At 50.7% G+C, this 57,671-nt stretch carries 41 protein-coding genes and 1 pseudogene; 18 read left to right on the top strand and 24 right to left on the bottom strand.

What is annotated here, in order from left to right; translation table 11 throughout:
- The first annotated feature begins 79 nt into the window (after positions 1-79).
- Positions 80-454, top strand: a complete 375-nt coding sequence (locus K3G39_RS18135) for a cupin domain-containing protein (RefSeq protein WP_220627588.1) — start codon at positions 80-82, stop codon at positions 452-454.
- A 121-nt stretch (positions 455-575) separates the two neighbouring features.
- On the opposite strand, the gene K3G39_RS18130 is transcribed toward K3G39_RS18135, so the two are convergent.
- The 3 genes from K3G39_RS18130 to K3G39_RS18120 all read right to left on the bottom strand — a co-directional run bounded on the left by K3G39_RS18130 (position 576) and on the right by K3G39_RS18120 (position 3,753).
- Positions 576-1,610, bottom strand: a complete 1,035-nt coding sequence (locus tag K3G39_RS18130; protein WP_220627587.1) for a hypothetical protein — start codon at positions 1,608-1,610, stop codon at positions 576-578.
- Between the two features lie 227 nt (positions 1,611-1,837).
- A complete protein-coding gene (locus K3G39_RS18125) occupies positions 1,838-2,575 on the bottom strand; it encodes a LytTR family DNA-binding domain-containing protein (RefSeq protein ID WP_220627586.1) in 738 nt (245 codons plus the stop codon).
- Positions 2,576-2,643: 68 nt separating this feature from the next.
- Entirely contained in the window at positions 2,644-3,753 is a 1,110-nt protein-coding gene (locus K3G39_RS18120; protein WP_220627585.1) for a sensor histidine kinase, read from the bottom strand.
- Positions 3,754-4,182: 429 nt separating this feature from the next.
- Here K3G39_RS18120 and K3G39_RS18115 point away from each other — a divergent pair, with 429 nt between their 5' ends.
- On the top strand, positions 4,183-4,752 hold the full coding sequence (locus tag K3G39_RS18115) for a hypothetical protein (protein WP_220627584.1): 570 nt from the start codon (positions 4,183-4,185) through the stop codon (positions 4,750-4,752).
- 51 nt (positions 4,753-4,803) lie between these two features.
- On the opposite strand, the gene K3G39_RS18110 is transcribed toward K3G39_RS18115, so the two are convergent.
- The gene (locus tag K3G39_RS18110) at positions 4,804-5,139 is read right to left on the bottom strand and encodes an MGMT family protein (protein WP_220627583.1); all 336 of its coding nucleotides are present in this window, start codon (positions 5,137-5,139) and stop codon (positions 4,804-4,806) included.
- A 215-nt stretch (positions 5,140-5,354) separates the two neighbouring features.
- On the opposite strand from K3G39_RS18110, the gene K3G39_RS18105 reads away from it, so the two are divergent.
- The 4 genes from K3G39_RS18105 (at position 5,355) to K3G39_RS18090 (ending at position 12,402) form a co-directional block, all read left to right on the top strand.
- Positions 5,355-6,443: an efflux RND transporter periplasmic adaptor subunit gene (locus K3G39_RS18105; RefSeq protein ID WP_220627582.1), complete on the top strand. Its 1,089-nt coding sequence runs from the start codon at positions 5,355-5,357 to the stop codon at positions 6,441-6,443.
- Positions 6,444-6,522: 79 nt separating this feature from the next.
- A complete protein-coding gene (locus K3G39_RS18100) occupies positions 6,523-9,639 on the top strand; it encodes an efflux RND transporter permease subunit (protein WP_220627581.1) in 3,117 nt (1,038 codons plus the stop codon).
- Positions 9,640-9,692: 53 nt separating this feature from the next.
- Complete coding sequence (locus tag K3G39_RS18095) at positions 9,693-11,030, top strand: TolC family protein (RefSeq protein ID WP_220627580.1); 1,338 nt, start codon at positions 9,693-9,695, stop codon at positions 11,028-11,030.
- 112 nt (positions 11,031-11,142) lie between these two features.
- Positions 11,143-12,402 (top strand): MgtC/SapB family protein, encoded by a 1,260-nt coding sequence (locus K3G39_RS18090; RefSeq protein ID WP_220627579.1) that lies wholly within the window; start codon positions 11,143-11,145, stop codon positions 12,400-12,402.
- 23 nt (positions 12,403-12,425) lie between these two features.
- On the opposite strand, the gene K3G39_RS18085 is transcribed toward K3G39_RS18090, so the two are convergent.
- The 3 genes from K3G39_RS18085 to K3G39_RS18075 are packed head-to-tail and all read right to left on the bottom strand — an operon-like array spanning position 12,426 to position 15,573.
- On the bottom strand, positions 12,426-13,523 hold the full coding sequence (locus K3G39_RS18085; protein WP_220627578.1) for a bifunctional 3-deoxy-7-phosphoheptulonate synthase/chorismate mutase type II: 1,098 nt from the start codon (positions 13,521-13,523) through the stop codon (positions 12,426-12,428).
- 45 nt (positions 13,524-13,568) lie between these two features.
- Positions 13,569-14,744, bottom strand: coding sequence for a pyridoxal phosphate-dependent aminotransferase (locus K3G39_RS18080; protein WP_220627577.1), 1,176 nt, complete (start codon positions 14,742-14,744; stop codon positions 13,569-13,571).
- Between the two features lie 10 nt (positions 14,745-14,754).
- Positions 14,755-15,573, bottom strand: coding sequence for a prephenate dehydratase (locus tag K3G39_RS18075; RefSeq protein ID WP_220627576.1), 819 nt, complete (start codon positions 15,571-15,573; stop codon positions 14,755-14,757).
- A gap of 589 nt (positions 15,574-16,162) precedes the next feature.
- Here K3G39_RS18075 and K3G39_RS18070 point away from each other — a divergent pair.
- The 4 genes from K3G39_RS18070 (at position 16,163) to K3G39_RS18055 (ending at position 18,032) form a co-directional block, all read left to right on the top strand.
- Positions 16,163-16,354: a cold-shock protein gene (locus K3G39_RS18070; RefSeq protein WP_220627575.1), complete on the top strand. Its 192-nt coding sequence runs from the start codon at positions 16,163-16,165 to the stop codon at positions 16,352-16,354.
- 137 nt (positions 16,355-16,491) lie between these two features.
- Positions 16,492-16,719, top strand: a complete 228-nt coding sequence (locus tag K3G39_RS18065; protein ID WP_220627574.1) for a hypothetical protein — start codon at positions 16,492-16,494, stop codon at positions 16,717-16,719.
- 51 nt (positions 16,720-16,770) lie between these two features.
- Complete coding sequence (locus tag K3G39_RS18060) at positions 16,771-17,226, top strand: cold-shock protein (protein ID WP_220627573.1); 456 nt, start codon at positions 16,771-16,773, stop codon at positions 17,224-17,226.
- A gap of 197 nt (positions 17,227-17,423) precedes the next feature.
- Positions 17,424-18,032: a TetR/AcrR family transcriptional regulator gene (locus K3G39_RS18055; protein WP_220627572.1), complete on the top strand. Its 609-nt coding sequence runs from the start codon at positions 17,424-17,426 to the stop codon at positions 18,030-18,032.
- Positions 18,033-18,253: 221 nt separating this feature from the next.
- Here K3G39_RS18055 and K3G39_RS18050 read toward each other — a convergent pair whose 3' ends face one another.
- Complete coding sequence (locus K3G39_RS18050; protein ID WP_220627571.1) at positions 18,254-21,847, bottom strand: M1 family aminopeptidase; 3,594 nt, start codon at positions 21,845-21,847, stop codon at positions 18,254-18,256.
- The gene (locus K3G39_RS18045) at positions 21,844-22,767 is read right to left on the bottom strand and encodes an ABC transporter ATP-binding protein (protein ID WP_220627570.1); all 924 of its coding nucleotides are present in this window, start codon (positions 22,765-22,767) and stop codon (positions 21,844-21,846) included. The genes K3G39_RS18050 and K3G39_RS18045 overlap by 4 nt, the downstream gene beginning before the upstream one ends.
- A gap of 258 nt (positions 22,768-23,025) precedes the next feature.
- Between K3G39_RS18045 and K3G39_RS18040 the strand changes: the two genes are divergently transcribed.
- Together K3G39_RS18040 and K3G39_RS18035 are read left to right on the top strand one after the other, a co-directional pair.
- A complete protein-coding gene (locus K3G39_RS18040; RefSeq protein WP_220627569.1) occupies positions 23,026-24,063 on the top strand; it encodes a sensor histidine kinase in 1,038 nt (345 codons plus the stop codon).
- Complete coding sequence (locus K3G39_RS18035) at positions 24,032-24,760, top strand: LytTR family DNA-binding domain-containing protein (protein WP_220627568.1); 729 nt, start codon at positions 24,032-24,034, stop codon at positions 24,758-24,760. Before K3G39_RS18040 ends, K3G39_RS18035 begins: the two co-directional genes overlap by 32 nt.
- A 61-nt stretch (positions 24,761-24,821) precedes the next feature.
- Here the strand turns inward: K3G39_RS18035 and K3G39_RS18030 are convergent, their stop codons facing one another.
- The 3 genes from K3G39_RS18030 to K3G39_RS18020 form a co-directional block, all read right to left on the bottom strand.
- Entirely contained in the window at positions 24,822-25,541 is a 720-nt protein-coding gene (locus K3G39_RS18030) for an ABC transporter ATP-binding protein (RefSeq protein ID WP_220627567.1), read from the bottom strand.
- Positions 25,542-25,677: 136 nt separating this feature from the next.
- Entirely contained in the window at positions 25,678-26,928 is a 1,251-nt protein-coding gene (locus tag K3G39_RS18025) for an efflux RND transporter periplasmic adaptor subunit (RefSeq protein ID WP_220627566.1), read from the bottom strand.
- Between the two features lie 194 nt (positions 26,929-27,122).
- A complete protein-coding gene (locus K3G39_RS18020) occupies positions 27,123-29,543 on the bottom strand; it encodes an FtsX-like permease family protein (RefSeq protein ID WP_220627565.1) in 2,421 nt (806 codons plus the stop codon).
- Positions 29,544-29,832: 289 nt separating this feature from the next.
- Here K3G39_RS18020 and K3G39_RS18015 point away from each other — a divergent pair, with 289 nt between their 5' ends.
- Together K3G39_RS18015 and K3G39_RS18010 are read left to right on the top strand one after the other, a co-directional pair.
- Positions 29,833-31,191, top strand: coding sequence for a sigma-54 dependent transcriptional regulator (locus K3G39_RS18015; protein ID WP_220627564.1), 1,359 nt, complete (start codon positions 29,833-29,835; stop codon positions 31,189-31,191).
- Complete coding sequence (locus K3G39_RS18010) at positions 31,181-32,530, top strand: PAS domain-containing sensor histidine kinase (RefSeq protein ID WP_220627563.1); 1,350 nt, start codon at positions 31,181-31,183, stop codon at positions 32,528-32,530. The genes K3G39_RS18015 and K3G39_RS18010 overlap by 11 nt, the downstream gene beginning before the upstream one ends.
- A 728-nt stretch (positions 32,531-33,258) precedes the next feature.
- On the opposite strand, the pseudogene K3G39_RS18005 reads toward K3G39_RS18010, so the two are convergent.
- The 12 genes and pseudogenes from K3G39_RS18005 to K3G39_RS17950 form a co-directional block, all read right to left on the bottom strand.
- Positions 33,259-33,411 (bottom strand): annotated as a pseudogene (locus tag K3G39_RS18005) (PDDEXK nuclease domain-containing protein); the annotation flags it as partial.
- A complete protein-coding gene (locus K3G39_RS21230; RefSeq protein ID WP_370627284.1) occupies positions 33,387-33,653 on the bottom strand; it encodes a DUF1016 N-terminal domain-containing protein in 267 nt (88 codons plus the stop codon). The gene K3G39_RS21230 and the pseudogene K3G39_RS18005, both read right to left, overlap by 25 nt.
- A gap of 302 nt (positions 33,654-33,955) precedes the next feature.
- A complete protein-coding gene (locus K3G39_RS17995; RefSeq protein ID WP_255594484.1) occupies positions 33,956-34,117 on the bottom strand; it encodes a PDDEXK nuclease domain-containing protein in 162 nt (53 codons plus the stop codon).
- Between the two features lie 172 nt (positions 34,118-34,289).
- A complete protein-coding gene (locus K3G39_RS17990; protein ID WP_220627561.1) occupies positions 34,290-35,393 on the bottom strand; it encodes a glycoside hydrolase family 43 protein in 1,104 nt (367 codons plus the stop codon).
- Positions 35,394-35,425: 32 nt separating this feature from the next.
- The gene (locus K3G39_RS17985; protein ID WP_255594483.1) at positions 35,426-37,135 is read right to left on the bottom strand and encodes a glycoside hydrolase family 43 protein; all 1,710 of its coding nucleotides are present in this window, start codon (positions 37,133-37,135) and stop codon (positions 35,426-35,428) included.
- Positions 37,136-37,163: 28 nt separating this feature from the next.
- Complete coding sequence (locus K3G39_RS17980) at positions 37,164-40,073, bottom strand: glycosyl hydrolase 115 family protein (protein WP_220627560.1); 2,910 nt, start codon at positions 40,071-40,073, stop codon at positions 37,164-37,166.
- 54 nt (positions 40,074-40,127) lie between these two features.
- Entirely contained in the window at positions 40,128-41,453 is a 1,326-nt protein-coding gene (locus K3G39_RS17975) for an MFS transporter (RefSeq protein WP_220627559.1), read from the bottom strand.
- Positions 41,454-41,476: 23 nt separating this feature from the next.
- Entirely contained in the window at positions 41,477-42,934 is a 1,458-nt protein-coding gene (uxaC, locus tag K3G39_RS17970) for a glucuronate isomerase (RefSeq protein WP_220627558.1), read from the bottom strand.
- The gene (gene uxuA, locus K3G39_RS17965; RefSeq protein ID WP_220627557.1) at positions 42,900-44,108 is read right to left on the bottom strand and encodes a mannonate dehydratase; all 1,209 of its coding nucleotides are present in this window, start codon (positions 44,106-44,108) and stop codon (positions 42,900-42,902) included. The genes uxaC and uxuA overlap by 35 nt, the downstream gene beginning before the upstream one ends.
- Before the next feature lie 187 nt (positions 44,109-44,295).
- A complete protein-coding gene (locus tag K3G39_RS17960) occupies positions 44,296-46,251 on the bottom strand; it encodes a sialate O-acetylesterase (protein WP_220627556.1) in 1,956 nt (651 codons plus the stop codon).
- 183 nt (positions 46,252-46,434) lie between these two features.
- Positions 46,435-48,378: a RagB/SusD family nutrient uptake outer membrane protein gene (locus tag K3G39_RS17955; RefSeq protein ID WP_255594482.1), complete on the bottom strand. Its 1,944-nt coding sequence runs from the start codon at positions 48,376-48,378 to the stop codon at positions 46,435-46,437.
- Between the two features lie 8 nt (positions 48,379-48,386).
- Entirely contained in the window at positions 48,387-51,422 is a 3,036-nt protein-coding gene (locus tag K3G39_RS17950) for a TonB-dependent receptor (protein ID WP_255594476.1), read from the bottom strand.
- Between the two features lie 718 nt (positions 51,423-52,140).
- Here K3G39_RS17950 and K3G39_RS17945 point away from each other — a divergent pair.
- The 4 genes from K3G39_RS17945 (at position 52,141) to K3G39_RS17930 (ending at position 57,543) form a co-directional block, all read left to right on the top strand.
- Entirely contained in the window at positions 52,141-53,184 is a 1,044-nt protein-coding gene (locus K3G39_RS17945; RefSeq protein ID WP_220627554.1) for a LacI family DNA-binding transcriptional regulator, read from the top strand.
- A gap of 70 nt (positions 53,185-53,254) precedes the next feature.
- Positions 53,255-55,420 (top strand): alpha-glucuronidase family glycosyl hydrolase, encoded by a 2,166-nt coding sequence (locus K3G39_RS17940; RefSeq protein ID WP_220627553.1) that lies wholly within the window; start codon positions 53,255-53,257, stop codon positions 55,418-55,420.
- A 13-nt stretch (positions 55,421-55,433) separates the two neighbouring features.
- Entirely contained in the window at positions 55,434-56,192 is a 759-nt protein-coding gene (locus K3G39_RS17935; protein ID WP_220627552.1) for an SDR family NAD(P)-dependent oxidoreductase, read from the top strand.
- A gap of 169 nt (positions 56,193-56,361) precedes the next feature.
- Entirely contained in the window at positions 56,362-57,543 is a 1,182-nt protein-coding gene (locus tag K3G39_RS17930) for an endo-1,4-beta-xylanase (protein ID WP_220627551.1), read from the top strand.
- Positions 57,544-57,671 lie beyond the last annotated feature (128 nt).

Below are 57,671 nucleotides of genomic sequence, written 5' to 3'. Positions count from 1 at the left end.
CACAAAGGTAAGCCCTATTTAGAATCAGTCCAAATAAATTTAGATGATATTCATCACCACTCTATAAAATAGGTATAGTATGAACCAGAAAATAGAAAAAGTAAACCTTGCGGAGAAGTTTGCCCACATACCTGACTTCTGGAATCCGCGCATTGCCGGTGAACTGAACGGGCAACAGGTGAAACTGGCCAAATTTAAAGGCGCATTCGACTGGCACCACCACGAGCAGGAGGACGAGCTGTTTCTGGTCGTAAAGGGAAGCTTTGATATGGAATTCCGGGACAAAACGATTACCCTGCACCCCGGCGAGTTCCTGATCGTGCCCCGCGGCGTGGAGCACCGGCCGGTAACGCAGGAAGAGGCGGAAGTCTTATTGTTTGAGCCTGTCAGCACTGTCAACACCGGCAACCTGCCGGATAGCGAGCGCACCCGCACCAATCTGGAACGACTCTAATAGCCAGGTATGGATTTGACAAAAGACTGTTTGACAAAGGACAAAAGCCCCTTGTAGGAGATTATACCTTTATGTAAAGCGGTCCTTTGTCATTTGTCACAGAAACTTTTGTTCCGCAACCCTACTTGATCTTCGCCTTTTTCATCACGGTCTTGAGGTTGAGGCGCACCAGGTCGCCCATGCCGCGGCATTTGAGGAATTCATCGGATTGGTGGTGCCGTGCCAGCTCTTCTTTCAGCTGCTTTATTTTCTCGGGGGTCGAGATGGTGTCTTTGCGCATGCAGTCAATCAGATCTTTGAGGCGGTAACGGGCCGTACGCAGCCGCCTGAAAATAAGCGTGCGCTCCTCGTTCTGGTATTGCCGCACCACATCCGGCTTCAATAATTTGAGCACCAGCTCCACAATCATGTTGTTGTCTTTGAAGAACTGCGGCAGGTACATGCTCTTGCGTCCCTCGTAAGATTGCTGGTCGAAGTCAATGGGCCGGACACGGTACTGCTCATCCTCAAAATCCGGCGTAATATCCACCACATAATTATAGGAGCGCATATCGCCGAGCAGGCGCACAAAGCAGCGCTCGTTAAACTTCACAAACTCCTTGGCAATGCGCACCTTGTTGGAGGCTGGCCGGTTGAGGTATTCTTTTATAAAATGGTCGCCAGGTATACCTGCAATATGCTCTTCAATCAGGGTATCGCCGTCCACAAGGTAGTTGATGCGGTTGGGCGACAGAATGTACTCCAGCTCCAGCCCATAGATGCGCGAAGCATCGGCCCGCTTCACGTAAAAGTAGTCGTAGTTGTCGTTAAGCTGGTTCATGATCTGCACCCGGAAGGGATTGGAGTTGCCAAAGGTGCAGTAGTCGATCCGCGAAACGTACAAGTGCTCCATCACCGACATATCGCCATCGGTTTTCAGCAGTGCGTAAATCTGGGTTAGCCCGGTGCTCAACTCCGCCTGCGCCTGCTGGTCAAACATGATGGTTTCCCAAAGCGTGTCGTGCCCTTTTTTGTCATAGTAAGGGAAAGCGTCGGTATAATGCACCAGGTCCTCGTAGTGCACCGGCAGTTTCGTCTCCCGGTCGTATTCGTGCAGGTAACTGCGCAAACAGGCTGCAATCGGGTAAAACAGCTTCTTTTTTGAGATGGAGTTCAAGGAGTTTAGGATTTTGGGAGTTAGAGCATTAAGGAGAGTTAATAGGATCTCCCCTGTCGAGCCTTTACGGGAAAGGATGAAATTTTGCTACGGGTTAAGGTATAGAACTTTTACCTCATTCGCTATACCTGACCTTTTCAGCGCAGGCAGTAAATTGAAGCAAATACGCTACGCTTCACCTTGCTTCATCCCTCTTACACCCCTAAACACTCAAACTCCTCAACGCTCTAGCTTTCCAGCAGGTTGTTCTGCCCGAGCACTTGCAGCACGTCATTTTTGTAGAGGCGGCCGATCGGGATTTCGACTTTGCCTATGTCTACAGCCGTGGCCGAGAAGGCCTGTACTTTGTCGAGGGAGATGATGAAGCTGCGGTGGATGCGCAGAAATTTGTCGGTAGGCAGCTTTTCTTCCAGGAAGGATATTTTCTGGTATGAGATGATCTCCTTTGTGTCGGTTTTCACCCGGATGTAGTCTTTCAGGCTTTCAATGTAGAGAATATCGGCCAGCATCACCTTCACCATTTTCTTGTCGGCTTTCAGGTAAATGAAGGCCTCTTTGTAATCCGGCTCCGTTTGATTAATTGCTACAGGCTGAGCGGCTATACTTCTGGGCTCGGCGGGGGTTACTTTGGCCACGGCTTTCAGAAAACGGTCGAAGGCGATGGGCTTGAGCAGGTAATCCACCGCGTTGAGTTCGTAGCTGTCGAGGGCATAGTCGCGGTAGGCGGTGGTAAAGATGACCTTGGGCGGATTAGGTATAGACTTGAGGAAATCTATACCTGTGAGCTTGGGCATCTGGATATCGAGAAACATCAGATCGATGTGCTCGGTCTGCAGGCAGTTGTAGGCCTCCACAGCATTGTTGCAGCGGCAAACCAGTTCCAGGTTGTCGAGGCGTTCCACAAAAGTCTCCAGCACGTCCAGCGCCAGGGGTTCATCGTCTACTATCAGGCAGCGTAGTTTCATGTTCGGTTTTTTGGCTCCTCCAGGTATAAACGGCGTGCTATACCTGCACAGTACATTTGCTATACCTGTTATCCTTGTCTTAGGTCTAGTTCCAGGCGCACGGCATAGCTTTCGGGCTCGTCTTCCACTTCCAGGCTATACCTGTTTTCGTAGAGCAGTTCCAGGCGGCGCCGCACGTTTTTCAGACCAATGCCGGAGGCAAAATCACGGTTGCTTTCGCTGGCTTTTTCGAGGCATTTGCAGTTCTCGACCAGCACCACCAGCATATGGCCCTGCACTTTCACGTCTATCCGGATCCAGGCGTTTTTGGTTTCGGTGCTTACGCCGTGCTTAAAGGCATTCTCCACAAAAGGCAACAGCATCATGGGGGCAATCTGCTTGCCGGCTATACCTCCCGTTTCGGTGTAGGCAATGTCCACGCGGTCGCCGTAACGGATGCGCTCCAGGGCGATGTAGTTCTGTATGTAGCTGAGCTCCTTTTCCAGCGGTACCTTGGCGGCAGCGGCATCATAAAGCATGTAGTCCATCAAACCCGACAGCTTGAGCACCACTTCCGGCGCATTTTCAGATTTACGCAGCGTGAGCGAATACAGACTATTGAGCGTGTTAAAGAGGAAGTGCGGGTGAATCTGACCTTTCAGAAACTTAAGTTCGGCCTCCAGCTTGTCCTTCGCCAGCGACTGCGTGGCCTGCTGATCGCGGTACCAGTTCTTGAGCAGGTATATGGCTGCTGACATGGACACCAGGTAACCCAGGTTCACGATATTGCGCACAAAGCGGTAGAGTGTGAGGTTGTCGTTGGTGCAGGTGGTGGGGCAGATGAGCGGGTGAATGAGCAGCGGCATGAGCACAAACTGCATCAGGATGCCAATGGCCCCCATCATCAGCAGCAGGTATACGGCAAACTCCATGTAGCGCTGCTGCAGCAGGTATTGCGGCATCAGAAAGTACATATTAAAGTACACCAGCAGCATCTTGAAGGGCAGCTCGATGAGCTCGATCATGAAGGCGTTGTAGTAGTCATCGATGTAACTACCATAGAGGAGGCCGAAAAAGCACACGTACACCGCCCAGAACAGCAGGTGCAGCAGCAGCCTGTTCTGGGTGATGTTACGCACATCCGGCAAACTCCAGCTCTTTACCTCCAGTTCACGTGCCGCGTTCAGTTTTACTTCCATCCTGCAAAGTTACGTTTTCTGCGCATCAAGTCCTTAACCGACAGTTGCTTTTAGACGAGCGGCTATACCTGCCACCCGAAGTGCAGCCACGGTGCCGTGTACAGCCTGCGGGGTGCTATACCTGTTGTAAGGGTACGCAAACCGGTCGCTTGTCTAAAAGTTAAAATTGTGCGTTCTGCAGTGCCTATACTTGCATCACTATCGGGGAAGACAGAGCCCCTTAGTGCTGCATAGAGATTTCTGTAGGCTGTAATAAGGCCGTTGTCAGCAGCGTAGTCTTCGGGCTTGCGCCGACAGTGATTTGTTAGAGTGGTTAAAGGCGCTGCCGGCAAGGTGGTGCCTTTTTCTTTTTTAGGGTTTGGCCGGAAAGGGCAGTAGCTGTAAATTAGTAAACCGCTATACCTGAAAAAAATAGCTGACGCTGTACCCATGTTTAAATACCTGAGCACGTTTTTCATCTCCCTGTTTTCGGTCGGCATGATACTAGCCGTAGCTTATCTGCTAGGCGTCACTTCCTTCTCTTTTGCCTGGGTTTTTAATTTCATGCTGATGATGGCCGTGTCCTCTAGCATGCAAACCTTTAAACCAGCCCTGACAGCTAAATACTTCGATGTGAAGGTATGGGAAAATGGCGGGAAGGTCTACCGATGGTTTGGTGTCAACATCTTTCGGAAGCTGCTGGTTTGGGTTGGCTGGGAAAGGCTCCATAAAGCGGTGAGCCCGGTTAAAAAAGAGCTGGAGGCACTACAGCGGCTGGAATACAATACCCGGCAATCTGAGTTCGGGCATTTGGTTATCTTCTTTATCGTGCTTGGCTTTACCTTTTTTGTGGCATACCAAAACGGACTGAAGCAATCGCTGTGGTTGATTTCTTTGAATGTGATCCTGAACGTATACCCCATCCTGGTGCAGCGCTACAACCGCCCCCGACTGCAAAAGGCCCTTCAGGTATGGAAAAGGCTATCCGCCGCCTCTTCAAATGCGAACGTCACACGATAGTTTAAACAAGCGAAACCTAGTCCCTGCCCTCACTTCCCAAACTCCCAAACTTTACAGAAGCTCCTTTGCCGGGTCCCAGAACAGCTTATCAAATGCCACTACCTGGTCATTTTTCACCTTGACACCCTCCTGCTCCAGCCGTTCCTGCATGGCGTTGGAGGATTCGAAATGCTGCTTGCCTGTGAGCATACCGATTCTGTTAACTACCCGGTGCGCAGGTATAGCGGCAAATGGCTGCGAGGCGATCAAAGCCCAGCCCACCATCCGGGCCGAACCCTTTGAGCCCAGGTAGCTGGCAATGGCTCCGTACGAGGTTACCCGCCCTTCGGGGATCAGCCTAACTACCTCATATACATCCTCAAAAAAGTTTTTTTTGCTCTCGCTCATACCTTTGTGCAATTTCTTTTATCCGTTTTTAAACCTATGAAGCTGTCGTTTGTCTTATAATGGCGTCTGTTGGCAGCGTACGTCTGCCACATGCTTTATTATACCAAGATAAGCATGTAAATTTAGTCGTTTTTCGCTGTTGTCTATACGTTAAATACAAACTGGAATTTTATACCTTTGAGGTTAAGATCACCTTAATCGAAGTTAAAACCTAAATGAACAAAACTGTCAAAACCATCCTCCTCCTGGTAGTTGCCGCCGTTATTGGTTACCTGCTGTACGACAAAGTGTTTTCTGGTAGCGAGCAAGCAAAAGCATCCGGACCTATGGGCGGCCCCATGGCTCAGAAAGTAGCCGTGGACGTGTTTGTAGTCTCTCCAACTGCTTTCCAGAACAAGATTACCTCTACCGGCTCCGTTATCCCTAATGAAGACGTGGAACTGCGCAGCGAAATTTCCGGCCGCGTAACAGCTATCAACTTCAAGGAAGGCAGCCAGGTAAAGAAAGGACAACTTCTGATGACAGTAAACGATGCAGATCTGCGCGCCCAGTTGGCCAAGTTGCAGTCGAACCAGAAGCTGTACCAGGACATGGAAGAGCGCCAGCGCACCCTGCTCGAGAAAGAATACATCAGCCGCCAGGAGTATGACCAGGTGAGCAACCAGCTTGCTACCGCTACAGCAGATATCCAGGCGCTGAAAGCCACCCTGGACAAAGCTTATGTGCGTGCTCCCTTTGATGGTGTGATCGGCCTGCGACAGGTGAGTGAGGGCAGTTATGTAACACCAACGAGCCCCGTTGCCCGCATTGTGGACATCAGCCCTGTTAAAATCGACTTTTCTATACCGGGCCGCTACAGCCAATCCGTAAAAGTTGGCGATAAGATCACCTTCACCTCCGAGGGCAGCGCAGAACAATACGAGGCGACTATTTATGCCGTTCAACCCAATATCGACCCGGCCACCCGCACCCTGCAGTTACGCGCCCTCTACGAGAACAGGAACCAGGAAATAAAGCCCGGTGCTTTCGTGAAGGTCGCCCTCAGCCTGGAAGACATGGACGAAGCCATCCTGATCCCGACAGAGGCCATTATACCAGAGGCGACGGGACACAAAATTTTCCTGGCAAAGAACGGGAAAGCCCAGCCTCAGATGGTGAAGATCGGCCAGCGCTCCGAGACCCTTATTCAGATCATTGAAGGAGTAGAACCCGGCGACACCATCATCAGCTCGGGTATATTGCAGGCACGCCCCGGTTCTGACTTGAACATCAGAAGAGTAGTAACATCTGAAGAAGCACAATAACGCCTTTAGTGAAGTTGAAATTAGTGAGAAGGGGATGATTTTTTTTTCCAGCTCTTGGTCTGTTTAGTAAAAGACAATTATGGCAAGTTTATCAGATATAAGTATTAAGCGCCCGGTGCTCGCCATCGTGATGAGCATCACGATCATGGTGTTCGGTATAATCGGGATCACCTACCTGGGTGTGCGCGAGTACCCTAGCGTGGACCCACCGATCGTGAACGTATCGACAAGTTACGCCGGTGCCAATGCTGAGACGATCGAGTCGGAAATTACAGAGCCGCTCGAAGAGTCGATTAACGGTATTGCAGGTATACGCACCCTTACGTCATCGAGCAGCGAGGGTAACAGTAACATTACCGTGGAGTTTGACCTGGGCGTAGACCTGGAAGCAGCCGCCAACGACGTACGCGACCGCGTATCGCGGGCGCAGCGCCGCCTTCCGGAAGATGCAGAGCCTCCGACCGTATCCAAAGCCGACGCGGATGCCAACCCGATTATCTTCCTGGGTATACGAAGCGAAACCCGCTCCCTTCTGGACCTTTCTGACATAGGTCAGAACGTATTTAAAGAGCAGTTACAGACAATACCCGGAGTAAGTGCCATCAACATCTGGGGTGACAAGCGCTACTCCATGCGCCTCTGGATGGATCCTGACAAGCTTTCTGCACTGCAGGTAACCCCACTGGAAGTACGCGATGCGCTGGCCCGCCAGAACGTGGAGCTGCCATCTGGTAGCATCGAAGGTGCTACCACAGAGCTTTCGGTGAGAACCATGGGCCGTATCTCCACGCCCGAGGAATTCAACAACCTGGTAGTCCGCGAAGACGCTACCCGCCTGATCCGCTTCCGCGACATCGGCTACGCCCAGCTGTCCCCGGAAAACGAAAAGACGGTATTGCGCTTCAATGGCATCCCCATGATCGGGGTCGTGATTATCCCCCAGCCAGGCACCAACCAGGTAGAGATCGCTGATGAGTTCTACAAACGCCTGGAACACATCAAAAAAGACATTCCGGAGGATCTGGAGCTTACCATCGGCTTCGATAACTCGCAGTATGTAAGGGCCTCCATCGCGGAAGTGCAGGAAACTATCTTCGTCGCCTTCGGTCTAGTGGTAGTGATCATTTTCCTTTTCCTGCGCGACTGGCGTTCCACGCTCATCCCGGTGGTGGCTATACCTGTTTCGCTGGTGGGTGCTTTCTTTATCATGTATTTGATGAACTTCTCCATCAACGTGCTCACCTTGCTGGGTATCGTGCTGGCCATTGGTCTGGTGGTGGATGACGCCATCGTAATGCTGGAGAATATTTATGCCCGTATTGAGGAGGGGCAGGAACCGATGAAAGCCGCCAAGAAGGGATCCAAGGAGATTTATTTCGCCATTATCTCCACTACCGTTGCGCTGGCTGCCGTGTTTATGCCGGTTGCTTTTCTTGAAGACACGACCGGTCGCCTCTTCCGGGAGTTCGGTATCGTGGTGGCAGGTTCTGTTATTATCTCTTCCTTCGTCTCGCTTACACTTACGCCGATGATGTCGTCGCGTATGCTAAAGCACCGGGAGAGACCAAACTGGTTCTACCGTAAAACAGAGCCGTTTTTTGCTGGTTTAACCAATGCCTATAGAAGCAGTCTGAACAGCTTCCTGGCATACCGCTGGGTGGCTTTCGTGCTGGTTATTCTGTCGGCCGGCATTATCTGGTGGCAGTTTTCTACCATGCGCTCCGAGTTGACCCCGGATGAAGACAGAAGCGGACTCCGTATCCAGACTACTGGCCCTGAAGGTGCCTCCTTCGAGTTCATGGACAGGTATATGAACGAACTCTCTGCGCTGGTCAATGACTCGGTGCAAGGTATCAACAGCATGACCACCATGACGCGTAACTCCAACTCTGGCTTTATTCGCCTCCGTCTGGTTGAACCAAATGAGCGTAGCAAATCGCAGCAGCAGATCGTGGAAGAACTTCCTGCCTTACTTAACCAGATTCCTGGTGCCCGTGCCTTCGCCGCCGGCGATAAAGGCCTGGGGGGCGGACGTGGTTCCGGTCAGCCGGTATCCTATGTGGTGCAGGCACAGAGTATGGCTAAATTGCGCGAAATCATTCCTCCTTTCCTGGAGGCAGCGCGCCAGAACCAGGTGTTCAACTTTGTGGACGTAAACCTGAAGTTCAACAAGCCCGAACTGCGCGTGGAAATCGACCGCGAGAAGGCCTTGTCGATGGGGGTGAGTGTGCGTGACGTGGCCCAAACCATGCAACTGGGCCTGAGCGGCCAGCGCTTCGGCTACTTCGTGCGCGGTGGCAAGCAGTACCAGATCCTCGGTCAGGTAGCACGCGAGAACCGCAGCGAACCGCTCGATCTGCGCAGTCTTTACGTAAAAAACAACGCCGGTGAGCTGATACAACTCGACAACCTGATTGAGTTGAAAGAAGAAAGCTCTTCGCCTCAGATCTACCGTTTCAACCGTTTTGCCGCAGCCACCTTCAGTGCTACCCTGAATAAGGGCTATACCATAGGTGATGGCATAGAGGCCATGGACGTGATCGCAAAAGACGTGCTGGATGAAACCTTCCAGACTTCCCTGACCGGTCAGTCGAGAGACTTCCAGGAGAGTTCAGGCAGCTTGATGTTTGCCTTCTTACTGGCGCTCGGCCTGATATACCTGGCTTTGGCAGCACAGTTTGAGAGTTTCCGCGACCCGATCATCATCATGTTCACCGTGCCACTGGCATTGGCTGGAGCTATGCTAAGCCTGTGGTACTTTGATCAGACACTCAACATCTTCAGCCAGATTGGTATGATCATGCTGGTGGGTCTGGTAACGAAGAACGGGATCCTGCTGGTGGAATTTGCCAACCAGAAGAAGGAACAGGGCCTGAGCAAACTGGAGGCAGCCCGAGAAGCCGCTGTATCGCGTTTCCGCCCTATCCTGATGACGAGTATGTCTACTATTCTGGGAACCTTGCCAATTGCACTGGCCTGGGGTGCCGGCTCCGAAAGCCGCGTCTCGATGGGTATTGCCGTGGTAGGGGGTCTTATCTTTGCTACCGGCCTGACCCTGTATATCATTCCTGCTATCTATTCTTTCTTCTCTTCTGCTGAGGCAAACCTTGCCCTGATGGCAGACAGAGACGAGGAGGAAGAGTCCGAACGCAGAAACGAGCGCAAACAGGAAAGAGAACCCGTTCTAAGTAAATAATATCCGAAATCTAATCTCTGACGCTAAGATTTAAACCTTTGCATTCAAATATAATGTCCCCACTTAAAGTTGCAGCACTGTTCCTACTGGGAGTAGTGCTGCTCTTCCCTAACAAACTTGCCGCACAGGAACAGCTTTCGCTGCAGGATGCCATTCGCATAGGGCTACAAAACAACTACGACATCCAGATCGCGAACCGGCAGGAGGCCATGGCAGAGAACAATGTAACCCGTGGCAATGCTGGCTTTCTTCCGAACGTGGAGGCGCGCGGCGGCCGCACCTTTAGTGAGAACAACTCCCGGCAGCAATTCCAGACAGGCCCGGACCGTACCCGCAACGGCGCCAGCTCCAATAACATCAATGGAAGCATTAACCTGAACTGGACCATATTTGATGGTATGGGCATGTTCATTAACTACGATCGCCTGAAAGCCCTGGAAAAATCCGGTGTCTTGTTTACCCGCGAGACCGTGCAGAACACGCTTGCCAATATTTTCGACAATTATTTTGAAGTGGTACGCCAGTCAGAAAAGATGCAGGCCATTGAAGATGCCATTGCCATATCGCAGGCACGCGTGGACATAGCCCAGGCACAATATGATGTGGGCGTGAGCGCTAAAGTGGAGATTTTACGTGCAAAGGTAGACTTTAACACCGACCGCTCGGAGTTACTGGTGCAGCAGGAAGCACTGCAGAATGCGAAGATCAACCTCAACCAACTGCTCAGCCGCGATCCGAACATAGACTTTGTCGTGACAGACTCGATTGTGGTAGACCCTAACCTGAACTACGGCAGTGCGGATGCAGGTATGCTGGCCAACAACCCGCTTCTGGGTCGCCTTAAATTAAACCAGGAGATTGCCAGCCTGGAGATCAAGGCCGTTCGTGCCAGCCGCTTCCCTGTCATCGGGGTGGTGGGAGCCTACAACTTTAACCGCTCGGAAAACGAACCACTGAACGAATTCTCGCCGCTGTTTAACCAGAACCGTGGGTATAACTATGGTCTGAGCGTGAGTTTGCCAATCTTTAACGGCCTCAATACAAACCGCCTGGCTCAAAATGCCCGCATCAACCTGGAGTCTGCCAACCTAGAATACCAGCGCCAGCAGAATCTGCTCGATGCCGCACTGGCCAGAGCCTACAGTCAGTACAGCAACCGCCTGCAGCTGCTTGAACTGGAAGAAACGAACCTGACCTTGGCCCAGGAGAATGCCGCTATTGCCCTGGAACGCTATCGTTTGGGACTTTTAACGGCCATTGAACTACGGGAGGCTCAACGCAACCAGCTTGTAGCCGAAAACCGCCTGATTGACATACAATTCCAGGCAAAGGCAGCCGAAACTGAACTCAAGCGTATTAGCAGCACGCTGCTGCAGGATGGAGCCCAATAGGTATACCTTTAAGCATATATTGTAATCTAAAGATAAAAGTATAGCCCTTGTGCTATACTTTTATCTTTTAGGGCTTATCTTAGCACCACACCTATACCTTATCACTGCCTGCATGGAACAGGAACTCTTCCAGATACTTGCTATTTCACTGGGCCTGGGCCTGTTGGTTGGTCTGCAGCGGCAGCATGACAACGCCCAGATTGCCGGTATTCGCACTTTCCCACTCATTACACTTTTTGGCACTCTCACTGCACTGATGGCCCGCGAACTGGGTGGCTGGATTGTGGGAGCAGGCCTGGTCGCTACGGCAGCTATTGTCGTCACTGCCAACTTCATGAAAAAGAAGGAACCTATACCTGATGTTGGCCAGACAACAGAAGCAGCCCTATTGCTTATGTATACTGTAGGTGCCTACCTGGTATTGGGTAGCACGACAGTGGCCGTGGCTTTGGGTGCCACCGTAGCGGTTCTCCTTCACCTCAAAGCAACCCTGCACCGCATAGTATCGCGCATCGGGCAGCGGGACCTGACAGCCATCATGCAGTTTGTGGTCATCTCCTTTGTTATACTGCCTATACTGCCAGACGAAGCCTATGGCCCCTATGAGGTACTAAACCCCAACAACATCTGGCTGATGGTAGTGCTGATCGTAGGTATAGGGTTGCTCGGCTATTTTGTATACAAGATTTTCGGCAACAAGGCAGGCACGTTTCTAGGAGGCGTGCTGGGCGGACTGATCTCGAGCACGGCCACTACAGTGAGCTATGCCCGCCGTACCAAGCAGTCCAAAGGAAGCAGCCAGCTGGCCGCCATAGTGATCTTTATCGCCTCTACAGTTGCCTTTTTCCGGATACTGACCGAGATCCTGATCGTAGCACCGGGTGTCATGCCGCAGGTGGCTCCTCCCCTGCTGGTTGTGGTTGGGCTGATGGTCATAACCGGCCTGATTGCCTACTTTACCAACAAAGCGGAAAGCGACCATATGCCCGAGCAGGAAAACCCCGCTCAACTGAAAGCGGCCCTGGTCTTCGGCGCCATTTACGGACTGGTGATTCTGGCGACAGCTGCTGCAAAAGATTACCTCGGCGATAGCGGCCTGTACATAGTCGCCTTTATTTCAGGACTGACGGATGTGGATGCGATTACGCTCTCTACTTCCCGGCTGATGAACATGGGCAATTTATCGCCCGACAATGGCTGGCGCATTATTTTAGTGGCCGCGCTTTCCAACGTCGCTTTTAAAGGGGCCCTGGTCGGCTTTTTAGGAAACAAAGGCTTGCTTGCCAAGATTTCGCTTTTGTTTGGCATCGTGCTGCTGGGCGGGCTGCTGGTGCTTTGGTGGTGGCCGGTAGGCTATACCTTTCAGGTATAATATACGCGCGTGCATCAGTTAATTTACTGTCCAACCGCTACCGCCCGCACGGGAATAAGCGGCAGCACCCCATGCTGTCTCCTCACTGACTCCTGGTGGATGCGATCAAACAACTGCGTAATAAACTCCTCATTAAGATTTTTGCTTAGAGCAAGACTGGTATGTTTTTCCAGTAGCTCCGCCCACCTTTCCTGCTGGAACACTGCCAGGCCATGCTGCATTTTGTAGTTGCCAATCTCAGTGGCCACCTGCATGCGGTAGCTCAACAGATCAATCAGTTGCTCATCAATGTAATCAATGGAGTGGCGCATATCATTCAGATCCGTAGTCGACCTGGTGCCGGAGGCCAATGGACGTCCGCTGAGTTTTGCCAGAAGTTCTCTGAGCGCCTGCGGGGTAATCTGCTGATGGGCATCGCTCCAGGCAGCTTCCGGTTGCAGGTGCGTCTCGATCATCAGGCCATCCATGTGAAGGGCCAGCGCTGTTTCGGCTATACCTGCCAGTAGCTGACGGTTGCCGGCAATGTGGCTCGGGTCATTGATCAGTAACAGATCGGGGCGCAGCTTTTTCAGAGTTATGGGCATGTTCCATTCCGGGTTGTTCCGGTACACTGACTTGCCCAGCGGCGAGATGCCTCTGTGTATAGCGCCAACCTGTTTGATGCCTGCTTTTTCCAAGCGCTCGATAGCCCCCAGCCAAAGATTCACATCCGGGTTAACAGGATTTTTGACCAGAACCGGTATAGCAGTGCCCTTTAAGGCGTCGGCAATTTCCTGCACGGCAAATGGGTTGGCAGTGGTGCGCGCACCGATCCAGAGCACATCAATGCCATGCTGCAGGCCCTGTTCTACATGCTTGGTGTTCGCTACCTCGGTTGCCACACGCAGCCCTGTTTCTGCTTGCACCCGCTGCAGCCAGGCAAGTGCCGGCCGGCCTATACCTTCGAAAGAGCCCGGTCGGGTTCTTGGTTTCCAGATACCTGCTCTGAAAATATTTACCCCTGTGTCCTTTAACTGGTGGGCTGTAGCGAGCACCTGCGCTTCTGTCTCAGCGCTGCAAGGCCCCGCTATGATGAGCGGCTGTTCCTGCGCTTTCAGTGTCCATGCTGATTTCGTATTCATATTGATTGAAGCTAATGCGTTTTTAAAGTCTGTTTTTTGATGATGCTATACCTGCAGGCTTGATAGCTCGTGCTGCTGTACCTTTTGCAGCAGCTGGGCCAGTGCCTCGGCAGGTTGCGTCAGCGCTACCCGGATATAGCCCGCGCCGTTGCGTCCGTATACCGGGCCTGGTGCCACAAACAGGTCGAAAGTATTGAGCAGGTAATTGCTGTAGGCAAAGCTGTCTTGCCAACCTGCAGGTATAGCAGCCCACAGGTATAGCCCCGCTCCCCTAGTGGCGTAAGTACACTGCAGCGTATCCAGTAGCTGGCAGATCAATTCCCGCCTTTCCAGGTAAGTGTGTTGCAGCAACTTATACCAGCCTTCATCTGCCTCCAGAGCCACGATAGCAGCTTCCTGAATCGGCCTGAAAATGCCTGTATCCGAATAGCTTTTCATTTTGGCCACAGCATTAAGATAGGCTGCTTTTCCGGCCAGCATACCGAGGCGCCAGCCGGGCATGTTATGTGATTTGCTCAATGAGTTGAGTTCCACGGCCACTTCCTTCGCTCCATCAATACGTAAGATGCTGAGCGGCTCTTCGTTTAGAACCAGCGCATACGGGTTGTCGTGGCAGAGCAGGATCTGGTATTTATGAGCAAAAGCGATGAGCGCCTGCAGATCGGCTCTGCTTGCCACAGCCCCCGTTGGATTGCCCGGGAAGTTAAGCCACAGCATTTTGGTAGCCGGACTGATCAGACTTTCCAGTTCAGCCACGTCAGGCAGCCAGCCTTGCGCTGCTGTCAGGTTATAAGGTACTGCTCTGGCACCGGCCACCGCGGCTGCGCTTGCATAGATCGGGTAGCCCGGATCAGGTATAAGCACCTCGTCGCCCTTATCCAGAAAGGCCAGCGACAGGTGCATAATACCTTCCTTGGAACCAATGAGCGGCAGCACCTCATCCTGAGGATGGAGTACTACCCCAAAGCACCGCTTATACCAGGCACTCAGCGCCTGACGCAAAGCAGGCGTACAGCGATACGACTGGTATTGATGCGCCTCCTCCTTTCCGGCAGCCTCTATCAGTGCTGTAGTTACTTTCGGATCGGGTGCCCTATCCGGGTTGCCTATACCCAGATTGAGAATGGTGCGGCCTTGTGCTTCGAGCTGGCTGATCTCCGACAGTTTTTGGGAGAAGTAGTAAGCGCTGGTGCTGCTGGCGCGTATTGATGGTTTGATCATAACAATTTGTTTATAAGGTATAGGCAGTGTATTTCCCCATCAGCTCGACAGATCCGGCCAGGATATGGAGTGACAACAGCAGCTCTTCCAGCTGTTCTTCAGCCTCGAAGCGTAGGTCCAGATAATAGCGGTAGTGAAAGGGCCGGTCAGGTATAGCCACCGATTCGATTTTGGAAACCTGAATGTGCCGCTCCTGCAGCAGCGCTATGGCCTCTGTGAAAGCCTCCGGATGGGGTTGCAGCACCAGACTGATGGTCGCTTTGTTGTAGGAGGTGATCTGTTGTGGCTGTCTGTCCAGGATCAAAAAACGGGTATAGTTTTGCTTGCTTGCCTCGATCCCCTCCCCGAGCACGATCAGGCCGTTCTGGGAAATGGCCAGCGCACTGCCAATAGCTGCGAGTTCTTTAGAACCAGCCTTGGCGACATTCCGGACACTCAGGGCCGTATCCTCCGCTTCGATCAGTTCTATAGCGGGGTATGCCTCGAAGAAGGGCCGGCACTGGTTCAGGGCCATGTAGTGGGAGTATACCTGGCGTATATCTTCAAGCGACGAGCCGGGCACGCCGCCCAAATGCTGACGAATGCGCATGATCACTTCGTCGCTTATCCATAGCTGCTGCTCCCTTATGAGCTCCAGATTAGGCTGTATCGTGCCCGCTATGGTATTCTCTATTGCCATGATACCCCTGTCGGCCAGTCCGGAGGCAACCACTTCAGCCAGTTCCCGGAACGTAAGGCAAGGCATTATCTCAATGGGCTGATCGCCGAACCGGAGCCGGGCGGCCTCTTCGTGGAATGCTCCCGCTATCCCTTGAATTGCTATTTTCATATGAATCAAAAAAAAACGCCCCGAAGTAAGACTCCGGGGCGCTGGTGATAATTGACAGTTAACCTATAATCAATACAGCCCCGGGCGTTTACCAAAAAAGTAAAAGCTAAGACCAAAGCTGTAATAAAAATTCTGCTGCGTCGCGTGCATCTAATCTGAAGTTTATAAAATAAAAAAGGCCCCGCTCAATGCGGGGCCTCTATATGGTGACATATACCTTTTCCCGCTTTAGTCCTTGTGAGGAAAAAAGTAAAAAAAGAAGGTATAAGATGTCTGTTGCTTGTTCATTTCAACGGCCAATTTAAATACTTTTTAGTGAACACCAACTTCTTTGCGTTTTTTTATTTCATAATCTGTCCTCGCACTGGTCATTAACTTTCCGCATGCTGCCCCGTTATTAAGGCAGGCAATTGGCTTTGGAGCGCGCAAACGCACTTTTGCCAGTGGAATCGGTTTTGTTGAATATATAACTCTGGTAATAAAACAGACTGTGCCTCGGAATTGTAAAATTTTTATCGTACATTGTAAAAAAATAAATGAACCTATATACTTTCTATAATGTAGTTAGTATATAATTAAACAACACAGAATGAATAACGGAACAGTAAAATTCTTTAATGACCTGAAAGGTTTTGGTTTTATTAAAGAAGACAGCACAGATCAGGAGTACTTTGTACACGTGACTGGCCTGGTACATGAAATCCAGGAAAACGACAAAGTGACTTTTGAGCTGCAGGAAGGCAGAAAAGGACTGAACGCGATTAACGTTAAGCGTGCTTAGTTTTCAGATATAAGTCATTTCGAGAAAAGCCTTGCCTGCGGGTGAGGCTTTTTTTTAAGTTTGATGTGCATGTTTTTGCACCACTTCCCGTTAGTATAATGCCGCCCTGGCAATGTTTCACCTAACCCCTCCTTACGATGAATAGAAGATACCTGGTAGACACTACCACCCGCGAGTACATCTGCGTAGCCCTCCAGAAAGGACAGGACTGGACCCCAAACAATCAGGATTCCCTCCCAAAGTTCATGAACTCACGTACAAACAGAGACCAACCCGATTTCGAACTTGTGACCGGCGAGTATAACGACAATTCATTTTTTGAAAAGTGGATTCGAAACGGCACAAATTTCCTGTTCAGGTACTAAAAAACCTGTGCATTAGCATACCATTATTTTATAGATCATTTAACAGCATATATGGGTAGATCACAAGAAACCTTCAGCAAAAAAGAAAAAGAGAAGAAGAGACTTAAGAAAAGACAAGACAAAGAGCAGAAGCGCGAGGAGCGTATAGCCAACTCTGACAAAGGGAAAGGCCTGGATGAAATGATGGCCTATGTGGACGAGTTCGGCAATATCACCGACACGCCGCCAGATCCTACGAAGAAGAAAAAAGAATTCAAACAGGAAGAAATCCAGATCGGTGTGGCCAAGCAGGCTGAGATCGACCCGGCTGACCTGATCCGAAAAGGAACCGTTTCTTTTTTCAACGATTCGAAAGGCTATGGCTTTATCCAGGATCATGTAAGCCAGGAACGCATCTTTGTGCACCAGAATGGCTTGGTAAATGCGATCAAGGAAAATGATCGTGTTACTTTTGAGGTCGAAAAAGGCCCGAAAGGATTGAACGCTGTTAACGTTAAGCTGGCGTAATACCCTGTGGCTCAAAAGCTTAAAAATTAAGCTTTGAACCATCCAGCTTAACTTAGGTGATTATATAGCTGAAATCTCCTGCTATTGTCAGTAAAAATACTGACTGCAGGAGATTTTTTTGTCGTATAAAGCCTCCCGGACCCAGCTGTTGATACCTTTGCAGCTAAGCCGGTGATCATGAAGCACACCCCAATACTATGGACTCGACCAATACCCCAAAAAATCTGATTCTGCAGGAGGCGCAACAACAGTTCTTCAACCAGGGCTACAGCAAAGTACTAATGGCTGACCTGGCCAAACAACTGGGTATGAGTAAAAAAACGCTCTATCAGTACTTCAGAGGAAAAGAGGAATTGCTCCACGCCGTGATTAAGCATTACCTGGAAGCATTGCAGCGGGACGTTGAAAACCTGCTCCAGCGGGAGGAAGCCGATTTTGCCCATAAAGCAGAGCAGGTCTTCCGCACTGTGGGGCAGCGCTTTGCATGCATCAACGGGCAACTGCTCACCGACATCAGAAAGCACACTCCCAAAACCTGGCAGCTGCTACAACAGTACCGCACCGAGGCGGCTTTTAAGCGATTTAAAACTTTGCTGGAGGAGGGGAACCAGAAGGGCTATATCCGGAAAGACGCTAATATCTCGCTGGCCGTGCTGCTATACGCCAGTGCCCTGGAGAAAATCCTGGACCCGGAGTTTATAAGCCAGGTTCCACCAGAACTCATGCAAGATATTGACTACACCCCTTCTGCCGTGTATGAAGGCCTGGCTAGTCTGATCTTTCATGGGCTGCTGGAGAAGCATTAAACTATCTCCAGAATTATGGTGACAAGGTATCCCTTGGGGGAAAACCAAAATGAGAAAGCCCATCAATGATTGATGGGCTTTGCTCTTTGGTATCGCTACCAGCAGGGAGCGAGGGATTTGAGCCCAAATTACAAAGAAGCACCGCTGATGATGCCAGGGACACTACAGTAATAACTGTGATATTATTCAGTTCAAGCGAAGACTAGTTTTAACTTAAGCTACTATTGCTCAAGTACGACTTCCTTAACATTATCCCGCATTTCCCAATCAATAAGCAAGTTATTGGGATCTATACCTGCGCGGGAAGGCTTGCGTGGCACGGTTACTGTGATGGCCTGTTGACCGGTGCGTAGGCGGTGCTTCTGCAGGTAGAGTGGTTTCTCAACTATTTTGTAAGCTTTGGCTTCAGGAAAGACACCAATCTCAATCCACTCATGCAAGGGCAAGGCAGTCTCTACACCTATACTGTCCACCACAAATTTTCGCGCCTGCACGTTGAGGGTCACTTGCCAGGCTCCTGCTTTGGTTTGCTTTGCCCTTACCTGTTTTGTCTCCAGTTCCCAGAAAGTATTTTTCTCAAAGAAATCATGAAGCAGAGGTTGTATAGAGTCTGGCGTTACCGTCTTAAGTTCTTGGTAAAGGTCAAGAGAGGTAGGAAACGGCGGCTTTCCGGCAGCGTGCTTCTTCAGCAAATTTCTCAACGCACCATTCACACGTTCCTTTCCCATGTAGTGGCTCAAGGCATAAAGCACCATAGGGCCTTTGCGGTAGTTGTGGTACCAGTCGGTGGCTTGTAGCAAAGGTACTGACGCCTTAGTCCGTGGTGTTTCATACTCCTCACGTAAAAAGCTCAACAGTTTCTGTAAATGCTCTGGCCCGTATTTCTCTTCTAAAACTCCCATTGCCGAATACCATGCCATACTCTCAGAAAGCAATCCCGAGCCCTCTACCAAGGCGGGGTCTACCTGATTGCCCCACCACTGATGCGCCACTTCATGGGCCACCACCGCTGTTACCAGATCAAAACCTCGTTCGTCCTTCTTCGGGTCCAGGAGGAAAAATCCCTCCTGGGCGGTAATATTGATGGGGGCTGCGTGATTTCCAAATCCGTACCCAGGGTACGACACCAACCTAATCTGCCGGTGTGGGTAAGATCCAAATTGCTTGGTGTAATACTCCAGCGAGGCCTCCACACTCCGCGCCATGCGCTCCAGATTCTCTGTTTGGCCTGGGACATAGTAAATTTGAATCACCACATCCTTCCACTGCTTTTCATGCACCGCATACTTCGCAGAGAAGAAGTTGTATTCATGTTTGATGGGAGCATCCGTCACATAACGGAAGTAGCGGCGGTTGCCTTTGGTCCAGGTCCGGCGCAAGGCTCCCGGCGCTACCACGATTTGATCACCATTCGTGCCCACGACCGCTTCAACGGAAACACGCTCAGCAAAAGGGGCAGTTAGGCGCGCCTTTTTATCATAAAGAGAAGAAGTTATAGGCCGAGGAGAAAGTCCATACTTGCTTCTGGAACCAGCATCATCCAGCTCACGGTAATCCTGATAGCCAATGGCAGGCAACCATTCATAATTCCGGAAGTTGGTACTATTAGCCATCACAGAGGCGTCTGCTCCGCTGTTCGCAAAGCCGAGAGCCTTAGAATGCACTTCAAAGCTGAGTCGCAGGGAGTCTCCGGGCTGTAGTGGTGTGCGTAGGGCGTAAATATGGTACCTTAACTTTTCATCAGTTAGTAGCTTCTCAGCACTCCGATCAAAGGCAACCTTGATGGTTTGAACGTCCGGTGTAGTAGCCAGATGGATAGAGTCAATGGCGACGTTTGTATTGTTTACCAAAAAGTAAGTGGCACGTATGTCTACCTCCCGCTGCTCAGGATAAATCTCCACGTGTAACTTGGTCTTGGTCAGGAGCGGTTGTGGCCTGTCTTTATACTTCCGATATAGCTTTTCATATTCCGCTCGTTCCACTAAGATTTCAGAGGCAGAGGAGTAGTCATTTAGTACATTGGTGTTATAGAAAATGAAGCTGCCCAACGTGAGAACAAGACCCGCTAAGACAATGGTAACTAAAGCCGTGGAGCGGGTAAAGCGCCTGCGGGCTAGCTGGAGACGTGACCGTATACTTCCTTCCCGGCTCCGTACCCATAGTAACTTGGCTGCCACGGCCACCAGTAGTGCCCACGCCACCCAGTAAAGCTTAAACCACAGCCACGGCGCCAGGGAAACCCCATAGCCCACCATGTCTGTATACGACCATTTTGGGCTGGCCCCATAGATGAGAAGCTTGTGCTCCACGCCCAGATTTGGGGCAAAGAGGATGAACCCGTAAATTAACAGGGCCACCAAATGGGCCACGAATTTCTGATTGACCAGCACGTGCACAAAGAGGGCCAGCAAAGCAAACAGGAGGCAATCTACTAACTGTAATCCAAAAAAACCTTGCAGGTATAGCCTTATCTCAGGACTGCCGCCCCTGCTAATCTGCGCGAGGATTGCGGCCGTCATCAGGAAGGTCAGCCACCCTACCAATACCAGACTAAGCGCCAAAAACTTGCTCAGGAAAAGTACCCACTCCGGCACTGGTGTTGCATGTGCAATCTCACTCAGGCCTGTTTCCCGTTCCCGCCACACCAACTCCCCGGCATAGTAAACAGTTAGCAGGGCAATGACAAGGTAGAAGAAATCAATCTCTGTGATAGATGCCGTCAGAAGATTCAGGATATGGTCAGTTTTAGGTAATATGGGAACGCCTTTGGCCTTCAGGTTTCCCTCCAAGGCAAAGGATGCCATCAGGGCGATGGCCGCCAAAAGAGGGAGTCCTGTAAAACTTTTGCCTACCTGCAAAAAGCCTTTCCAGAAAAGAAGGCGCAACTGGCGTAAGTGGGTGGCCAAGCCAAACATCCCTTCGATTTGTGGCAATGCCTTCCCCAATCCTCCGTTGCCCCACTTCAGTCCTGCCATCGTTGTTTCTGGTTGGATGGCTTGCTTTGGTTTTTGACCTGTTTCTGGCAAAATGAATCGAAAACGGAAATAGGTAAGCGCCAACATGCCCACCGCAATACAGAGCCAAAGGAGGCGGTTCAGAAGCAGCGTGCCTTCCAGTGCGAGCAGGCGCGTGTTCTTTTCCAGCGGGCTCCATTCATTGGACAACTGGCTCTGGATTGGGGTAAAGCCCACGGGATCTATTAAATTCCCCCACTCCCCTTTGTCTTGCAGAACTTGCCCTAGAATGAACGCGGCTACAAAAAGGATGGCTCCGCCTAAATAACTTGCCATGGCCCTTCTGGTGAGCGCCGCCAGCGAGAACTGGATAGCCGTCACAATAAACGTGTTGGGCAGAATGATATAGAAAAAGGTAGTCAGATAGGTGGCCAACCTAAATGGGCCCATAATCTCAGGTTCTACCCCCGTAAGGTACAGGCCAATCAGAATGCCCAGCGGAATGCCGAGCAGGATGATGAAATTGAGGCAGAAAGCGGCCAAAAACCTGCCCCCCAGATATTCGCCTTTGCTCGCAGGAGCGGTGTAAGTTAGCGAGAACATACGTGTCTCCACGTCGCGGGCCGCCGCATCACCCGCCACTGATGCGCCTATCAAAAGCCACGCAACACTGCATAAAACTGTAACAGCCCCAATCACGATGGGCGCATTAAACAAGAAATAACCATCCCGCGCGTCATGGATGTAATTCCCGATCATCCATAGAAAAGCAAGGACTAATTGGACCAGGAAATAAAGCCAGGTAGGGATACTGCGCAACTGGTAGGTGAACTCCAGGTGAAGAATTTTCAGGAACTTCATAGTTGCACCTCCTCCTTCACTTTTTGCGGTTGCCCATGATTGCCCGTCATGGCAGAAAAGTACACGTCTTCCAGGTCCGGCACCGCCAGTTCAAATCCATTCCCGGGGTTTTCCTCGCTATAGATGTGCACCATGGTTCGCCCGCTCAGGAGCTTGGCAGAAATGACCTGATGCTCCTGCTCCAGGGCAGGCAGATTACTTTTATCAGTTAGTTTTCGCCAGATGCTGCCTTCCAGTGCAGCCACAGCTTGTTGGGTGTTTGCCTGTAGCAGTATCTGTCCCTTGTTGATGATGGCCATGTTGGTGCACAGCTCTGATACATCTTCCACGATGTGGGTAGACAGGAGCACCACACTGTTCTCGCCTACTTCGCTCAAAAGGTTCAGGAAACGCACGCGTTCTGCTGGGTCCAGTCCGGCCGTCGGCTCGTCCACAATCAATAGTTTGGGGTTGCCCAGGAGCGCCACGGCCACCCCGAAGCGTTGCTTCATGCCGCCTGAGAATCCCCCCAGCTTTTGTTTGCGCTTGTCCCAGAGATTGGTTTGTTTGAGTAAACTCTCCGTTACTTCTTTGCGTGATGCGCGCTGGGTGATGCCCTTTAGTACTGCAAAGTAATCCAGCATTTCTTCTGCACTCACTTTTGGGTATACCCCGAACTCCTGTGGCAGATACCCCAGCGTCTGCCGCACCTCCTCCTTCTGACGCAACACATCTATGTCGCCCAAGTGTATGCTTCCTTCATCGGGTTCCTGCAAGGTGGCCAGCGTGCGCATCAGGGTAGATTTCCCGGCACCGTTAGGGCCTAGCAGGCCGTACATACCTTGGGGAATGTCCAGGGTAACATTGTTCAATGCGTGTACGCCATTCGCGTAGGTTTTCGAGACATTGCGAATGGTCAGGCTGATCTGGGGATTTTCCATAGTTCTGTTTTTACATTTAATCTTTATTTGAAGAAAGCGAAGCACCTATTCAGCGCATTCCCGCTCATTTTCAGAATAAAGGAAGTTCCACCAGAACGGAAAGCAAAAAGCGATATGCTACCGCTGTAAAGTAATCGACCAATGGCTGATTTGCTTCCCTCAAAGCACTTGCGGCCTTGATTAACCATTTCGTAGATCAAGATAAGGCAACGGTCGAGTAGGCAGTAAGAGAATGGCAGGAAAAAATATCTTTGTTTTATGAATCGAATTAAAAAGGTATTCTCGCGGATCCACATCGGTCTCTGGATCCTGTTCAGTCTGCTGATAGCTTTACAGCTAAGTCAGGATACTGCCCACTGGCTTCACCTAACCGTGGCAGTTATACTGACAGCTTTGTATGTGTTTTATAGCCATTTCCTTCTCCTAACCCTGTACTTAGGGAAAAATAAGAAGCGTGCTTATTTCCTTAGGCTGGCAGGAATCGTGCTGACTGGTCCTGCTCTGTATATCCTTTTACATTACAGAAAGCTGGATACCTTTGACCTTTTATCTGAGTACTATCTTATTTCCCTATTCTCAATAATAATCCCCTTTATTTTCCTAAGTTGGCTGGCCAGAATCACAGAGAACCTGGTGCTTAACACCATCAAGAAAGAGCAGTTAGAGAAACAGGCCGTGGAGGCAGAGCTTTATTACCTGAAATCACAGATCAATCCTCATTTTCTGTTCAACACACTCAACAACATCCACACCTTAGTATACAAACAGGCACCAGCAGCACCGGAAGCCGTGATGCGCTTGTCTTCGCTAATGCGCTACATGATCTATGAATCCAATGCTCCCACGGTACCGCTTTCAAGGGAAATGATTTATCTGCAGGATTACGTGGGTCTGCAGCAACTCAGGTATAAGAAAGCCCCCGTGGTAGATCTTGAAATAACTGGAGATACTGAGTCCTGCCATATTGCTCCGTTGCTTTTCATACACCTCCTGGAGAATGCCTACAAACACAGTCCTGCACGACTGGAGCCAGGTGCTATAAAGGTGAGCGTAACGATAAAAGAAAATACCCTTACCTTCAGTATACAGAACCCGATCGGGAAACATCAAAATAACACGCTGGAAGAACCGGGCGGCATTGGTCTGCCAAATGTTCAAAAAAGGCTAGCATTATTATATCCGGACCAGCATCAATTGGAAATAAACAACACAGGCGAGATATTTACAGTTACTCTAAAAATTCATAGTCTTCATTCACTGGTTCATGAAAGGGAAGCTCAGCTGCTATATAATTGATGACGAGCATCTGGCTCAGGAAATACTGGAAGAGTATGTAGCAAAGGTGCCTTTCCTGGAGTTGAAAGGCACTTTTATGAGTCCTCTTGAGGCAGCTGCCCAGCTCGATGAAGATAAGCCCGACCTGCTTTTCCTGGACATCAACATGCCTGACCTGGACGGTCTCAGCTTTATCCCGATGTTGAACCCAAAGCCGATGATCATCCTGACGACTGCCTACGATCAGTATGCCCTGAAAGCCTTTGAGCTGGAAGTGAAGGACTACCTGGTAAAACCGTTCTCCTTTGAAAGATTCTACAAAGGCGTACTGCGCCTGTATCAGGAACAGGGTATCCGCCAGCTACCGGAAAGGACAGAAGTTAGAGCAGAGTCGAAACACGAGCCAGTATACCTGTTCCTGAAAGTGGGCCATCGTATCCAGAAAATTGCAACCCGTGATATTCTATTCGTAGAGGGAATGAAAGACTACCTGCGAATACATACGGCCAAAGAAAAGATCATGACGCTCCTAAGCTTTGCGAAACTGGAAGAGCTACTGCCCACGCAGGATTTTGCCCGCGTACACCGTTCCTTTATGGTTGCCATTGACAAGATAGACCACATCGAAAAGAACAGGATCAGAATTGCAGATCAGATCATCCCGATTAGCGATACCTATAGCGATCGCTTTTACAAAAAATTAAGAGGTCTGATCTGAGTTCAACCCGGATGAAAGGTATGAGTGCAACTACCCTTAATATTAGTTGTTCAATGCTGTTTTAAAGCAACTCCGTCGCATGCTTTCTAGCATTCAAGTCCTCGGTAACAATCTGACCATCAAACAGATTCACTATCCGGTGCGCATACGCTGCATCAGAAGGCGAGTGTGTCACCATCACAACGGTGGTACCATTTTCATTTAGTTCGGAAAGCAGTGCCATCACTTCACGGCCATGCACCGAATCCAAGTTACCTGTTGGTTCATCGGCAAGTATAAGGCTTGGATTGGACACCGTGGCACGTGCAATAGCTACCCGTTGCTGCTGTCCACCTGATAATTGTTGGGGGAAGTGCGAGCGGCGGTGCGCTATACCCATGCGCTCCATGGCTTCTGTTACACGGCGCGCTGTTTCAGATTTGGAGACTCCCAGGTAGGCCAAAGGCAGTCCAATATTTTCTTCCACAGTAAGTTCATCAATCAGGTTAAAGCTTTGGAAAACGAAGCCCAGGTTCGCTTTCCTGATTTTAGCTCTTTGGCGCTCACTTGCTTCGGCAATCTCCTGACCTGAGAACCGCAAGCTACCGGATGTGGGGTTATCCAATAAACCAAGAATATTTAACAAAGTGGATTTGCCACAACCCGATGGCCCCATAATAGCAACGAATTCCCCTTTTGCAATTCGCAAACTAACACCAGCAAGGGCAGTGGTTTCCACAGTATCCGTTACATACTTCTTCTGAAGATTCTCAGTCTCGATAATTAGTTCTTTGGTGTTCATGTTGGTGGGTTATGTAAATGTTATTATTAATTTCTTAGTCTTAATTCGTACTGAAGGCATTTGGAAAAATACGGGAAGTTAAAATTGGTCTTCAATCTTTTCGCGTGACTAATTTCATGTTTCATCCCTCTTGTATTTACTTCAATTCAAGCCTGTCAATTTCACCGTAACTTTCATAGGAGGACAGCACAACTTTTTCACCCGGTTGTAATCCTTCTATTATTTCATAGTACTGCGGGTTCTGTCGTCCAAGCTTAATAGGTCGCTTCACAGCATACTCTCCGGATTTATCTACCACAAATATCCAATTGCCGCCCGTGCTTTGATAGAAACCTCCACGCGGTAATAAGACTGCTTTGGCGCCATCGTTCAAATTGAGTTTTAGCTGAAGTGTCTGCCCGCGGCGTATACCTTGTGGAGCTCCATCCATGAATTCCATATCTACTCTGAAAGTGTTGTTCTGCACTTCCGGAAACAGCTTCGCCACCTTTACCTGATGTGATCTTCCACTAAAATCAAATGTGCCTGTCAAGCCAGGGAAGATGCGTGAAATGTAATATTGGTCGACGCTGGCATTTACTTTATACCCATCCAGGTCATCTATCTGGCCGATGTTCTCTCCCGGCGATTTGGACTCCCCTACTTCTGCTCTTAAGGTAGAAAGCTGGCCGGCAATAGGAGCAACCACATATAGATTATTGAGGGTGCCTCTGGCCATATTAATGTTTGCTGTCATTCTTTTGATGGACTCATCCAACTGACGGAGGCGCTCTTTTATTAGTTGCGTGTCCTGTTTCACGGAGCGATCTGCCAGTGTGCGTCGCTTGCTTTGATACTCATACAGGTCTTTGGATGCTTCATACTCTTCCTGCGAAATTACTTTTTCAGCAATCAGGAGCTTATTCCTGTTATAAGTTCTTTCTGCCAAGGCTAAGTTGTATTCAATCTCAGCTAGTTCATTCTGCTTCCGGATCAGGTCCTGCTTCATGGAGATTTCAGTATTCTGGCGTTCATTCATCAAGTCGTAAAGCTGTGTTTCACGCGTCATGAAATCTATCTGTAGGGTAGTATTGGAAAGTTTTAGGATGGTATCGCCTTTCTCTACCATACGACCATCATCTGTATAAATTTTCTCTACCCTGCCGCCTTCTGGTATGTCAAGGAAAAAAGACTTGAGTGGCTCTACTGTTCCGTCAATGGCTATAAACTCCTGAAACATACCATTCTGCACCGCCCCGATGGTAACACGGCTGGTTTCTACATTTAATTTTGATGTATGTTCTGCAAACAGTAGGTTGTAGAGCACGATTACCAATACAAGGGTAGCACCTGTTAGCAGGGCAATTTTTTTAGGGGTGGGGTTCTTTTTCTCTAAAACGCGATCCATGGTAAACGGCTTGGTTAATCCTGTTAGTTGTGCTCTGCCAATTAATATGCCACAACAACCAAATAGCTGATTATCAATAAATTGAAAACATTCACAGTAAACAATGATAGGTATAGTGTGCGTTACCGTACAGTTAAGTGTCTGCTACCGTACAGCTCACAACTTTAAGATCAGTAAAGTAGGTTAGCCTATACCTAATCTACTCTCAGATTCTTTACCGGGTCCGAAGTTGCCGCTTTGATAGCCTGCATACTGATGGTTACAAATGCCAGCGAGGCTGCTACGATTCCGGCTGCCAGGAATATCCAGACAGGTATATCAATGCGGTAAGCAAAATCCTGTAGCCAATGCTGCATAGCATACCAGGCAACCGGAAAGGCAATGAGAGCGGCTACAACAACCAGCTTCAGAAAGTCTTTCGACAGCAAAACAACAATAGATGACGTTTCAGCACCAAGCACCTTACGGATGCCTATTTCTTTCTTTCGACGCTCTGCAGCATAGGCAGCCAATCCAAACAAGCCCAGGCAGGCAACAAAAATGGCTATGGCGGTAAAAATGGTCAGCAGAGATTTCAGCTTGTCTTCTGCTTTATACATTTTCTCAAAGTTATCATCCATAAAAATGTATTCCATAGGGTAATCAGGCGAGAACTTATCCCAGACACCTTTGACATGCTCTATAGATGAGGGTACATTTTCAGCATCCATTTTTACGGCTACTTTCACGTAAGCTCCCGGGTATATCTGCAATACTGTTGGATCTACTTTATCGTATAAACTCTTAAAATGAAAGTCTTTTACAACACCGATTACTTTTCCTTCCTTTAAAGAATCAGGTGCATCCCATCTTGGCCACAGCAGCGTTTGCCCTAAAGCTTTTTCCGGCGTTTCGTAGCCTAGTTCTCTCACAGCCGTTTCGTTAATCATAAAGGCATGATCAGCATCTGTTTTAAAGTCCTTTGAGAAAGGCCTGCCGGCTACCAGTTTAATATCCAGTGTGTTTATATAGTTGAAGTCGACCATCAATAGTGTAGCAGATTGCCGTACCTGCTCTCCGTTTCTAGGCACAATAACGCCATCACCCGCCGTCGCATCACCCGGGAAACCATAGCCCATTGCTACGTCCTTTATACCTGCCCCTTTCAGTAACTCGTTTTTAAAAGTTTCATGGTTGTTGAACATGTTCTCTCCCCGCATCTGGAAAAACATGATCTGCTCCCTGTTAAAACCCAGGTCTTTGTTGTACAGGTATCCTACCTGCTTGTAAACGACACTGGCACTTATGATCAGGAAGATAGACAAGGCAAACTGTACCACAATCAACCCGTGACGCAGCCACTGGATTCTGCCTGCTTTAGTGTCAACCACAACGGCGCTTTTCAAAACCTTTACTGGTTTAAAACCAGACAAAATCATAGCTGGATAAAGCCCCGCCAGAATACCAACCACCAGTGTCAAGCCAATCAACAGTAAAAGAAGGGCTGGATTTGTGAATACGTTGAAGTCCATTTCCTTACCTGTGAAGGCATTGAGGGAAGGCAGAAGCAAGGAAGTAAGTGCAGCAGAACAGATGACACTGATAAGGGTCAGCAACACTGTTTCGCTGAGGAACTGTAACATTAGCTGGCCCCGGCTGGCACCAATGGCTTTTCGTACACCCACTTCTTTGGCGCGCTGTAAAGACTTGGCTGTTGCCAGATTCACAAAATTAAAACAGGCAATAAGTAAGATAAAGATGGCGATGACACTCAATGCCTTCACATAAGTAATGTTGCCCTTGATAGACTGATCAAACTTAAAACCTGCGGAATAAAGGTATACCTCGTTTAGGGGTTGTAAGAACGGCAGGTATTTATGTGGCTGGTTTGTATCCTCATCAATTTGCTTTGCTACTATACCTCTGAATTTTGATTGTGCCAATTGTGGGTCAGCTCCCTTTTTCAACTTTACATAGGTATAAAACTGCTGCCATCCCCAGGACTTCATACGCTCGGCGGGTAGCTCCGCTGCTGCCATCGGAAGCACAAAGTTTACAGGTAAGTGGAATCTCTCGGTAGTACTAAAAACACCCCTTACAATGAAAGGCTGCTTGTCTAATGACACTTTCATACCGACAGGGTCCATGTCTCCAAACACCCGCTCAGAAAACGCATCAGAAATAACAACCGAAGAAGGATCTGTTAAGGCTTTTTCAGGAGAACCATACTTGAAAGGAAGCTGAAAGATTTCGAAAAATGCAGGATCGGCGAAGAAGCGTCCTTTTTCATAAATACTCTTCTCCCCCACCTCTACCAGGTTGTTTGCATCAAATTGCAGCATCAGGATGCGCACAACTTTATCTACCTCCGGTATGCTTTCCTCTAAAGTAGTTCCGAACATGGGTGGTACAACTGCCAAGACCGTACCTGCTTCCTGGGCTGAGATATCATTGTATACACGGTATACCTGATACCCTTCCGGAAGAAATTTGTCGTATTGCAGTTCATCTTGTACAAACAAGCCGATCAGCAAACAAGCAATTAAACCTAAAGCCAATCCGGCAACGTTAATAATGGCAAAGCCCTTGTGACGAAACAGGTTCCTGAAAGCGGTTTTGAAATAATTTCTGAACATACGTTGATGGCTTAACAGTTCTGGAGTTCATTTATGGTTTTGATAGCGCTGGTCTAAGGCAAACTCTCATCATCAGAACAAATGCCAAAACTACATATACCTCATTATCAACGCATTACTAATAATTCTAAAACCACAGCGTGCAGAACCGTGCGATCAGTGTGCGAAAACGTACATGTCGGAAGTAGTTATATGGTTATACTCTCTCTAAATCAGCGTATTGTATTAATGGCATAATTGTAGTTTATTCCGTTTCTATATACTTTTCCATTGCCAAACACTTTCTTATATGCAATTAAAGAGCGCTTCTATTCTGGTGGTTGATGATGACACTGATGTATTGACAGCTGTCCGGCTGTTGCTAAGGCCGCAGGTGAAGGAAATTGTCACTGAAAAGAACCCCGAGCACATTCCTTCCATCTTAAAAGAGAAAACATTCGATCTTATTCTGCTGGACATGAACTTCTTCAGTTCCATTAATACTGGCAACGAAGGTTTATTCTGGCTGAAAAAGATAAAAGAGCTGAAGCCTGACACAGCGGTCATTATGATAACGGCTTACGGCGACATCGACCTGGCTATACGCTCTCTGAAGGAAGGCGCCTTTGACTTTGTAGTCAAACCATGGCTCAATGAGAAACTGATAGGTACCATTCAGGCTGCGATCTCCGCTAAAGGGAACGGTACTAAAACAGCTGGTTTCTCGCCTAGTTCTACTATACCTGCCTTTGATTTATTGGGTGAATCTGAAGTAATGCAGGAAATCTTTGTCAAGATCAGAAAAGTTGCGCCAACCGATGCCAACATCTTGATACTAGGCGAGAACGGAACAGGTAAAGAACTGGTGGCCAAGGCGATTCATCAAAATTCGCTACGTGCTGATAAGCCATTTGTAAAAGTGGATGTAGGCGCGCTGACAGAATCACTTTTTGAATCGGAATTGTTCGGACACAAAAAAGGCGCTTTTACCGATGCAAAAGAAGACCGGGCGGGCAGATTTGAAACTGCAAAGGGCGGTACGATCTTTCTGGATGAAATAGGCAACATATCCCTGCACCAACAGTCTAAGTTGCTCAGTGTGCTGCAGAACAGGCAGGTGATACGGGTGGGCACCAATGAGCCGATCAATATAGACGTTCGCTTGCTTTGTGCAACCAATATGTCACTGGCGGATTTGGCGAATAACGCACATTTCCGAAAAGATCTGATTTATCGGATTAACACGGTGGAAATAACGATTCCGCCGCTCCGCAGGCGAGGGAACGACATTATTCTGCTGGCAAAGCATTTTATGAAAGTGTATGCCACAAAATACATGAAACCAACGCTTGAGCTGTCCAAACCAGCCCAGGAAAAGCTGCTGCGCTACCATTACCCGGGCAACGTGCGGGAGCTTCAGTATGCTATTGAACGTGCCGTGATAATGGCGGACAGCGAATTATTATCAGCAGAAGACATTCTTTTCTCACCAATTGAGGCGGCCCCTGTTGCTGAAGACGCTGTAGCGGAAACAAACTTGGAGGAACTGGAAAAAACTACTATCAACCGCGTGTTGGAACGGCATGGTGGCAACATGACAAAAGCCGCTAAAGAATTGGGTATAACGCGCACCGCTCTTTATCGCCGACTGAATAAGTATGAGCTTTAACAGTTTTGAATTGAAGCTTTCTATACGGGTTATCCTCTTAGTGATTACCCTAAGTTTACCGGCTTTACTGCTTCTAAAGCAGTGGACAGGAGCGCTTGTTTTTATACTGCCTGTCATCATCTTCCAGGTATACGAACTGATTCAGTTTCACAGGCGGGCACAGGAGGAATTTCAGCAATTCATACAATCCATCCATTACCGCGATTTTTCTATTCACTTCAATGAGAAACAGGCCCCTTCAGACCTGAAAATACTGCGACATGGGTTTAATGAAATCAGCTCTACTTTCAAATCCATCAGTCTTGAAAAACAAACCCAATATCAGAACCTGCAGAAAATAACCGAGTTGATAGACACCGGCATAATGACGTATGCACTTGACAGCGGTGAAATTTTGCTGATGAACGAATCGCTGAAAAAATTGCTTCACGTGCCCCATATAAAATCGGTACATGCACTGGAGAAAAGGGATCTGGGGTTATACCTGGAAGTGCAGCAATTGCAACCCGGACAAACTAAAATAGCCACTGCCCATACAACTCAGAAAGACAAACGGTCTATTAAAGTACTCTTATCGGCCACTACCTTCCAGAATGAGGGGATACAGTATAAATTGGTTGCTTTTCAGAACATAAACGAAGCCCTTGACGAAACAGAATCGCAGGCATGGCAAAAGCTTCTGAACGTGATGACGCATGAAATCATGAATTCAGTAGCACCAATTTCTTCACTGGCTGACACCCTGAAAAATCGGTTGCAACATTCTATTACCACCGGTATAAACCAGGATGACGTGGAAGACCTTGAAATAGGTATAAGTACGATTAAACGCAGAAGTGAGGGCCTCCTAAGGTTCGCTGAAACGTACAGAAACCTGAACAAAATAACCACGCTGAATTTAGATAAGGTATATATTCGGGAGCTGTTCTCTAACCTCTCCCGGTTAATGCAACCAACGCTCGCTCAAAAAAACATCAGCCTGGAAATCAACTTAAAGGATCAGGATTTATCGCTTCAGGCAGACCCTACCCTGCTGGACCAGGTGCTGATAAATCTGGTTGTAAATGCTATCGAAGCCGTAAAAGACAGTATCGGTCCTGTGATTACTTTATCTGCTTTGAAGGCCTCGAATGGGAAAGTTGTGATAAGGGTATCCGATAACGGGAAAGGCATGTCAGAAGAAGTTCAGGAGAAAATTTTTATACCTTTTTTCAGTACCCGAAAACAAGGTAGCGGCATCGGGCTGAGCTTGTGTAAGCAGATTGTTATGCTACATAACGGCACCATGGAGGTACAGTCTGAAATAGGAGAAGGCACTATTTTTATACTTCGTTTTTGATAAGTTTTAAAGTTAGAGCATATAAATTATGCAAATAATTTTAAGACTACTCTAAAGGCCGTACACTTCTTCCTTATCTTCTACTTCAATCCTGCCACTCCCTTTATCGACCATCCTTTTAACTGCAGTTGCTCCAATACCAGTTCTCCCTTATCTACAAACAATTAACTGTAGCCGCCAAATCATAGAAAGTTTGGTTCAATACATGGAAAAGCTAAAAATGATAGTCGAACACCCAACTTCTTTAAGACTTACTAATATCGCATGTTGAATCGCAACTACCATTGAACATACACAGTGTTGATGCTAACTAAAATTGACTGTTTCACATATTTGTATTGACCTAGTTTGCAAGGGCTATATATTTTAAAGAAACAATCCTGCTTTTACTTCATATAATCTAATACACCTGCATACTGATTAATATCCATTGAACACACCCTTCCTTGTACTTGTAATTCCATTACAGGATTTAAAGAAGATTAAAAATTTAGTCAAACTCAATAATAGAAAGTCAAGAATCCACCGATTAGTTAACGCCTTACTATCAGCCATTTGCTCGTGTTCTCTACAAAAGCGGCTAGACCATGTTTTATTTGCGGTGAAGGAGAAGAGATGGGTATCATTGGGAATATACTGCCTCAAACTCATCGATTTTTAGATCAATAGCCACCAAGGATTTCAACCGCCGATGGTAAAAGAGTAGACCTATTTAGTAGCCCCGGTTGTCAAAGGTGATCGATCCGCTTCTGACGGGCTAAGAAAGCAAAGTCACTGCCAAGCTCAATGATGAAGTGTTGCAACTCTGCCAGGATAGAACCTTCTAAGTCTTTTTCAGAATAGGTGTGTGCCAGACCTAGAAAATCCAGCATATAGGGGTCTCGGAAAACCTGCTCCGGCGTAAGCCTGCTTGATTCCTGTTTTGCTGCAGACCATTTTGAATGGTGACCTCCGGCAGCCTGGAGATAGCAGTGCGCTCATAGAGCATGGATTTTATCCGGTCCTGCAGCGTGCGTGAGCTCCATTTCTCCAGCTTGCACATTTCAATATAAAAGCTACGCTGCAGTTCATCGTTCAGGTACATAATGGTCCGCAGATGCGTCCAGGTTAGTTGTCTACGCAGTGCGTAGACAATCTACTCATCCTGGAAAACCTGGGCGAAGCGGACACAGCAACAGCTGTTTTTTGCCCTAGCCAGTAAAGCAGGGTGGTCTCCGCATTAACCGTGATAGCTACCTGTTCCCGGCTATGGTTAATAAGCTGTTTAATGTCACTGATGACCAGCGAATCATCCTGTACTTCTTTCATTACTTATGTATAAGGTAAATACTTCTTTCAACGCTTAGGTAAAGATAGCAAGTTCATATCGTGTAAGTATGGCATTCTACTCAAGATAAGCCCTTGGAATGTGAGCAGCTTGCGGGACTACAGCCATGATGGTTTGTCATCCACTACGGAGAGGGAGAAGTTCAGCTTACCGGCGTACTCAGGAAGCAACCTGCCTTTCTTGAGCTCAATGACAACGTAGCAACGCAGCTTGAGATGGTAGAAGAGCAGGTCCTGCTTGATGATGATTTCTATAGGCATAGTTTTGCTTGTTTGGGATACAGGCTCAATATTCCTGTTCCCTCCCCTTCTTTTTCACAAGCCTGAGCTAACATGTGTAAAACTTTACAGCGCGTCTCCTCCTTGAAAGAAAATACCCTGCCAATAAGTATCAGCAGGGTATAGTAATAGTCCAATAATATGTTCTAGCTCACTACAACTTCACCATGGCGTCTAGAGTCTGGATGCTCCCATCCGGGTTATGCTTTAGTTCTGTTACCTTCACACTGCGCAGCGGCGTTTTGCCACCAGACAGGGAACTGTCGTGGTAGAACAGGTACCACTTTCCATTATGCTCTGCAATAGAGTGGTGGTTCGTCCAGCCCAGCACCGGCTTTAAAATAACGCCCTGGTAGGTGAAAGGCCCGTAAGGGCTGTCGCCGGTGGCGTAGGCGATGTTATGCGTGTCGCCCGTGGAGTAAGAGAAGTAGTATTTGCCGTTGTACTTATGCACCCAGGCTGCCTCAAAAAAGCGTCTTTCGTTGTCTTTGGCCAGTAGCGGTTTGCCGTTCTCGTCGAGGATCTGTACATCACGCAGCTCCTCGGCAAAGCTCTTCATGTCGGCGCTCAGTTTAGCTACTTTTGGCATCAGCGCCGGCGCGTCGTCAGCCGGGTATTCATCTTTCGGATTGTAAGTGCCAGAGCTCCAGCGCTGCAACTGTCCTCCCCAGATGCCCCCGATGTACATGTAGTATTCACCGTTGTCTTCGTATACAGCCGGATCTATGCTGTAGCTACCTTCGATTGGTTCAGGTTCTGCTTTAAACGGACCGCTTGGCGAGTTGCTGGTGGCTACCCCGATCCGGAATATATCCTTTTTATCCTTGGCCGGGAAGAAGAAATAATACGTGCCGTTCTTATGCGCTGCATCCGGCGCCCACATTTGTCTGCTCGCCCACGGCACATCTTTAATATCCAGTGCCACGCCATGGTCTGTTACTTCGCCTCCCACACTGTCCAGCGACAGCACATGGTAGTCTTTCATGGCGAAGTGCGAGCCGTCGTCTTTCTCCGGTATACCTGCTTCGATGTCGTGCGATGGGTAGATAAAAATGCGTCCGTTGAACACGTGGGCCGACGGGTCAGCGGTATAAATGTGCGTTACCAGCGGGTCATTCGATACGGTTACAGCATCTTGTGCTACAGGCTGTTCTGCTTCTGTCTGGTTCTCGGAAGCTGTGCTCTGGCAACCGCTTGCCAGAACGGATACTGCCAGCATGGCCAGGGCGGCGTGTTTAAAAGGCTTTTTTGCTATCATAATAGGTATATGGTTATGAATCTGTTGTAAAACTATTGTTCCATGGAAGTAGAAGTACTGTTGTAAATGGCATCATTCCCCTCGTAATCGAACCAGTCGAACGAGACTTTGCTGCTGGAGGATTTGCCCTGCGAGGTGGCGAACATACCCAGCGTCACGCCCACAAAGCCGCCCGACACGCGGGTACTCAGGTAGCGGCCATCCACATTTTCCTGCAGCATTTTCCAGTCACCTTCTTTAGTTGCGTAGGAGAAAGCATACCTGGCTCCGTCAAAGTCTATTTTGAGTTGTAAAGGCTGCTTGCTATCCTTTTTGCTCAGTGAAGCTTCTGCCAGCACGGTACCGTCCCCCTTTCGTAGCTGCACCACCTGTTTGCCCTTAGCCATGGTTTTACCCAGTAGGTAATGGTGCTTCTCTTCCTGAAAAGCAGCTATACCTGCAAACTCACTATTGTTGGCCGGCTGGAATTCCATGATAGTGCTAGCGCTCCCGGTGATGTGCTGTTGCCTTCTGGTGAGGAATGAAGGATTGCCTTTTCCCGACAGTTCTTCCGGACGCATCTCCAGGGTCAATTTTCCGGATGGTTGGCTCAGGCTGTACCAGCCGCTACGAGGTGTGCGCAGCATTAGCCAGTGCATCGGCAGTTTACTGTCATTAAAGTCTTCTCTATACCTGAAGTTGCCGTTCAGTGGAAAATCGCTTCCGTTGGTTTCCGGCAAATTGGGACGGGTATAGCTGTACTGCACCAGCTCGTGCTCAGCATTGATGATGGGCCAGCCGTCTTTCCAGGTAACGGGTGCCAAAAACGTTTCGCGGCCAATGTTGTAATGGTCTTCTGTGTCGTAAGGGCGTGTAGCCAAGAATACTGCCCACCACTCGCCGTTCTTCGTTTGCACCAAATCGGCGTGTCCGGTGGCCGATACCGGGTTGGGACGGGCGTTGGGCAGGTGCCGTTGCGTCAGGATGGGGTTTTGCTCGTAGGGTACGTAAGGCCCGGTTGCCTTCTCGCTGCGCAGAATCACCTCCGAGTGATTCACGCTGGTGCCTCCTTCGGCAGCCATCAGGTAATAGTAGTCGCCAACATTGTAAATGTGCGGCCCTTCTATCCAAACGGGTTTCGTCGAAATGTCCACGCCGCCGTTTACCAGGATGCTCGGCTGGCCCACGGTTTTCAGGTTTATGTAGTCGAACTCGAGCTGTCGGATGGTGCGATGCCCTTCGTAGAGCGGCCTGTTGTCGGGGGCGTCGCTGTTATAGAGGATGTAGGCTTTCCCGTCGTTGTCGAAAAAGATGGATGGGTCGATGCCGTGCACATCCCGCAGCCACACCGGGTCCGACCACGGCCCTGCCGGATTGGTGGCCGTCACCACAAAGTTGCCGCCTTTGTCCACCAGCGTCGTTATCATGTAGAACACGCCGTCGTGGTATTCAATGGCAGGCGCAAAGATGCCCCGAGATACGCCCAGGCCCTCTACATCCAACTGCTCCGGCCGGCTGAGGATGTTGCCAACCTGCTTCCAGTTCACGAGGTCTTTGCTGTGGAAAATCGGCACACCCGGGTAATAGGAAAAGGTGGAGTGCACCAGGTAAAAATCATCGCCTGCCCGACAGATACTAGGGTCCGGGTAAAAGCCTGCCAGGATAGGGTTCAGGAACTTCTCTTGCGACTGTACGGCCAATGCCGTCAACGACAGGGCTATTGCCAGGCAAGTTCTTTTCAGGATGCTGCTAAATCGTATCATGTTTTCATCTTTTGCTGGTCTCTATACCTTAATTCACTGCCGTCTCTGCTCCGGCCTGAATGCTTTCAGGCGGGCCGAGGTAGCTGGGCTTAGCTCCTGTTGTCTCCACCACAATCTTCTGTACTACTACACCCGGGTCGACCATCCATACCTTGAGCGTGTGCTGCCCCGGCTTGTCTACCTGGTGCTTCGACTGCGTAATGATACTGTTGTTGGCTACCCAATCGTCCCAAGACTGGGTGGTGTTGTCATGGTGGATGCTCACAATTTGCGGCGCTGCATCGCCAATGGAAACGGCGTAGCGTATACCTTGCGGCAGGTCCAGGTAATTGAGCGTCGGGGACACGTATACCTGCACGTTCACTTCGCCACTGCTCAACAGGTGCATGTCGTACTCGAGCACAGGACTGTTGGCGCCAGGCTTCTGGCTTGCTGCTGTTACAGGCCAAGGAGTCATGGCGGAGGCAGTACGGCCCAGGTCAGATAGCAGTTTCCAATTCAGGTTGCCAGCGGGTGTGTTGCGGCTGAAGTGCTCGGCTTGCATGGAGATGTAGCCATTGCTTTCCACAAAGCCTTTGGCCGTGCTGGCAGTAGCCGGGTGGTTTACAGGCGCCTGCACCACAACACTTTTTCCATTCGGCCCGGTGATGGTAACGGGCACCCGCTGTTTTCCCTGCGGGGCTTTGTTCCAGTCTATACTTACCCACAAGCGCTGCTGGTCCTCTACCCTGCCCTGCTGCTGGTCAACTTGCAACCAAGGCGCACCTGTTTTCACGGTATAGTTAAAAGGATCTTGTCCGCGGTTGAAGATTTCAATGTAGTGGGCTTTCTCACCAAAAGGTGTCAGCTCCGGTAGCACCGCCGCTTCTTTGGCGGCTGGCCACCAGGCTTCAGAGCCTTCCACGGCGACGCCCATCTCAGCGGCGGCAGGCAGTTTCAATTCCGTTACATCCGGCATCACATCTTTCTCCGGCTGCTGCCAATAGGTGTAGCTGATGTGCGTCTGGTCCATCATGTGGCTCCACTTGCCGTCGGCGATGTCTTCGTTGTAAAGGCGGGATATTTCCTGGTCCAAAGCGAAGTACTTTCTTCCTTTCTCCGCCATGGCGTTAGTCGCGGCGCGGCCCTGCTTGCCATACAGGCGGTTAAGGCCAACAGACACCCACAAGGCATTAAGGTTGGCGGAAGCTTTAACAGGGTGCAGCACCAGTTGAAAGTAAGCGTCTTTGGCCTCGACGGGTAGCTGGTTGTAGAGTTGCTCTGCCTGCTGGGCCAGTTGTTGGTACGCTGCCACCACCCGCTCCGCTTCCCGGTAATTGGTCAGGCTGTAGGTGTCGGCAGACAAGAGCTCCGGCTTGCGGCGGGAGTTGAACTTGGCATACTTGGCCAGCATCTCGGCAATGGCTGGGGCATGGGCTTCGCCGAACTGCTGGGCTGCCCATAGTTTTGTGTACTCGTCGAGCCGCTCCACAGGCCACTTCTCCGGGTTCCAGGCGTAGTCGAGGAAGAACTCGGTCGGGAACTCCATCGGTTTGATGTCGCCCACGTTCACGATCCAGATTTTGTTGGCACCATGCTGGTAGGCCAGGTGCATCTGCTCCCAGATGCGCGGCAGCGGATTGGTGTTGACCCACTTGTAGTTTCGCGGGCCGCCCACGTAGTCGAAGTGGTAGTAGATACCAAAGCCGCCGCTGTGCTGCTTCTCACCTGGCTTGGGCAGCTTGCGCAGGTTGCCCCAGTTGTCGTCGGCCAGCAAAAGCGTCACATCATCCGGCACGCGCATCCCTGCGTCGTAGTAATCCTGCACCTCTTTGTAGAGCGCCCAGATTTGCGGGGTTTCGGAGGCTGGCTTACCGGTTACTTCTGAAATGATCTTGCGCTGGTCTTCCACGATTTGCTCCAGCAAGGCGATGTTGCTGTCCTCGCTCATCGGCTCGTCTCCATCGCCGCGCATACCTATCGTCACGATGCTTTCGTTGTTGCCCATGCGCCGGACGCCTTCGCGCCAGAATTCCTGCAGGGTTGCTTTGTTGGTTTGGTAATTCCAGTCGCCTTTGCCATAGCGGTTCCACTCCACATGGGCGCGTGACAGGGGTTCATGGTGCGATGTGCCGATGACTACGCCATACTCGTCGGCTAGCACCGGGCTCTTTGGGTCATCATCATAAATAGAGCGGCCCCACATGGCCGGCCAGAGGTAATTACCTTTCATGCGCAGGATCAGCTCGAACACATGCACGTAGAATTTTGAGTTGAAGCCGCCGAATTTCTCGGTTGCCCATCCTGCCAGCGCAGGCGCTTCGTCGTTGATGAAGATCCCGCGGTACTGCACAGCGGGTGTGCCCAGGGTATGGCGGCCCGGCAACACGTAAAGGTTTTCTTGTTTCTTTACCGGCGCATCAGCCCACCAGTACCAGGGCGTTACCCCAATCTGAGCTGATACATCATAAATGCCATAAATGGTGCCGCGCTTGTCGCTACCCACAATCACCAGGGCCTGGTCGACGCCCGCCATCGGCTTTTCCACCACCTGCACCAGAAAGGTCTCCCACTTGCCCGCTATACCTGACACATCCAGTTTCTTGTCTTTCACCAGCTTTTCGATCACCGGACTTATGCCCAGCGTACCCACCAGCACCAGCTGCTTCGCTTTCGGTGCTTTTTTGTCGATGGTCAGTTTCGGTTCGGCTTGCGTTACCCGCTTTATATCGGCCTGCAGGTCGCGGGCAGCGCGTATCACCCCGGCATGGTCCTGGTTGCTTACATAAAGCGGGGCCAGCTTACCGGCTGCTGCCAAAGCAAAACTTCCATTTTTTTTTGAATTGCTGATGTAGGACTTGTCGTGCGTAGCTTGTGCCGGCTGAATGGCCAGCGTGAAAATTGCCAGCAACAGCAAGGTATAGGACAACCGTGATAGGTATAGCAGGGAGTGTTTCATGTCGAGTTTATTTGGAGCGTTGTAAGCATTGATATTTCTGTTTCGGACTAGTAGTTAAAGTTCTACCGGTTTCATTTTAGGTGACAGAAAATGGATCACCAGCCAAGCCACCAGGTAGGCCACTCCGCAAATCGTGAAGATGATGTTATAGCCAGCCACCAGGTTTCCCAGCACTTTGTAATAGTCGAGGATGAAGCCGATGAATAGCGGGAAAAGCGCCCCGCTCACCGAACCAGCCATACCGCCAATCCCTACCACCGAGCTCACCGCTTTCTTCGGGAACATATCCGACACGATAGTATAAATGTTGGCGCTCCAGGCCTGGTGCGCGGCAGCTGCCAGACTGATCAGCCCCACAGCCACCCAGATATCCGAGGTATAGCGGGCCAGCATGATCGGCAACACCAGCAAAGCAATGAGCAGCATGGCCGTTTTGCGGGCCTTAAACACCGGCCAGCCTTTGTTGATGAAATAAGAAGAAAGGTAGCCACCACCGATGCTGCCGACTGTAGTGGCGGTATACACAATGGCCAGCGGCAGGCTGGGTTTGCTCAGGTCCAGCTGAAAGGTGGTGCTGAAGTAAGAAGGCAGCCAGAACAGAAAGAAATACCAGATGGGGTCGGTAAAAAACTTGCCGCAAATGAACACCCAGGTCTGGCGGATAAACAGGAGTTTCGACCATTTCAAGGGCTTCTCCTCGGCTTCCACAGAGGCGGCGTCATCATCGCTGTGAATATAGTCGTACTCCGCTTTGCTCAGGCGTTTTTGTTTGGCCGGCACATCGTAATAATACAGCCAGAAGGCCAGCCAGACAAAGCCGATAGCCCCTGTTATAATAAAGGCTTCCTGCCAGCCGTAGGCACCCAGAATCCAGGGGACAACAATGGGTGCAGCCACAGCACCCACATTGGCCCCCGAGTTGAAAATGCCTGTAGCCAGCGCCCGTTCCTTTTTAGGAAACCACTCGGCTACGGTTTTTACGGCGGCAGGAAAGTTACCGGATTCTCCCGCACCCAATGCAGCACGCGCCACACCAAAGCCAAAAGTGCTGCGGGCAGCGGCATGCGCCATCGCAGCCACGCTCCACACCACAATGGAAATGGAGTAGCCCATCTTGGTGCCGATCTTGTCGATGAAGCGTCCGAACACCACCATGCTCAGGGCATAAGCCGCTGTAAAGGCCGTCACGATGGCGGCATAGTCGCTTTCGGTCCAGCTGAACTGCTGCTCCAGCGCCGGTTTGAGCAGGCCCATCACCTGCCGGTCGAGGTAGTTGATGGTGGTAGCGGCAAACAAGAGCGCACAGATCGTCCAGCGGTAGGAACCTATCTTGGCTTTCCCGGTAGCGGGTTCGGGCTTCTTGAGGAGAGGTGCATTCATAGCGGGCGGGTTAAAAGAGAGAATTAGTCTTGGTCAAATGGAAAGTAGTTTTTGGCATTGTAGTAACAGATGTCCTGCACCAGTTTGCCAATCCAGGCAGTGTCGGCAGGCAACAGCCCCTGCTCTACTTCCTGCCCGAAAATATTGCACAGCAGGCGTCTGAAATACTCATGCCGCGAATACGACAGGAAGCTGCGCGAGTCGGTAAGCATACCGATGAAGCAAGAAATCAGGCCCATGTTCGAGAGCGCGTCCATCTGCGATTTCATGCCGTCCAGCTGATCGAGGAACCACCAGCCCGAACCGAACTGCATTTTGCCTTTGATGCCGCTCTGCTGGAAGTTGCCAATCATGGCGGCAAAAGCGGCATTGTCAGCCGGGTTGAGGTTATAGATGATGGTCCTGGCCAGATTTCCTTCTCGCTCCAGGTCATCAAAGAAAGCGGCCATGTTGCTGGCCTGTGCATAGTCGCCGATAGAGTCGTAGCCGGTGTCGGGACCGTTAACCTGCAGCATGCGGCTGTTGGTGTTGCGCAAAGCGCCCACGTGGAACTGTTGCACCCAGCCTTTGCGGCTGTACATTTTGCAAAGTTCTAGCAAAATAAAGCGGGAAAACTCCTCCTGGTATTTCGCACTCTCGCCATCCTGACCAGCCATTACGCAGGCGAATACCTGCTCTATTTTGCCGCTGTGTTTGCCTCTTGGCGGCAACTGCGACAAACCATGGTCGGAGATGCGGCAGCCATGCGTGTGAAAGTATTCCACCCGGTTCTGCAGTGCCTCCAACAGGGTATTGATATTATAAATGTGTATGCCACAGGCCTCCGAAAGGCGGCGGATGTAGCTGCGGTAGCTTTCTCCTCCCGACAGATTCAACGCCTTGTCCGGCCGGAAAGAAGGCAACACTTTTGTGCTGAGCTGCGCGTCGGCTAGTTGCTTGTGGTAGGCTAAGGTATGCACGGGGTCGTCGGTGGTGCCGACCATCTCCACGTTGAAGTGCTTTAACAAGCCCTGCGGTGTAAAGGCAGGCTGCTGCAGTAACTCGTTGCAGTGGTCGTATACCTGGCGGGCATTGGCGCCAGAAAGCAGGTCGGTCACACCAAAGGGGTTTTTCAGTTCCATGTGCGCCCAGTGGTAGAGCGGGTTGCGCATGGTATAGGGCATCGCTTCGGCCCACTTCATAAACTTCTCTTCATCGCTGCCATCGCCTGTGATGTAGCGCTCGTCTATACCCAGGGTGCGCAGTGCGCGCCACTTGTAATGGTCGCCCGCCAGCCAGATCTGCGTCATGTTCAGGAAGTGCTCGTTCCGGGCCATCTGCTCTTCGGGCAAGTGGTTATGATAATCGATGATGGGAAGGTCTTTTGCGTAGGTATGGTATAACTCACGCGCTACCTCGCTTTGCAGCAAGAAATCTTCGCTCAGGAAACCCGGTGCAGTCTTGGTATTAGTGGCGGTTGGCAGTGTCGTATGTCTGTTCATGTACGTCAGTTTGTTTCATGGAACGCGCTATACCCATTTCGAGGCCCCGCAGCTCGGCCAGACCGCGCAATCTACCGATGGCAGAGTAGCCGGGGTTAGTCACTTTGTGCAGGTCGTCGAGCATCTGGTGGCCGTGATCCGGACGGAAAGGGATCGGCTGCTCGCGTTTTTCGTTAATTCGCACCAGCTCCTGCATCACGCCAAACATATCCACGTCGCCAGCCAGGTGGTCCGATTCGTAAAAGTTGCCGGTCTCGTCTTTGAGCACGTTGCGCAGGTGCGCGAAGTATACCCGGTGTCCCACCGCCTTCAGAGTGTCAACCGGGTTGTTGTGACTGCCAGCACCAAGGGAGCCCGTACAGAAACAGATGCCGTTGGCCGGGTGGTCCACCCGTGTGATGATGTGCAGCAGATCCTCTTTGGAAGTAGCAATGCGCGGCAAACCAAGGATGGCAAAAGGCGGGTCGTCGGGGTGGATGGTCATGTTGATGCCGGTTTCCTCGCACACTCCTATAACAGACTCCAGGAAGTAAGCCAGGTTTTCGCGCAGCCCGTCGTAGCCAATGTTTTTGTAGATCTCGATGCTCTGCAATAGTTCCGGAATGGTTACGCTGCCTTCGGTGGGCACGCCCATCAAAATAGTATCGCTGAGCTGCCGCAGGTTGTCTTCGGAGTAGGTCTTATACCTGTCCACCGCCTGCTGCACGATTGCTTCTGCATAGTCATGTTTAGCTCCTTCGCGCTGCAGAATGAACATGTCGAAAATGGCCAGCTCCACCCAGTCGAAGTAAAGGGCTTTGGCACCGTTCTTCAGTTCGTAGGCCAGGTTGGTGCGGGTCCAGTCGAGCACCGGCATAAAGTTGTAGCACACCGTTTTGATGCCGCAGGCGGCCAGGTTACGAAGTGTCTGGCGGTAGTTTTCCAGGTATAGATCGCAGTCGGCGCGCCGGGTTTTGATGGACTCGTGCACCGGCACGCTCTCCACCACCACCCACTCCAGGCTGGCAGCTTCGATGATGCTTTTCCGTTGCTGTATCTCCTCCAGTGGCCATACCTCTCCGTGGGGAATGTGGTGCAGCGCACTCACTATACCTGTCGCCCCCGCCTGCCGCACATCTTGCAGCGCTACCGGGTCATTGGGTCCGTACCATCTCCAGCTTTGTAATAGTGACATAGTGTAAGTAGTTTCTATTGTAGTTCGTAGTTTGTCTTATGGTGGAATTTAGCTTCGCCTGATGCTTAGTTTAGATGAAGGCATGGAGACTGCTGTAAGCAATCCCTTGCCTCTCTCACCTAAAAATCATCACCTATTATCCACTTTATTTTCTGCAGGTATAGCACCTGTCTTTTATGCTTGCAGGTTATTTGCGGCTGGTGCTCGTGTCCAGTCTGGCTTCGAAAGGTGATGCCGGCAAACCTTCCTTGTTGTACAGGTTGGCGCCTTCCGGATTGTCAGCCCAGGCATACCTTACTGTAACAGGTTTGGCAATAGCCTCGCTCCACACGACAACTTTGTTCTTTTTGATCTCGGCCTTCGCCCATACGAACTTGCCGTCCGCTCCGGCTATAGCAAAACCGCTTAGCGGCTTGTTGCCTTTTGCTACCAAGCCCTTGCCTGTATCTGAGAATACGAGCGTCAGCTTATTCCCCTGCGCTTGCATGGACTCAAACAGCGGCCCCGAAGCAACTACGGCTTTATCTCCATAAGCCAGCTTTCTCGCTTGCAGGGCGAGACGCAGACCTACATCCCGTTTGTTGAGTGGGTGAATGTCGTTCCATTCGCCGAGGTCCATGGCCACGGCCATACCGGTGTTAGGTAGAGCCAGATTCTCGAGTTGCGCCTGTCGCAGTGCCGCCCAGTTACTTTCGACTGGTGTTTTGTTAGGCTCATTGAGGTTGGCCAGCTGCACGTAAATGAACGGGAAGTTACCCTGCCCCCACTGCCCCCGCCAGTCAGCAATTAGCGTTTCCATCAGGCTGGCATATTCGGATGGGTTTCTGGTATTGGATTCACCCTGGTACCACAGCACACCTTTGATGGGAAGGTCTGTCAGCGGGGCTATCATGGCGTTGTACAACCCGGTTGGCTTCCAGCGGATGAAAGTTTGCCCCGGTGCTGCTTCCATGGTGGCACCGAGCTTGTACTTCCAGTATCCTTTCAGGTCAAGGGCCTGCTCACCCCCTGTGATGTCGTAGGGTTTGTCAGGTATAAAACCGCCTCTGCCCGCGTTATTGATAACCCTTACAGCCAATGTGTTTTTGCCTTCCTTCAGCTTGTTGGCTGGCAGCAGGTAGCGCCGAGGTGGGTATTGGTAACTGGTGGTGCCGACGAGCTCTCCATTTAGGTATACCTCGTCTGCGTCCACGATGCGGCCCAGCATCAGTTTGGCTTCTTTGCCCACCATGCTCTTGGGCACGTCAATCTCTCTTCTGAACCAAACAACTCCGTTCACCTGCCCAAGCGGACCATCGGCCCAATAGCCAGGTATAGCCATCTGCGCCCAATCGCTGTCATCGACATCAGCCGCAGCCCAGTTGTTTTTCCTGCCCTCGTCTGTCTCGTTTAGCCTGGCATACCATGCCTGACTTGCCTTCTGGTCATCGGCTTCAATGCGGGCAATCAGCGCGTCGTCTTTAAACTTCTGGAGTTCCCGGTACGGTGACGGGAATTTCTTCAGTGCCACCTCGCTGATCCAGGCCTCGGCAGGTGAGCCGCCCAGGGCGGAGTTGATCAGGCCAACCGGTACGTTATACCGGTTGTGAATCTCCTCCGCAAAAAAGAAAGCGACAGCGGAAAACTGGCGTATGTTCTGCGTCGTGGCCGGCAGCCATTCCCCCGCCTCCACGTCATGCTTTGTTTGTTTGAAATCATATCGGTCAGGAATTTCGAATTGTCTGATGTTGGGGTAATTCGCTTTTGCAATGGCCTCGGGGTAGGTATCCTGCACCCGCTCCATGGGCAGTTCCATGTTGGACTGTCCGCCACAGATCCAGACATCACCAAAGAGTATGTTTTTGAGTGTGATGTTGTTGCTTGCCGTAAAGGTCATCTCATAGGGTCCGCCCGCCTGCTGCGGAGGCAGCTGAATCGTCCACTTGCCGTCGGGGCCGGTGGTGGCACGGTATTCTTTTTGTTTGAACGTAAGCCGAACTGCTTCCCCCGGCTTTGCCCATCCCCACAGTCTGGTACCGGTTTCCCGTTGCAGCACCATGCCATTGCTGATCAGCCGCGGCAGTTTGATTTGGCTGTAGGCCGCTGTGCTGATGCTCAGCAACAGGTATAGAAGTAAAAGTTTTGGAGAGAAAGCTGTTCGCATCTTGTATGTTTTAAGGGTGCATAAAATGCGTATGATCGACCGGCAAACCCCGACCGACCATACACACCTTAAGTACTTACCTAACAAAACTCATATGAACTCAATAAAATTAAAAGCAATGAAGAGGGATGAAAGACTGGCTGCCCACGACAGGCAACCAATCTCATTCACCATCATTTAAGTTTAGTTGTAACCCGGGTTCTGGTAATCAGCCGTGTTGCCTTCCATACCATCGATCTGCCCGATCGGAATAGGGCGCAGGTAGTGGTGCGGCTGAATGTTGCGTGTTACCTGTTGTGGTGTGTGGTCTCCGTAGTTCATACCACCGATTTCGTAAGTCCCGGCAAGCTCGCCCCACTTCTGGGTTCGCACCAGATCAAACCAACGGTAGCCTTCGCCATAGTACTCTCGGGAGCGCTCTGCCAGAATGTAATTGATGTCGATGGTGGCAGGCGTAGCGGCAACCATCTCGGCACTATTGTCCTGCACTTTGGCCACATTGCCGTTATTGTCCCAACGCCATTTGCCGGCACGCGCACGAATTACATTGATCAGGTCACGGGCACTTTGACTACCTGTCGCGCCTTTCACCGCTGCCTCGGCCGCTATAAAGTAGAGTTCTGAGAACTTGGCGATGTTGAACGGACGGGTACTCGCTGCGTTCGGCTGTCCCAGTCCGTTGCCACTATCCGTACGGTAAGGACCAAGCTTCCAAAGGCCAGGGTATGCGATGCGGTTGATACCGCGCGGTGAAATCACAAAGTCAGATCTGCCGGGTATCTCGCCAGCTCCCACGTTACTTCTGCCAGCTCCTGTTGGGTAGTTGATAGCCGTCGATGGCTCTTCGTTCAGGAAAGTCAGGATGGCCCCGCCCGGGTTTACCGGCAGACCGTTTGCATTGTAGACAACAGGTGCACTTACGCCTGCTTTAGGCCAGTTGCCACGGAACACCGTTGTGAAAGTGCCATCGTAGCGGGAGTCGTTGGTTTTGTCGGCAAAGGTGTTCTGGATGGCGCCGATGGTCGGTGCCATACGTGTCCACGGGCGGCCCAGGGCCTGATGTGCTTCGCGTTGTACGGAGCTGATCACGTTAGACCAGTTCGGATCGGTGGCACTTCTGAGGTTGGTATAGTTCCAGGTCATCATCCAGCCCGCAAAGTTTTCAGGTGCGTTGCCGTTACTCCAGGTCAGGCTCGAACCGTTGTAGAACTCACTGGTCTCGGTATGGTCAGCGTACAGCATAACCTCGCTGTTGCGGTCTTTCGAGCCCAAGTTTACATCATAGTAAGTATCCTGCAAACGGTACGGTCCGGGATTATTGATACCAGCCACAGCTATATCATAGGCCTGTTGGAAATACCACTGCGCATTCTGCCCATCAGGATCTACCCGTGGAGCCTCGGGATAAGTCGGGATGTTGTTCGGGTTCTCGAGCCACCAAGCGTAAGTCAGGTAAGCTTTTGCCAGGTATAGACGGGCCAGCGTTTTGGTCACTCCGCCTGTTACACGCGGGTTGTCCGGCAGGTCTTCTATCGCTTTCAGCAGATCCGGGAAGATGGCCTTTGTGTAGACCTCCGGCACGGTATTGCGCACAGAGGTTCTCACAGGGTTGGTGTTGAACTTCAGTTCTCCGGCGCCCAGATCCAGGGGGACCCCGCCAAAGGTCTGCACCAGTAAAAAGTAATCAAACCCGCGGAAGAATCTGGCCTCTGCAATCAACGACGCAGGGATAGATCCCACTTCGGCTGCATTTTCAATGATACCGCTGGCGGTATTGATATTCGGGAAGGCCGCCCCCCACAGTACATCGGCACGACTGCTGGTCGAGTTGATCTCCCCCTGGCCTGACAGGTCCATCACCAGGAAGTTCTGGTCCGCACTCTGGCCGTAGGTCACCTCGTCAGTGCCGGTTTGTGTAGCGTTGTAGTAGTAAGCCTGGCCGTAAATATAGCGCAGGTGGGCGTACATGGAGGTTATCCCCCCCTGCACACCTTTTTCGGTTCTGAAGAAACCGGGCTCGTACACACTGCGCGGCTGTTCATCCAGAATGTGCTCACACGAGCCCAGGGACAAGGCCATCAGCAGGGCTGAGCCTATGTAAAATTTTCTATTGAAACGTTTCATCATGATCTCTTTTAGAATGTCACATTAAGACCAACCAGGAAATTGCGGGTTGATGGTGAGTTCGTGCCAATTGTCAGCAGGCGTGGTTGGTAGGCAGTGGTCACTGCCGCATTTTGGTCGCCAAAAGAGTTGGTTTCAGGGTCCATACCTGATTCTTTGTGGAATGGCGAGAACATCACGATCGGGTTTTGCGCTGTTACATACACGCGCAGGTTGCCAATGCCGGCTCGCTCCACCCAATTGCTGCTTCCAAAGTTATAACCAAGCGAAATGGTTCGGATCTTCAGGTAAGAGGCGTCGAAGTAGCCCAGTGTACTGCCATACCTTGGGTTATCACCGCTTGTTACCCCACCCGGTTTCGGATAGGTACCACCGGTGTTCTCCGGCGTCCAGTAGTCCACGCTCACGTTGTTGCGGCGTCCACTCAGCATGTTCAGATAGCCGGAGGCCGAGTGAAGTGTGCTGATCAGAATACCACCACTCTGGAATGCTCCCACAGCGCTCAGGTCGAACCCTTTGTAGGATACGCGGGTGTTGAAACCTCCCTGGAAGTCCGGGTTCACATTCAGGATCTGACGATCTTCAGGACCAATAGCTCTTGTCGGGGAACCGTCGGGATTAAAGTCGCCGGTGTATTTCACTTTGATCATGCCTGCATTTCCGCCTGGCTCCAGAATAGCGCGGTGTGGATCTTCTTCCTGCCAGATGCCGATGCGCTCGTAGTCGTAGATCACATTGATCGGCTGCCCCACAAACCACCAGTTCTGCTCGTCTCTCTCAGCTCCTGAGGCAAGGGCCACGATCTTGTTGCGGTTGCCATACATGTTCACGCCTGCTTCCCAGGTCCAGCCGTTCAGGTCTTCGATGATCACACCATTCAGCCCGATCTCAAGCCCTTTGTTCTGGGTAGCCCCGATGTTGGATACTACGGAGTTCACACCTGATGTAGAAGGCAGGTTGACTCTGAGCAGAATATCTTCTGTATTGGTTATATAATATTCTACCGTACCCGAGAGGCGGCTGTTCAGGATGGCAAAGTCCAGTCCGTAGTTCCAGGTTTTGGAGAACTCCCAGCCCAGGCCGGCATTTGGTACTTCCGTTACATACAGACCGGTCTGGTAATTATCAGGACCGAAGTTGTAAGGTCTGGTGCCCAGGCGACCGAGTGTTGCGTAAGGATCAACAGCCTGGTTAGAGGTTTGCCCGTAGCCGACACGCAGTTTCATCATGTTCACCAGGCTCACATTCTCCATAAACGACTCTCTGGCGATGTTCCAGCCAGCCGATACTGCCGGATAGGTATGCCATTTATGACCTGGGGCCAGTCGGGAGGAACCGTCTGAACGAACAGTCAGGCTCAGCATGTAACGATCGTCGTAGGAATACATGGCGCGTCCCATATAAGACAACAGGCCCCATTTCGTGTAGTGCTGTTCGCTTGGGTTAATGGTGATCTCGCCGGCAGCCTGGCCCAGGTTGTAGAACTGGAAGGCATCGGCCGGGATGTCTCTTGCCGCAATACGCGATCTGTTGTAGGTGTTTTCAGAGGCCGAATACAGACCTACCACGTTCAGGTTGTGCTTACCTGCAAAAGTGCGGTCGTAGGTCAGCAGGTTTTCGATCGTCCAGTCAACTGTTTGTGCGTTGCTGATCGAAGCGGTTGACTCTGTTTCCGGGTTGACGTTGTTTATACCTTGGCCGGTATAGGCGCCGCCGTGGCTCTGGCGATAGTTCAAACCAAGGTTGGCTCTATATTTTAAGCCCTCTACGCCAGGTATAGCCACTTCGCCATACAATGTGTTGTAAGAACCGAATGATCTGGTTTCGCTCAACCACTGGTCTTTTATACCTTTTAGCGTTTCTCTTGTGTACAACCACTGGTCATCCTGCGGCATTCTGATCACACGCTTAAAGGTGCCGTCCGGGTTATACGGGTCCGCGATAGGCGACATGCTCAGGATGTTGTACAGGCCCACGTTAGAGCCTTCGGTAATGTTGTAGTTGTTGAAGGTGGAGAAGCCGAAGCGGAAGAGTTTGCCTACTCCCTGGTCGAGTGAACCACGCACAGAGTAGCGGGTGTATTGCTGCGTCGGAACTACACCTTTGTCATTGAAATATCCGGCCGAGAAGTTATAGCTGCCTTTCTCTGTACCTCCTGAAATGCCCAGGTCATGACTGGTGATGATGCCGGTCTTGTAAAAAAGATCCTGCCAGTCTGTGTTCACTTCATCCGATTCATCAAGTGAGTTTTTGAAGATACCGCCTGCATCACGACGAAGCTTTGCAAATTCAGGTCCGTCCATCATCGGGTACTTGGCAAAAACATCTTTTACACCATAAAAGCTGTTGTAGCTGATGCTGGCCTTCTGGCCCGCGCTGCCTCTGTAAGTAGTTACCAGGATCACACCGTTGGCGCCGCGCGAACCGTAAATAGCTGTTGCTGAAGCGTCTTTCAGGATATCGATGCTTTTGATGTCGTTGGGATTAATATCGGCAATGGAACCGGCAAAAGGTATACCGTCCAGCACCACCAGTGGGTCGTTGTTGGCAGTGAGGGAGCGCGTACCGCGAATACGAATCTGCATGGCGGCACCCGGCTGGGAAGATGATTGCGTAAATTCAACCCCTGGCAAACGCCCCTGCAGGGCCTGCGAAATGTTAGCTGACGGCACATCGCGCATGGCGTCTCCACCAATCGAGGCAACCGAGCCTGTTACAGCTTCGGCTCTCTGGGTTCCGTACCCCACCACGACCACTTCCTGCAGGGCTTTGGCATCGGTTTGCATCCCTACGTTAACCGTAGAGCGGCCACTAACCGGCACTTCCTGTGAGGTATAACCTATATAAGTAAAGAGTAGCGTGCCATTGCCGTCCGGCAGATTAATCGTGTAATTACCGGTGGCGTCAGTCGGCGCGGCAGTAGTCGTGCCTTTCAGAAGCACCGTCACGCCGGGCAGCCCCTCCCCTGTTACGGCATCTGTCACGCGGCCGGAAACACTGAAAGTGCCACCCTGTGCCAGTGCATGAAAGCCTGTCGTCATGCACATGAGCAGCAGCGCTATTACTTTGAAAACCTTCGGTTCCCACAACCGCCTGGTTAACAATTTTAGATTTTCAGTAAAATCACATTTCATAAGTGCTAAGGTTTGATTTGAAATTGCTTTAATGGTATTGCCTGGTATGATTGCCTATGACTTGATACTATCTTTTCCAACAAGATTTACTTTAGTCGGATCTTCTGTAAGCTTTTCCAAAACCTTAGCCTTGTGCACTGTCACATTCCCCTGTCCCGGCTATATTCGGAATTACTTGTCTGCACATCCCCTCACTTCCATCTCCGCACTCAAACCTTAAAAACACTATATTGCTACCTGCCTGCGGGCACTTCTAGCGGCTCCTTACTCCTGTTGCCCGTACAGGCGACGTTTAAAAAGTGAGTAATTGCTCAATAGCAAAGTAAACTTGTAACTAATTTCTAATAATTGCAACCGATTGCAGAAACTTTTTTGATATTTTTTCTCTGATACGCTTAAAAAATAGATTGGTTAAGTATTCTGATCACAATTAAAAATGTAGTTTGTTCTTACAAAAACACATATTTAGGCTAATTCAGGGGCATTACGGTCAATTTACTTCTCATCTGTTTAATAAGGCAGGTGATTAAGCACTCATTTTTTTTAATCCTACAGTCAAACAAAACCGTACATAGGCTTTTATTATTGCAACCGATTTCATTACTTTGTTTAAACATGCTACAAACCAGCAATGGAGAAGGAAATAACCATTTATGATATAGCCAAGGAATTGTCGATCTCCCCCACTACGGTGAGCAGGGGACTCAACAATCATCCGGCCGTCAATAAAACTACCAGGCAGAAAATATTTGATGCTGCCGCACAGATGGGCTACCGCTCCAATTCTTTTGCCAGCAACCTCCGGAAGAAGCGCACCAACACGATTGGCGTAATCGTACCGATACTAAACAGTAACTTCCAGTCTTCGGTAATGGCAGGCATGGAGAAAGTGGCCAATGAGGCCGGTTATAACTTAATTATCAGCCAGTCGCTGGAGACGGCTCAAAAAGAGGTAGCTAATGCCCGCACCATGTTCGAGAGCCGGGTAGACGGTCTGCTGGTATCTATCGCCTATGACACGGAGAACATCGATCACTTTGAGCCCTTCTTCAGCAAAGGCATCCCGCTGCTTTTTTATGACCGGGTGCCGGAACACAAGCAATGCACCAGCATCGTGATCAACAACATACAGGCGGCACACAAAGCCACGACGCATTTGCTCGAGCAGGGCTGCCAACGCATTATCCACATTAGCGGCAACCACCGCATCAAGGTATACAAAGACCGCCTCAAGGGGTATAAGTACGCCCTGATGGATTACAACATTCCGTTCCACGAGGATTATGTAATAGAAACTGACCTGAGTGAAAAGGCTGGAGAGGAAGCGGTGCAGAAAATTCTGAAAATGGACCCGCTGCCTGATGGCATTTTCGTGGCCAACGACAACTGCGCCGTGAGTTGCATCAAGGCGCTAAAGCAAGCCGGCATTGCTATACCTGACGACATGGCCATAGTGGGCTTCAACAACGACCCCATCACGCGCATCATCGAGCCTAACCTGACATCGGTAAACTATCCCGGTCACGAAATGGGTGAGGTGGCTGTCAGGAGCCTGATCAATTACCTGGACGGTGTCTCAGATGTAAGCATTACCAACACCATCACGCTGAATTCGGAGTTGGTGGTACGGGAATCTTCCCAGAAAAAAGAGAAAGCCAAGGCCAAATCGGCCTAAATCAATCGGGCAGGGATAGCGTTCTAAAGGTGCTATACCTGTTACGGCTTATACCTTAAAAGCAAACCGCATGCACAAGAAACCTTTACTTGTTTTGCTTCTGCTGCTCCTGCGCGTAATTGCCCCCCAACAGCTATGGGCCGAAGACGGCTACAGGCTCTGGCAGCGCTACAACCTGGTGCAGGATGCCGCCAAACTAGCCGCTTACAGACAGTTGATCGGCGAACTAATCATCACGGGCGACTCTCCTACCATTGCCGCCGCCCGCAAAGAATTGCAGACTGGCCTGAGTGGATTGCTTGGCCAAACAGTAATGGTTTCTAAGGAGCCTGGTCAGGCCCAAGTGCTTGTGGCGGGCACGCCTGCCAGCTCAGCACTTATCAAGAATGCAGGGATAGCTGACCGCCTGAAGCCCCTAGGCGACGAAGGCTATCTCTTGCTCACCACCCAGCAAAATGGCCGCTCCTATACCTATATTGCAGCCAACACCGACATAGGAGTATTGTATGGCAGCTTCCACTTCCTGAGACTCCTGCAAACGAACCAGGACATCAGTAAACTCTCGCTGAGCAGTGCACCGAAAATCCAGCACCGCGTGCTCAACCACTGGGATAACCTGGACCGCACCGTGGAGCGGGGCTACGCCGGCTTTTCCCTCTGGGACTGGCACCGCCTGCCCGACTACATCGACCAGCGCTACATCGACTACGCCCGCGCTAACGCCTCTGTCGGCATCAACGGCACAGTGCTCACCAACGTGAACGCCAACGCTTTAGTCCTTACCGACGACTACATTGCCAAAGTAGCCGCGCTGGCCGGTGCCTTCCGTCCTTACGGTTTGAAGGTATACCTGACCGCCCGCTTCAGTGCGCCCATCGAGCTTGGTGGATTGAAAACCGCCGACCCGCTGGAACCACAGGTACAGGCCTGGTGGAAAGCAAAATCGGACGAAATTTACAAAGCTATACCTGACTTTGGCGGCTTCCTGGTGAAGGCCAACTCCGAAGGGCAGCCGGGTCCGCAGAACTATGGCCGCAACCACGCCGAGGGCGCCAATATGCTGGCTGATGCGGTGGCCCCGCACGGGGGTATTGTGATGTGGCGCGCCTTTGTCTACGACGACAAAGAGCCCGATGACCGTGCCAAGCAGGCCTACAATGAATTCAAGCCGCTGGACGGCACCTTCCGCGACAATGTGCTGGTGCAGGTTAAGAATGGCGCCATTGATTTTCAACCACGCGAGCCTTTCCACCCGCTCTTTGGGGCTATGCCGAAAACCCCGCTGATGATGGAGTTCCAGATTACGCAGGAATATCTTGGTCAGGGAACCAGTCTGGCTTATCTGTCGCCGATGTACAAAGAGACACTGGACGCTGATACCTACGCCAAAGGCAAGGGCTCCACGGTAGCCAAAGACATCGACGGCAACCTGCACAAGCACCAACTCACAGGCATCGCCGGTGTGGCCAACATCGGCACCGACCGCAACTGGACGGGTCACCACTTCGGGCAGGCCAACTGGTATAGCTTCGGTCGCCTCGCCTGGAACCACACGCTTTCTTCTGAAGAAATAGCGGATGAATGGGTGCGCATGACTTTTACGAACACCGCTTCTTTTGTGAAACCAGTAAAGGACATTATGTTGGCCTCACATGAAACGGTGGTGAATTATATGACCCCGCTCGGCCTGCACCACATCATGGCCTGGGATCACCACTACGGCCCCGGTCCTTGGATAAAAAACAAGCACCGCGCCGACTGGACATCGGTGTACTACCACAAGGCAGATGAAAATGGCATCGGCTTCGACCGCACCAAAACAGGCAGCAACGCCGTGGCACAGTACTTCCCGCCTGTTGCCAAGCAGTACGGCAACCTGAAGCAGGTGCCCGAGAAATACCTGTTGTGGTTCCACCACGTGGACTGGAATTACAAAGTAAAATCGGGCAGAACGTTGTGGGAAGAGTTGTGCTATCGGTATAGCGATGGCGTGAAAGGCGTGCAGCAGATGCAACAGACATGGGAGAGTATGCAGGAGCAGGTAGATGAAGAGCGATTCCAGCATGTGAAGACCTTTTTGAGCATACAGGAGAAAGAAGCCAGATGGTGGCGCGATGCCTGCCTCCTGTATTTCCAGACCTTTTCGAAGCGCCCGATTCCAAAAGACTTAGAACAGCCGACGCATACGCTGGAGCACTACATGCGCCTGGACCCCAAATTTGTTCCCGGCATTTAAACAAACAGAAATCATGCAATCAGATTCAAACGCAGCCCTTAAAACAGCCATTGTTACCGGTGGAGCCTCCGGCCTGGGCTATGCCATTGCCCAGAAGTTCGTGGAAAGCAGGGTCCGCACCATCATCATCGGCCGGAACGAAGAGAAGCTGCAGGCAGCCAAAGAAGCTTTCGGGGAGCTGTGCTCCTACATCGTGTTCGACCTGACGAATCTACCGCAGATACCAGCCTTGGTTGCGGACATCGTGGACGAATATGGCCGTATCGACATCCTGGTAAACAATGCGGGCGTCAATATGAAAAAGCCTTTTACAGAAGTGACCGACGAGGAATTTCAGCACATCCTGACGACCAATGTCAGCTCTGTTTTTGCCCTGAGCCGCGAAGTGGTGAAGACCATGCTGCCGCACGGGAGTGGCGCCATTGTGAACATCAGCTCCATGGCGGCGCAGTACGGTATTCCGAAAGTAATTGCCTATACCGCCTCTAAAACAGCCATCGAAGGCATGACCAGAGCCATGGCTGTGGACCTGTCGCCGCAAGGTATACGGGTGAACTGCGTGGCCCCCGGCTTCATCGCCACCGACATGTCTGCCAAGGCGCTCAACAACGACCCGGAGCGTAAGAACAAGGTGCTCTCCAGAACACCGATGGGTAAACTGGGCGAACCAGCCGACGTGGCCGAGGCCGTTTACTTCTACGCAACTGAAGGCGCCCGCTACGTCACCGGCACTGTGCTGCCCGTTGACGGCGGCAACTCCATCGGATTCTAAAAAGATACCCCTGTACCAACCGCACCAATTGCTGCTGGGTGTTCTGCTGCCTTAAATAAGGTATACCACTATCAGTAAAGAAACCTACTCAGAGGTATAGAGCCAATTAGTCCTTTGTCTAGAGTTCTTTGTCGAGATAAAAATTTCCGAGACGCTTAAAACCTGCACCATGCGCCTACACAAGACCTTACTTGCCACTTCGCTCCTGACTGCTACGCTCGCCTATTCCTGCAACGATTCGCAGCAGAACGCCAACGCTACCACCACCGAAACGCAACCCGCTTCAGCGGCTCCTGCCTCGCTGAAGGCTGCTTTTGAGGGAGAGTTCACCATCGGGGCGGCACTCAACGGGCAGCAGGCCATGGGCAGGGACGCAGACGCGACGCCTGTCATCACGCAGCACTTCAACAGCCTCACGGCTGAGAACATCATGAAGTGGGGACCCATCCACCCGGAGCCGGACAAATATAATTTTGAGCCTGCTGATGCCCTGGTGGCCCTTAGCGAGCAAAACAACATGGAGCTGATTGGCCATACCCTGGTGTGGCACAACCAGACGCCCGATTGGGTGTTTGAAAACGGCAAAGGCAAGCCTGCCAGCAAAGCGCAACTCTTGCAGCGCATGGAAGAGCATATCCGCAAGGTGGCCGGCAGGTATAAGGGCAAGGTACACGGCTGGGATGTGGTGAACGAGGCACTCAACGACGACGGCACTTTGCGCCAATCCAGGTGGCTCACCATCGCAGGCGAAGAGTATCTGGAACGAGCCTACAGGCTGGCTAACGAAGTTGACCCGGAAGCGGAGCTGTATTACAACGACTACAACATGTGGAAGCCCGCCAAGCGCGACGGTGCCATCCTGCTGGTGGGCAACCTGCAGGAAAAAGGTATACGCGTAGACGGTATCGGGATGCAAGGCCACTGGGGGCTGGAGAATCCAAGTATAGCGCAGATCGAAGAAAGCATCATCGCCTTCTCAAAGCTGGGCAAGGTGATGATCACCGAACTCGACATTGACGTGCTGCCCAACCCCAGCAACCGCAACGGCGCCGACATTGACGCCACGTTTGAATTCGATGCACAATACAACGTCTACACCGATGGCTTGCCAGACTCACTGCAGCAGAAACTGGCGCAGCGCTACGCCGATATTTTCGCACTCTTTCAAAAGCACAGCGACAAAATCAGCCGCGTGACCTTCTGGGGAGTGTCTGATAAAAACTCCTGGCTGAATGACTGGCCGATCAAGGGGCGCACCAGTTATCCGCTGTTATTCGACCGCAACTACCAGCCCAAGCCGGCCCTGGAGGCGGTGCTGCAATCTGTCAACAAACAAGCCAACGCTCAATAGATATGCTTTTACTAGGTATAGACATCGGCACCTCGTCCATCAAAGTATCTGTGGTGGACGCCCAGACGCAGGCGTGTGTGGCCTGGGCGCAATACCCGGAAGAGGAATCCGACATCATCTCCCCGCGC

Source organism: Pontibacter sp. HSC-14F20 (assembly GCF_019599265.1).
In the GTDB taxonomy this organism is placed as follows: domain Bacteria; phylum Bacteroidota; class Bacteroidia; order Cytophagales; family Hymenobacteraceae; genus Pontibacter.
The sequence above is the reverse complement of the archived record's forward strand: the minus strand, read 5'-3'. Positions and strand labels throughout refer to the sequence as shown.

Coding starts and splice junctions, on each gene's coding strand:
- K3G39_RS18135 (WP_220627588.1), top strand. CDS start 80: ATGAACCAGAAAATAGAAAAAGTAAACCTTGCGGAGAAGTTTGCCCAC.
- K3G39_RS18125 (WP_220627586.1), bottom strand. CDS start 2,575: ATGAAACTACGCTGCCTGATAGTAGACGATGAACCCCTGGCGCTGGAC.
- K3G39_RS18120 (WP_220627585.1), bottom strand. CDS start 3,753: ATGGAAGTAAAACTGAACGCGGCACGTGAACTGGAGGTAAAGAGCTGG.
- K3G39_RS18115 (WP_220627584.1), top strand. CDS start 4,183: ATGTTTAAATACCTGAGCACGTTTTTCATCTCCCTGTTTTCGGTCGGC.
- K3G39_RS18110 (WP_220627583.1), bottom strand. CDS start 5,139: ATGAGCGAGAGCAAAAAAAACTTTTTTGAGGATGTATATGAGGTAGTT.
- K3G39_RS18105 (WP_220627582.1), top strand. CDS start 5,355: ATGAACAAAACTGTCAAAACCATCCTCCTCCTGGTAGTTGCCGCCGTT.
- K3G39_RS18100 (WP_220627581.1), top strand. CDS start 6,523: ATGGCAAGTTTATCAGATATAAGTATTAAGCGCCCGGTGCTCGCCATC.
- K3G39_RS18095 (WP_220627580.1), top strand. CDS start 9,693: ATGTCCCCACTTAAAGTTGCAGCACTGTTCCTACTGGGAGTAGTGCTG.
- K3G39_RS18090 (WP_220627579.1), top strand. CDS start 11,143: ATGGAACAGGAACTCTTCCAGATACTTGCTATTTCACTGGGCCTGGGC.
- K3G39_RS18085 (WP_220627578.1), bottom strand. CDS start 13,523: ATGAATACGAAATCAGCATGGACACTGAAAGCGCAGGAACAGCCGCTC.
- K3G39_RS18080 (WP_220627577.1), bottom strand. CDS start 14,744: ATGATCAAACCATCAATACGCGCCAGCAGCACCAGCGCTTACTACTTC.
- K3G39_RS18075 (WP_220627576.1), bottom strand. CDS start 15,573: ATGAAAATAGCAATTCAAGGGATAGCGGGAGCATTCCACGAAGAGGCC.
- K3G39_RS18070 (WP_220627575.1), top strand. CDS start 16,163: ATGAATAACGGAACAGTAAAATTCTTTAATGACCTGAAAGGTTTTGGT.
- K3G39_RS18065 (WP_220627574.1), top strand. CDS start 16,492: ATGAATAGAAGATACCTGGTAGACACTACCACCCGCGAGTACATCTGC.
- K3G39_RS18060 (WP_220627573.1), top strand. CDS start 16,771: ATGGGTAGATCACAAGAAACCTTCAGCAAAAAAGAAAAAGAGAAGAAG.
- K3G39_RS18055 (WP_220627572.1), top strand. CDS start 17,424: ATGGACTCGACCAATACCCCAAAAAATCTGATTCTGCAGGAGGCGCAA.
- K3G39_RS18050 (WP_220627571.1), bottom strand. CDS start 21,847: ATGAAGTTCCTGAAAATTCTTCACCTGGAGTTCACCTACCAGTTGCGC.
- K3G39_RS18045 (WP_220627570.1), bottom strand. CDS start 22,767: ATGGAAAATCCCCAGATCAGCCTGACCATTCGCAATGTCTCGAAAACC.
- K3G39_RS18040 (WP_220627569.1), top strand. CDS start 23,026: ATGAATCGAATTAAAAAGGTATTCTCGCGGATCCACATCGGTCTCTGG.
- K3G39_RS18035 (WP_220627568.1), top strand. CDS start 24,032: ATGAAAGGGAAGCTCAGCTGCTATATAATTGATGACGAGCATCTGGCT.
- K3G39_RS18030 (WP_220627567.1), bottom strand. CDS start 25,541: ATGAACACCAAAGAACTAATTATCGAGACTGAGAATCTTCAGAAGAAG.
- K3G39_RS18025 (WP_220627566.1), bottom strand. CDS start 26,928: ATGGATCGCGTTTTAGAGAAAAAGAACCCCACCCCTAAAAAAATTGCC.
- K3G39_RS18020 (WP_220627565.1), bottom strand. CDS start 29,543: ATGTTCAGAAATTATTTCAAAACCGCTTTCAGGAACCTGTTTCGTCAC.
- K3G39_RS18015 (WP_220627564.1), top strand. CDS start 29,833: ATGCAATTAAAGAGCGCTTCTATTCTGGTGGTTGATGATGACACTGAT.
- K3G39_RS18010 (WP_220627563.1), top strand. CDS start 31,181: ATGAGCTTTAACAGTTTTGAATTGAAGCTTTCTATACGGGTTATCCTC.
- K3G39_RS17995 (WP_255594484.1), bottom strand. CDS start 34,117: ATGCCTATAGAAATCATCATCAAGCAGGACCTGCTCTTCTACCATCTC.
- K3G39_RS17990 (WP_220627561.1), bottom strand. CDS start 35,393: ATGATAGCAAAAAAGCCTTTTAAACACGCCGCCCTGGCCATGCTGGCA.
- K3G39_RS17985 (WP_255594483.1), bottom strand. CDS start 37,135: ATGATACGATTTAGCAGCATCCTGAAAAGAACTTGCCTGGCAATAGCC.
- K3G39_RS17980 (WP_220627560.1), bottom strand. CDS start 40,073: ATGAAACACTCCCTGCTATACCTATCACGGTTGTCCTATACCTTGCTG.
- K3G39_RS17975 (WP_220627559.1), bottom strand. CDS start 41,453: ATGAATGCACCTCTCCTCAAGAAGCCCGAACCCGCTACCGGGAAAGCC.
- uxaC (WP_220627558.1), bottom strand. CDS start 42,934: ATGAACAGACATACGACACTGCCAACCGCCACTAATACCAAGACTGCA.
- uxuA (WP_220627557.1), bottom strand. CDS start 44,108: ATGTCACTATTACAAAGCTGGAGATGGTACGGACCCAATGACCCGGTA.
- K3G39_RS17960 (WP_220627556.1), bottom strand. CDS start 46,251: ATGCGAACAGCTTTCTCTCCAAAACTTTTACTTCTATACCTGTTGCTG.
- K3G39_RS17955 (WP_255594482.1), bottom strand. CDS start 48,378: ATGATGAAACGTTTCAATAGAAAATTTTACATAGGCTCAGCCCTGCTG.
- K3G39_RS17950 (WP_255594476.1), bottom strand. CDS start 51,422: ATGTGCATGACGACAGGCTTTCATGCACTGGCACAGGGTGGCACTTTC.
- K3G39_RS17945 (WP_220627554.1), top strand. CDS start 52,141: ATGGAGAAGGAAATAACCATTTATGATATAGCCAAGGAATTGTCGATC.
- K3G39_RS17940 (WP_220627553.1), top strand. CDS start 53,255: ATGCACAAGAAACCTTTACTTGTTTTGCTTCTGCTGCTCCTGCGCGTA.
- K3G39_RS17935 (WP_220627552.1), top strand. CDS start 55,434: ATGCAATCAGATTCAAACGCAGCCCTTAAAACAGCCATTGTTACCGGT.
- K3G39_RS17930 (WP_220627551.1), top strand. CDS start 56,362: ATGCGCCTACACAAGACCTTACTTGCCACTTCGCTCCTGACTGCTACG.